Origin of the sequence: Mycolicibacterium sphagni (assembly GCF_002250655.1) — a bacterium.
GTDB lineage: Bacteria > Actinomycetota > Actinomycetes > Mycobacteriales > Mycobacteriaceae > Mycobacterium > Mycobacterium sphagni.
In genome coordinates this window covers 57672-115342 of record NZ_NOZR01000016.1, presented here as the reverse complement: position 1 = coordinate 115342, position 57671 = coordinate 57672, and the positions used below count along the sequence as shown (strand labels likewise).

Here is a 57671-nt window from a genome sequence, read left to right as displayed (position 1 = left end):
CTGTACATCGGCGGACCCGAGCGGGGGCCGAACTGGCTGCCAACCACGGTCGCGTCGCGGAAACTGTTCATTCGCCAGGGTTTCGACCACTGGGACGAGCGGCCCGGGCAGCTGCGCATCGAACGAGTCGACATGACCGGGCCCAAGCCGCTGCCAACGGCCGCCACCATGATCGACGCTTTTTCCTGGGCAGGCGATTTCGTCACCGGCCTGATGACCAGCTGGCCCGAATTCCCGTTCACCTACGGTGGTGTCGACAACGAGCACCCGAATCGCTTTCCGGCTGTCGACGCCACCGAGGCGGATAACAAGCGCGGCCGTGCCGCGGCAAACATGTACTGGGAGTTGGGTCCTGACGACGCTTTGATCGTCGAGTTCGACGCCCACGAGGGCTTGTGGATGCTGTCCAATATGGGTGTGTTCTTCGCCAGCATGGACTTCCTCTACCGTCCCGTCAGCTACACGCCGAGCCGGGTGTCGACCGACGGTGACGGCAAGGTTCGGCTGGTCCTCGCCCACGACGACCCGGGCGTGCACAACTGGCTGGACACCCAGGGATTCGAACGCGGCAATCTCACCTACCGCCACATGCTCCAGGGACAGCCCGCAATTCTGACCACCCGACTCGTCCGGCGCGCCGACCTCGACGGCGTGCTACCGCCCGATACCAAGCGGGTCACCGCATCCGAGCGAACCGCCCAGATGTGGGAGCGTTTCAACGGCGTGCGCGGCAGGTTCCCGCTATGAGGTCACTTTGCGCGGTTCATCACCCGGTCGGCGGCGGCCCAGTGCTCGTCGGACACCCAGAGCTGGGCAAACGCGTCGATGGCCTCGACGGGCGGCACACCGGCGATCACCCGCTTGATGCTGCTTGCCGGACGGTTGGTCAAAGACTGTGCCAGCGAACGCCATTCGTCGTCGAACGAGGCACGGGGGACAACCACATCGATCAGCCCCCAGCGTTCAGCCTCGCCGGACGTGAGGATCTTTCCCGATCCGGCGAGCAGCAGCGCCTTGCTCTTGCCTACCAGCGCGGCCAGTCGTTCGGCGCCGCCCCATGCCGGCATGATCTCCAGCGACACCTGATTGAAGCCGATCTTCACGTCGTCGGCGGCCACCCGGATATCGGCGGCGACGGCGACTTCAGCTCCGCCGCCCAGCGCGTGCCCGTTGAGCGCGGCGATGACGGGGGCCGGGAAGCCGGCGATCCGGTCGCAGATCGCACGCATCCGCGCCGCCATCCCGGCGGCCTCCTCGGTGGTGCGCAGCGCGCTGAGTTCCTTGAGGTCGCCGCCGGACACGAACGCCCGGTCACCGCCGCCGCGGATGACCAAGGCCTGCGCGCCGGCCGCGGCGTCGAGCGCCTCTTCCAGTTCGCCCATGGTCGACAGCGCAATGGCGTTGCGGGCGTGCGGCCGGTCGATCGTGAGGACCGCGAGCCCGTCACTCCACTCCAGACCGACCATAATTCGTTCTCCAATTCCGGTATTGGCATTCTCGATGTCGGAGAATAGCATCGCCAAGCGGAGGTGCTGTAGTTGAGGAATATCCCGGTTGAGCTGAGTAAACGTTACGTCGAGGAGGGTTGGTGGACACCCGATACCCTCGGTGAGCTTCTCGCCCGAGGGCTCGCGGCCAGCCCCGACACGGGGTTCTGGGTGCACTCCGGGGTGCGCCCGTTCAGCGGCACGTTCCGCGATGTGGAGATCGCCGCACGCCGGCTGGCCGCGGGCCTACGGTCTCGCGGCGTCGGTCCCGGCGACGTCATCGCCTTCCAGCTGCCGAACTGGGTCGAGGCGGCGGTGACGTTCTGGGCGTCGTCGTTCCTGGGCGCCGTCGTGGTGCCGATCGTGCACTTCTACGGTCGCAAGGAACTGACCCACATCATCGGCACGGCGCGGCCGAAGGTCTTCATCACCACCGAGCACTTCGGCCACATGACGTTCCAGCCGGACTTGTGCGCGGACATCCCGATCGTCGGGTTGGTCGGCCAGGATTTCGAGGAGCTGTTGGCCGACGAGCCGATGGCCGGCGAGCTGCACACCGATCCGGGCAGCCCGGCGCTCATCGCCTTCACCTCGGGAACCACCCGCGACCCCAAAGGCGTGATCCACAGCCATCAGACGCTGGGATTCGAGACCCGCCAGCTGTTGGCCAACTACCCGCCCGACCGCGGCAGGCAGATCACCGCCACACCCGTGGGCCACTTCATCGGCATGGTGGGGGCGTTGCTGATCCCCGTGTTGGAGGGCGCCCCGATCGACCTGACCGACGTCTGGGATCCGGGTCGCGTGCTCGAATTGATGGAATCCGAAGGCATGTCGATTGGCGGCGGACCACCGTATTTCGTGACCAGCCTGATGGACCATCCGAATTTCACCGACCGGCATTTGGCCAAATTCACGACGGTCGGGCTAGGAGGGTCGACAGTCCCGGTCGCTGTCACACAGCGGTTGGCCAACCTGGGACTGTTCGTTTTCCGTTCGTACGGCAGCACCGAGCACCCGTCGATCACCGGCTCGGGTGCGAGTGCTCCCGAGGACAAGCGGCTCCTCACCGACGGGGACGCACGCCCGGGGGTGGAGATTCGCCTCACCGAAGAAGGCGAAATCCTTTCCCGGGGACCGGATTTGTGCCTGGGCTACACCGATGACGCGCTCACCGCGAAAGCCTTCGACGACGACGGTTGGTACCACACCGGTGATATCGGCGTCCTCGACGAGGATGGCTATCTGACCATCACCGACCGCAAGGCCGACATCATCATCCGCGGCGGCGAGAACATCAGTGCGCTCGAGGTCGAGGAGCTGCTGCTGACCATTCCGGCGGTGGCCGAAGCGGTGGTGGTAGCCGCGCCGGATGCCCGCCTCGGTGAGCGCACGGCCGCGGTGCTGCGTGTCAGGGACGGGCACAGCATGCCCACGCTGGACGAGGTGCGCGCCCATTTCGACCGCTGCGGGGCGGCCCGGCAGAAGTGGCCCGAGGAGTTGCACGAGGTGACCGACTACCCGCGTACCCCCAGCGGCAAGGTGCAGAAGTATCTGGTACGCAAGGAGATTGCGTCGGCTCAACGAGTGGCAGCCGCGGCGAGGCCTGCCCGGTAGCCAAACACCATTGCCGGGCCCAGTGTCCCGCCCGCGCCGCCGTAGGCTCGTCCGGTCACGCCGGCCATCGCATTACCGGCGGCGAACAGTCCGGGTATCGGCGCACCGCTGACGTGAAGCACCCGGCCGTCGCGGTCGGTCCGCGGGCCGCCCTTGGTGCCCATCGCGCCGATCCCCACCGGCACGGCGTAGTAGGGCGCGGTGTCCAGCGGGCCGAGAGTCTGCAGCGCCGGCGTGGCCGCAGTGTTGTCACCCCAATAGCCGTCGTATGCGCTTGCCCCACGCCCGAATTCGGGGTCAGTCTCCTCGGCGACGGCGGCGTTCCAAGCGGCCAGGGTCGCGGCCAGCCCGTCGGCGTCGATCCCGGTCTTGGCTTCCAGGTCGGCCAGTGACGCCGATTCGTTGAACCAGTCGGGTGCGATGCCGTCGGGTTCGACGCCGAGGAAGCCGTACTGCTTGAGGTGTTGGGCGTCGAACACGATCCACGCCGGGTCGTTGACATAGCCGGCTCGGGGGTCGAGCTGGTGGAACGGCCCGGACATCGAGTTGTACTCGCCGGCTTCGTTGAGGAAGCGCTTTCCGGCGCGGTTGACGATGATGCTGCGCGGCCGGGTGCGCTCCAAGCGGACACTGCGGCTGCGTGGTTTGCCGCCCAGGGTGTCGCCCGGGATCTGGATGACCGGTACCCACCAGGCCTCACCCATGTTCGCCAAGTCGGCACCGTGCGCCATCGCCATCCGCAGACCGTCGCCGGTGTTGTTCGGTGGGGATACCGGGCCACGCAACGGCCCGCGCAGGTAGGCCTCGACCAGGCGCTGATCCCATTCGAACCCGCCGGTGCCCAGAATCACCGCCTTCTCGGCTCGGATCCGGATCTGCTTGTCGCCCAGCGAGATCCGTACTCCGGTGATGCCGTCCGCGGAGCCGGTCAGTTCAACCGCGCGCGCCTCGGTCACCGGCGTGACCGCGAGGTCGAGCAGCCCCTTGAGGAGCCCGGCAATCAATGCGGTACCGGCGACGCAGTAGTCGCCGTCCATATCGTCGACGGAAGCGTGGATGCGGGCGCGTGTCTCGGCGTCGATGCCGACATTGCTGAAGTCGATGGGGAACGACGTAATGCGTGAAGCCCATTCGCCCATCGTCGCCCGGTCGAAGGGCTTGGCGTTCAACGACCGTCCGCCACCGGGCTGCCCGCCGGGCAGTTCGGGCTTGTAGTCGGGAAACCCCTCGGCGACCTCGAACTGCAGCGCACTGTTGGCCTCGATGTAGTCCAGCATCGCCGGGCCGGTGCGCACGAAGGTCTCGACCAGGTCGTGGTCCATGACGCCGAGCGATTGCGCCTCAAGGTATTTCAGTGCATCCGCGACCGTGAGCTCGCCGCCCGCGGCGCGGTTGTGCGCGGGGATCCATACAATGCCGCCCGACACCGCGGTGGTGCCGCCGACCGTCGACGCCTTCTCGAACACTGCCACCGATGCGCCCTCGACACGGGCGGTCAGTGCTGCTGTCAGCCCGGCGGCGCCGGTTCCCAGCACGACGACATCCACTTCCTCGTCCCAGGTGTCCGTCATCGCCGGTTCCTCACTTCACTGCCTTTGCCGCACAAGCACATTGGCGTGTGCACTTATCGAACTCAACTGTTCGTTGTTTTCACGCTAATGACGTCGATCGCCCAGTGTCAAGCGCTCCAGTCGGCGTTTGCCCAGTTCAGCGGGTTGCTTAACTCAGGACCGCGGAAAGGCGTTGGGCCGCGGTGATCGCCGCTTCCCGGCCGTGCAGCACGACGTCCTCGCGGTGCGAGATCAGGTTGATGCAGGTGTGTGGCGCAGTGGGGGGCCGGTGCACCGGCACCGCCAGGCCGTAGGTATTGGGTTCGACTTCGCCGTGGGTGATGATCCAGCCCTGCTCGCGTGCGCGGGTCACCAGAGGCCGCTCTCCGCTGCGATGCGGCATGCTGGCCAGCAGCGCGATCCCGGCTGCGCCCCGGTCAAGGGGGTAGCGGCTGCCTTCGTGGAAAGACAGTTGATAGGACACCCGGGTCGGCACGATGACCGCGATCGCGACCTGTTGATCACCCTCGGCAACTAGTAGCGACACCGTGGTGCCGAGCTCGTCGGCGAGTCCGCGCAGGGTCGGCAGGGACAGTTCGCGGACGTTGTTGTCGAACGATGCGCCCAGTGCGGCCAGGCCGGCCGCCGCCCGAAACCGGCCGTCCTCGGCCTTGGCCACCAGTCGGTAGGAGGCCAGGGTGCTCAGCAGTCGGTAGGCGATGGTCCGGTGCACACCGATATGGTCGGCGACCTGCTGGATCGTGAGCCCGCCCTTGGCCTCCGCGACCAGCTGCAACGCATGCAGACCGCGGGCCAGGGTCTGTGACCCCGGGGCGGCGGTGATCGGGTTTTCGGTGGGTGTCTGCGTCATCTCGTCCCCGTGCCTGATGTGCGAAAGCGGGTGCGAACCACCCCGAAGTGCCTTGACAGACGGCACTGCGAGAGTGATGCTCTTAAACTATCGCACGTCATAGTTCAATAATTACACATGTCGCTTACAAAAAGCGAGAATGCCATTATCACCGAGAATAGGGGCCAAGGGGTGCCGGAGTTCGAGAGCGTCTGGAGCGATTTGCAGGGCGTTGCGTTCTCGCAGGGTTATCTGGATGCCGGCGGGGTGCGCACCCGCTACCTGCACGCCGGCGATCGGGACAAGCCGGCGCTGGTTCTGCTGCACGGATCGGGCGGCCACGCCGAGGCCTACGTCCGCAACATCGAGGCGCACGCCGAACACTTCTCCACCTGGTCGATCGACATGCTCGGGCACGGCTACACCGACAAACCCGGGCATCTACTGGAGATCCCGCACTATGTCGACCACCTTGCGGCCGTGCTCGACACGATCGGGGCACAGCGCGCCTATATCTCGGGCGAATCGCTGGGCGGCTGGGTGGCCTCGCGCTTCGCCGTCGATCACCCCGACCGGCTCGAGCGGTTGGTGCTCAACACCGCCGGGGGCTCGCAGGCTGATCGTGAGGTGATGAAGCGGATCATCACACTGTCGATGGCTGCCGCCGAAAATCCCACGTGGGAGACGGTGCAGGCCAGGATCAAGTGGTTGATGGCCGACAAGTCCAAGGACTACGACGACATCGTCGCCAGCCGCCAGCGGGTGTATCGGCAGCCGGGATTCGTCGCCGCGATGCGCGACATCATGGCGCTACAGGATCCTGAGATCCGACAGCGAAACCTGATGAGCCCCAGCGACTATCGCGCGATCACCGCGCCGACGCTGGTGCTGTGGACCAGTGACGACCCGACCGCCGATGTCAGCGAGGGCAGGCGGATCTCGGAGATGATCCCGGGTGCGCGCTTCGAGGTGATGGAAGGCTGCGGGCACTGGCCGCAGTACGAGGACCCCAAAACGTTCAACCGGCTGCACATCGACTTCCTGCTAGGCCGGTGAGCATGGATTTTGACGTCGTCGTCGTAGGTGCCGGGCCGAGCGGTCTGACCCTGGCCAATACCCTTGGCCTGCAAGGTGTCCGCACCCTGATCGTCGACGAGCGCGACGCGCTGATCGACTACCCGCGCGGGGTCGGCCTCGACGACGAATCGCTGCGCACCTTCCAGGCGATCGGCGTGGTGGACGCCGTCCTCCCGCACACGGTGCCCAACCAGATCCTGCGGTTCTACGACGGCAAGCGCAGGCTGCTGGCCGAGATGGCGCCGCCCGACGCGCGATTCGGCTGGCCCAAGCGCAACGGCTTCGTCCAGCCCCTCGTCGACGCCGAACTGTTCAAGGGTCTCGACCGGTTCGACCACGTCGAGATCGCCTGGGGTCACCCGATGACCTCGATCGCCGAGACAGCCGACGGTGTCACCGTCGAATTGTCACCGGCCGACGCCGAGGTGCGGACAGTCAACGCCCGCTACGTCGTCGGCTGCGATGGCGGGCGTAGCGCGACTCGTCGCCTGATGGGGGTGTCCTTCGACGGTACGACGTCGTCGACCCGGTGGTTGGTCGTCGATATCGCCAATGATCCACTGGGGCATCCCAACAGCGAGGTCGGTGCCGATCCGGCCCGGCCGTACGTCTCTATTTCCATCGCTCACGGCATCCGCCGCTTCGAGTTCTTGATCCACGGCCATGAAACCGACGAGCAGGCCGAGGATCCGGAGTTCGTGGCACAGATGCTCTCGCGGTTGGTGCCCTATCCGGACAGGGTCGACATCATCCGCCGGCGCCTCTATACCCACCACTCCCGAATCGCGAGCTCGTTCCGCAAGGGCCGCATCATGATCGCCGGGGACGCCGCCCACCTGATGCCGGTGTGGCAGGGCCAGGGCTACAACAGCGGTATCCGCGACGCCGCAAACCTCGGCTGGAAGCTGGCCGCGGTGGTCAACGGGCAGGCCGGCGACGCACTGCTGGACACCTATGACGTCGAGCGCCGCAAGCATGCGCGCGCGATGATCGATTTGTCGACCACGGTCGGCAAGGTGATCTCACCGACCAACCCCCGCGTCGCCGGGGCACGAGACGTGCTGGTCCGTGCGGCCTCGCTGGTGCCGACGCTGAAGCGCTACGTCCTGGAGATGCGCTTCAAGCCGATGCCGCGCTACGAACAGGGCGCGGTGGTGCACAACGAGCCGCGCTCACCGTCCTCTGCAGTGGGCACCCTGTTCATCCAGCCTCGGGTGGACACCCGGGAACAGCAGAACGTGCTGCTCGACGACGTCATCGGCCCGTGGTTCGCGTTTGTGTGCTGGAGCAACAATCCTCGACAGCTGCTGGGCGAGAAGGCGTTTGCCGAATGGAAGGCGCTCGGCGCGGTCTTCGTGGCGCTGCGCCCTATCACCCAGCTGCACTGGACCGGCCACGACGACGCCGACGTGGTGGTGGTCGGTGATCGCACCGGAGCGTTGAAGGCCTGGTTCGACGCCCACGAAGAATCCGTGATGTTCCTGCGCCCCGATCGCTGCATCGCCGGCGCGTGCATCGCCCAACGAACACCGGAGCTGAGCGCGGCCCTGCTCGACAAACTCACCCTGACCCCGGGAGGAGGAACCGATGCCCCTGGCCCTCTGCTGCATGTCGCACAGTCCGCTGCTAAACCTTCCCGGCCCGTCGGCGGAACTGCTTGACGACCTCAACGCCCGGCTGGCCGAAACCCGGTCTTTCGTCGAGGATTTCGATCCCGAGCTCGTGGTCATTTTCTCTCCGGACCACTACAACGGGTTCTTCTACCGGCTGATGCCGCCGTTCTGTATCGGCAGTGCGGCCTCCGGTGTCGGCGACTACGGTACCCACGCCGGACCGCTGGACGTCCCCGCTGATCTGGCCAATGACATGGCTGCCGCGGTGTGGGACGCCGGCGTCGACGTGTCTTTGTCGGCGGCGATGGATGTCGATCACGGCACGGTGCAGCCCCTCGAGGTGATCTTCGGAGATGCCGCGTCCCGACCGGTCATTCCGGTGTTCATCAACTCGGTGGCAACACCGCTGGGTCCGCTCAAGCGTGTCCGGGCTCTGGGTAGCGCGATCGGTGAGTACCTGGGCACCCTGGGCAAGCGGGTGTTGGTCGTCGGATCCGGTGGGTTGTCTCATGATCCACCCGTGCCGACGCTGGCGACGGCGCCACCGGCGGCGCTGGAGCGCATCGTCGGCGGGGCGCCGATGTCCGCCCAAGGACGGGCGGCACGGCAGGAGGCCGTGATGGCCGCCGCGCACGAGTTTGCGCACGGGCAGAGCCCGCTGCAGCCGCTGAACCCTGAGTGGGATCACGCGCTGCTGGACCTGATCGACACCAACCGGCTGGCCGAGGTGGACAGCTGGAGCAACGACTGGATTGCCCGCGAGGCCGGTAATTCAGCGCACGAGATCCGCACCTGGGTGGCGGCTTTCGCCGCGATGGCGGCCCACGGTGAATACCAGACGCAGCAGCGCTACTACCGCGCTGCTCCCGAGCTGATCGCAGGATTCGCGATCCGGACGGCGGTAACCCGGTCATGACACAGTCCTTCGATCATTTCGTCGATGTCCTCGTCATCGGCTCCGGCGCGGGCGGCATGACCGCCGCGCTGCGCGCCGACGCGTCCGGAATGGACACGCTGATCGTGGAGAAGTCACCCAAATTCGGTGGCTCATCGGCACTGTCCGGCGGCGGCATCTGGGTGCCCGGCGCGCCGTCGCAACGCAAGGGCGGCTACTCGCCCGACCCTGCCGGAGTGTTCGAGTACCTCAAGACGATCACCGGCGGCCTGGTCAGCGACGAGCGGTTGCGCGCCTACGTCGACACCGCGCCGGAGATGATGGAGTTCCTGGAGAAGTCCAGCAGCTGGTTCGAATTCGTCTGGAAGCCGGGCTACGCCGACTATTACCCGGAGCTGCCCGGCGGGTCCGCGCGCGGCAGCACCATCAACGTCCCCGAGATCGATCTGCGCAAGCTCGGCGACGAGGAGCAGAACCTGCTCGCGCCACTGGCGCTGGCTCCGAAAGGAATCTGGTTCGCGCCCAAGGATCTTCGGCTTTTCTATCAGGTTCGGCAGAACTGGCGAGGTAAGGCGGTGCTGCTCAAGCTGATCTGGCGGATGTTCCGGGCCCGGGTGTTCGGCGATCGGATGGCCGCGATCGGGCAGTCGCTGATGGCGCGGATGAGGCTGGCGCTCAAGGAGAAGGGCATCCCGCTGTGGCTGTCGGCGCCCATGATCGAACTGATAACTGACTCGGACGGCGCAGAAGGACGGGTGGTCGGCGCCGTGGTGGAACGCGACGGCAAGCTGCTGCGGGTTGCCGCCCGGCGCGGGGTGGTGGTGGCCTCTGGCGGGTTCGACCACGACATGGTCTGGCGCCGTGAGCACCTACCGCTGCTCGAGAAGGACTGGAGTTTCGGCAATCCCGCAGCTACCGGCGACGGCATCCGGGCGGGGGAGAAGGTCGGTGCCGCCACCGATCTGCTCGATGAGGCGTGGTGGTTCCCCGCCATGTGCTGGCCCGACGGGCGCCTGCAGTTCATGCTCAACGAGCGGATGATGCCGGCTCAGTTCGTGGTCAACGGCGCGGGCCAGCGCTTCATCAACGAAGCGGCGCCTTACATGGATTTCGCGCATGCCATGATCGAGGGCCAGCGGGCGTTCCTGGGCGAGCGCCGCGACGGGGAAAAGGCTGTGCGACACATTCCCTGCTGGCTGGTCACCGACATCGCATCGTTCCACCGCTACGTGGTCGGCGGTCACCTGCCCATCCCGAAGGTGCCGTTCGCTCCGGTGCCTACCGGCCGAAAGATCCCGCAGGCCTGGCTGGACTCGGGGATCGTGAAGTCCGCCGACAGCTTCGGCGAGCTGGCCGCCAAGATCGGCGTTCCGGCAGACGAATTGCAGCGCACCGCATCCCGGTTCAACGAGCTCGCCCGCAAGGGTCACGACGACGACTTCAACCGCGGCGACAGCGCCTACGACAATTACTACGGCGACCCGACGCTGGCGAATCCCAACCTGGCCCCGCTGGGCAAGGCACCGTATATGGCCTTCCAGATCATCCTCGGCGACCTGGGCACCTCAGGCGGACTGCGCACCGACGAGCACGCCCGGGTGCTGCGTGAGGACGGGACCGTCATCGGTGGGCTCTACGCCACCGGGAACGCGTCGGCCGCGGTGATGGGCCGCAGCTACGCCGGTGCCGGCGCCACCATCGGACCCGCCATGACGTTCGGATACGTCGCGGCTCGTCATATTTTCGACAACTCCCCCCAATCCAATCGAGAGGTAACCGCATGAAAATCTCGCTGTTCTACGAGTTCCCGCTGCCGCGGCCGTGGTCGGAGGACGACGAGCACCAGCTGTTCCAGCATGGCCTCGACGAGGTCGAGCTGGCCGACAAGGCCGGCTTCTCCACCGTGTGGCTCACCGAGCACCACTTCCTGGAGGAGTACTGCCACTCCACCGCGCCCGAGATGTTCCTGGCCGCGGCCAGCCAGCGCACCAAGAACATCCGGCTCGGCTTCGGTGTGATGCATCTGCCCCCGCCGATCAACCACCCGGCCCGTATTGCCGAGCGCGTCGCCACCTTGGACCACCTGTCCAACGGGCGCGTCGAATTCGGCACCGGTGAAGGATCTTCGGTGGCCGAGCTCGGTGGCTTCGACATCGATCCCGCCGACAAGCGCACGATGTGGGAAGAAGCGCTCGAGGTCTCCATTCGCTGTATGACCGAGGTACCGTTCACCGGTTTCAAGGGGCAGCACGTCGAGATGCCCGCCCGCAATGTCATCCCCAAGCCGCTGCAGAGCCCGCACCCGCCTGTCTGGGTGGCATGCACGCGACCGTCGTCGGTGCAGATGGCGGCCCAGAAGGCCATCGGCGCACTGAGTTTCGCCTACACGGGTCCCGAGGCTCTCAAGGCCCGTGTCGACGGTTACTACAAGGAATTCGAGGAGCAGGGCTCGCCGGTCACCCCGGCGATCAACCCCAATCTGCTCGCCATCGGCGGTGACCTGTCGATGATGGTGGCCAAGTCCGATGAAGAGGCGCTCAAGAAGATCGGGATCGGCGGCGGCTTCTTCTCGTTCGGCATCATGCACTACTACATCAACGGCATGCACACGCCGGGTCGCACCGGTGTGTGGGAGCTGTACGAGAACGCCGTCAAGGAAGACCCGACCCTGGCCTACGGTCCGGGCCGCGGCGCCATCGGGTCGCCCGACACCGTGCGGGAGTTCCTGCGCGGCTACGAGGCCAGCGGCGTCGACGAGATCATCCTGCTGCTCAACCCCCGTAGCCACGAGGGCACGATGGAGTCCATCGAGATCATGGGCAAGGAGATCCTGCCGGAGTTCATCGAACGGGATGAGAAGGCTGTAGCGGCCAAGGCCAAGCGCCTCGAACCGGTGATCGACAAGGTCGAGGCGCGCCGCCAGCCGGTGGAAGCGCCGCAGTTCGACGAGACCTATGCCTTCGGTGGTCTCCCCACCGGCCGGGGCGGAAAGTTCACCGCCGGTGAGATTCCCGAGGCGATGGCCGAGATCAACGAAGGGCGGGTCAAGGCCGCGCAGTTGGAAAAGGAGAAGCGGGAAGCGAAGTAAGCACGTGGCCCACATCGACGATCTACTCCGATATGACGGCCGCCGCGTCGTGGTCACCGGCTGCGCGTCGGGCATCGGCGCGCAGCTGTGCGGTCAGCTCAGCGACTTGGGCGCCGTGGTGGTCGGCCTCGATCTTCGCCCCCCGGCCCCCGGCGGGGCGCAGCTGAGCGAATTCATCGAGGTCGACCTGGGCGATCCGGGTTCGATCGATCAGGCCGCCGCGACGGTGGGTGGTCACATCGATGGGCTGTTCAACGTGGCCGGGGTGTCGTCGGGCATCGGGAATCCGTTGTTGGTCGTCACGATCAACTTCCTGGGCACCCGACAGTTCACCGAAACCATCCTGCCAAAGCTCGGGCCGGACTCGTCGATCGTTTGTGTCTCCTCCCTGGCCGCCGCCAACTACCGTGAGAACCTGCCGCAGGCGGCCGGTCTGCTGGCGACGGGCTCGATGGCCGAAGGTATCCAGTGGTGCCACGACCATCCCGACGCACTGGTCGACGGTGGTTACCGGCTATCCAAGGAGGCGATCATCGGCTACGCGGTGAGCAGCGCCGTCCCGCTGGGCGCCAGAGGCATTCGAATCAACTGCACCGGACCCGGTGTGACCGAAACGCCGATCCTCGACCAGCTGCGTTCGGCGTACGGGCAGGGCCTGCTCGACGACATTCCCAAACCGCTGGGGCGGGTGTCGAATCCGGCCGAACAGGCCGCGGTACTGGTGTTCCTGGGCAGCAAGGCCGCCGGTTACATCACCGGCCAGGTCATCTGGGCTGACGGCGGCAACATCGCGGCCCGTCAAGCCGCCGACTATCAGAAGGGTTGACCAGCGTGGCCAGCATGAGTGATTTTCGCCGGGTCGCCGACGACGTCCGGAACTGGGGCCGGTGGGGCGATGCCGACGAGCTCGGCACGCTGAACCACATCACGCCCGAGAAGGTCGCGCAGGCGGCGTCAACGGTCAAGCACGGCAAGGTGTTTCCGCTCGGCGTCGACTTCGGTTCGTCGGGTCCGCAGGGCGCCTTCCAATACCGGCAGAACCCGACTCACGTGATGACGATCGACGGCGGTGACGCCACCACCCTGATGGAGTACGGGCCCAAGTGGCTCAAGAATCCGGCAGCTGTGCAACTGAGCGGGTACAGCACGGCCGGGCCGATGCGCTTCAACGACGACATGATCATCATGCCGCTGCAAGCAGCCACCCAGTGGGACGCGCTGTCACACGTCTACTACGAGGACAAGCTGTACAACGGCTTTCCCGCGGACTCGGTGTCCAGCCTCGGCGCCTACTACCTGGGCATCGACAAGGTCGACGTCAAGGGCATCACCTCGCGCGGCGTCCTGCTCGACATCGTCAAACTCCGAGGAGTGCCGACCTACCTTGAGCTCGGCGAGCCGATCACCCCTTCCGAACTCGACGAAGCGGCCAGGAATCAGGGCGTGACCGTGGAGCCCGGCGATATCGTGCTGGTCCGAACTGGTTGGTGGGCAAGATTTTTAGAGACTGGCGACGGCACCGAGCCGGGCGCCGGCCTGGACTGGACGTGTGCGTCGTGGCTGCAAGACCACCAGGTGGCCGCGGTCGCGGCCGACAACCTCATGGTCGAGAACCCGGCGTCGGGGGTGGAGGGCGCGATCCTGCCGATGCATATGCTGTGCCTGCGTGACATGGGCCTGATGCTGGGCGAATACTGGAATCTGACCGAACTGGCCGCCGATTGCGCTGCCGACGGACGTTACGAGTTCCAGCTCGTCGCGCCCCCGTTGAGCGTCACCGGTGGCGTCGGCTCGCCAGTCAACCCGATCGCCATCAAGTGAGCGTTCAGCATCGCAGCATCGTGGTCGACGGGCTGACAACTCATTTTCTGGAGGCGGGGGAGGGTGACCCCGTCGTACTGCTGCACGGTGGCGAGTTCGGGGTCAGTGCCCAAATCGGCTGGGAAAAGCTGATTCCCGTGCTATCGCAGAATTATCGGGTGTTGGCGCCGGACATGCTCGGGTTCGGCGAATCGGCCAAGGTCGTCGACTTCACCGACGGGCGGGGCATGCGAATCCGGCACATCGCCCGGTTCTGTGCGCTGCTGGGCATCGACTCCGCACATTTCGTCGGCAATTCGATGGGTGCCATCAATCTGTTGGTGGACCTGACGTCGGCAATTCCGGTGCTGCCGATCCGCAGCGCGGTCACGATCTGCGGTGGCGGCGAGATCCAGAAGAACCGGCACACCACCGCTTTGTACGAGTACGACGCCTCGTTCGAGGCCATGCGGGCCATCGTGGAGGCACTGTTCTTCGATCCGGCTTACCCCGCCGATGAGGCCTACGTGCAACGGCGTTACGACTCGAGTATCGCCCCGGGTGCGTGGGAGTCATTGGCGGCGGCGCGGTTTCGCCGGCCGGGGCTCGATGTCCCGCCGACTCCGTCGAGCAGGCGGGCCTACGAGCGGATCGGCGTCCCGGTTCTGGTGGTCGAGGGCGCCGGGGACAAGCTCTTGCCGCCGGGCTGGGCTGCCGAGATCGCGGGGCAAATCTCCGGCGGTCGTTCGGCGGTCGTCGAAGGGGCCGGCCATTGCCCGCAGATCGAACAGCCCGACGCGCTGGCCGAGTTGCTGCTCACGTTCTTCGCCGAGCAGACCGACTAAGCCGACGCGACCGACTCCACGTCACTGGGTTACGACACTTTCCGAAAACGTGATATCGCCAGCGATATCGCGTTTCGGGGAGACATGGTGTCTCCTCGAAGGTCCCCGTCGACATCCGGACGCTGCCAGGCGTCGCCCAGCTGCCCGCCATCGACCCGGCAGCCTTGCATGAAGTAGCCCAGATTCAAGCGGCCAGATCGGGAGCTGTTACTTCAAGCAGCTTCCGCCGTCGACGGGGAGCTGGACACCGGTGATGAAGCGAGCCTCGTCGGAGGCCAGGAACAGCACCGCATTGGCGATATCCTCGGGCTCGACCCAACCGATCGGCAGCGTGTGCATGAACTCGCCGACCACCTTGATGTCGTCGGGGCCCGGGTTCTCCAGGTCGGGGCGGAACAGCTTCATGGTGCCTTCGTTCATGAACAGCGGGGTGTTCACGTTGGTCGGGTGCACCGAGTTGACCCGGATGTTCTTGGCGCCCAGCTCGACCGCGAACGTCTTCATCAGTCCGACGACACCGTGCTTAGCGGCGACGTAGTGGCCGCAGTGCGGGTAGGCCTTGATGCCGCCGACCGAGCTGGTCAGGATGATCGAGCCGCCGCGCTCACCCGCGAGGATGTGCGGCACACCGGCTTTGACCGTCTTCCAGACACCACCGAGGTTGATGTCGATCATCGCGGTCCAGTCGGTCTCGCTGGTCTGGTCCAGTGTCTGTCCGCCGTTGCCGATACCGGCGTTGGCGACGATGACGTCCAGGCGGCCGAACTCCTCGACGCCGGCGTCTACGGCGCCCTTGAGCGCGTCGTAGTCACGGACGTCGACCTGAGCGGTGAAAATGCGGCCGCCGGCGTTCTTGACCAGATCGGCGGTCTCGGCCAGATCTTCTGGCGTGGATGCGGCGATCAATTCGACCGTGTCGATCTTCTTACAGATGTCGACGGCGATGATGTCGGCGCCTTCCTGCGCCAGACGGACCGCATGGGCGCGCCCCTGCCCGCGCGCCGCACCGGTGACGAATGCGACTTTGCCTTCTACCCGACCTGCCATGGTTCTTCAATCCTCTTGTTGTAGTTGGTGGTTGATTAGGGGATGAACGTGGGCATCGCGTCCCAGCCACGGACCGCGGTGGTCTGGGACTTGACCGCGCCTGCCCAGTCGACGTCCCAGGTGGGGAAACGCTTGAGGATTTCTTCGAGCGCGATGCGCCCTTCCATCCGCGCCAGCGCGTTGCCCATGCAGAAATGGGTGCCCGCCCCGAATGTCATGTGCGACTTCAGTTCACGGTGAATGTCGAACACGTCGCCGTCGGGGGCGAACCGGCGATGATCGCGGTTGGCCGAGCCGACGAGCATGAGCATCGCCGAACCTGCGGGCACGGTCTGCCCGTAGTACTCGGTGTCCCGGGCGACGTAGCGGGCGATCTGCAGCGCCGGCGGCTCCCAGCGCAGGATTTCCTCGACCGCCTGCGGGATCAGTCCTGGGTTCTCCGCCAGCTCGCGACGCTGATCGGGGTACTCGGCCAGTGTCTTTCCGGCCCAGCCGATCAGCCGGGTGGTGGTCTCGGATCCGGCGGTCGCGATGACCGTCAAATAGAGCAGCAGTTCTTCGCGGGCCAGCCGGCGCAGCGTCCCGGTCTCGTCGGTGAATTCGGCGTTGAGCAGGTCGGTCATGATGTCGTCCGACGGGTGGTCGCGCCGGTAGTCGATGAACTCGGCGAACACCTCGCCGGTGGCCAGCAGGTCGACTTCCTTTTTCTGGAGTGTCGCCTCGCCGTGGTCGGTGATCTGGCGCTGCCGGTCCTCAGGTATGCCCAGGAGCATGCCGATCACCCGCATCGGCATCTGCTCGCCGAGGTCGTTGACGAAGTCGAACCGGCCCGTGCCGATCAGCGGATCCAGGCATCGGGTGGTGAACTCGCGGATCTGCGGCTCCAGGGCGGCCACCTTGCGCGGGGTGAAGACCCGCGACAAAAGATTGCGGTGGATGTTGTGGATCGGGGGATCCTCGAAAATCAATGTCCCAGCCGGAATTTCCATCCCGGATTTGATGATTTCCAGCAATGCGCCCCGGCCGGAGATGAATGTTTCGTGGTCGATGACGGCCTTGTTCACGTCATCGAAGCGGCTCAGCGCGTAGAAGTCGAGATCGGGGTTGTAGTACAGCGGCGCTTCCTCGCGCAGCCGCGCAAACATCGGAAACGGGTTCATGTTTTGGTCGACGTCATAGGGGTCGTAATGGAGATCCCTGTCGGCACTCACTGTCACCGGATGTTCCTCCCATGGGCTGCGGTGTGAGCAACTGTTGCAGCTTCGTTCAAAAGGTGTCAATGCCATGTCCGGAATGCGTGAGGTTTGCTGGCGAAGTGAGAGAACATGGTTCTCATCCCGCTCGTTTAGTCGCGCTAAAGGGTTTGTCGGGCCCGCCCACTCGCACTTTCGCGCGATAACGACAGGCTCGGCACGATCGGCCGGTTTAAATCAGGCGCTTGACTTCGATCGGATCGAGCGCGTTGACTTCGTACGCCGCCGGATCGGCGTGCAAACGAGAGGGATTGGGCCGTCATGGGCAACGAAATGGCAGGCAAGGTCGCGGTCGTCACCGGCGGTGCTGCGGGACTCGGGGCCGGCATCGTCGAGCGTTTTCTGGCCGAGGGCGCGGCGGTTGTGTTCGGCGATATCGACGTCGAACAGGGCCAGGGGCTGGCCGGCCGGCATGGGGAGCGGGCCGTCTTTCTATCGACGGACGTCACGGTGACCGAGCAGATCACCCGACTGGTCGACACCGCGGTGGAGAAGTTCGGCCGACTCGACGTGATGGTCAACAACGCGGGGATCTCCGGAAAGATGCACCGAAGTTTCCTGGACGACGGTCTCGAAGATTTCGAGAAGATCATGGCCGTCAATCTCAAGGCCGTCATGGCGGGTACCCGCGACGCCGCCCGGCAGATGAAGTCGACCGGCGGCGGCTCGATCATCAACCTGACCTCCATCGGCGGAATCCAGGCCGGTGGCGGTGTGATGACCTATCGGGCGTCGAAGGCCGCGGTCATCCACTTCACCCAGTGTGCGGCGATCGAGCTGGCGAACTACGAGATCCGGGTGAACTGCCTTGCCCCTGGCCACATCCGGACGGCGATCGTGTCGAAGTCGGCACACGGGATGGATGCCGAGCAGGTCGCGAAGTTCGAGGCGGGTATCCGAGCGACCATGCGCGCCGACCGGCCGCTGGAGCGCGAGGGCACCGTCGATGACGTCGCTCAGGCAGTTCTGTTCTTTGCCTCCGATCGTTCTCCCTATGTCACCGGGACGGTCCTACCCGTCGACGGGGGGACCGCGGCGGGCAAGCCGTTGCCCAAGAAGAAGAAGCCCGAGGATTCTTAAATCAATCGCTTGACTTAACAAGATCAGCAGCGTTGACTGACGGGCGATGACCACCGCGACCACCCCTTCTCGGAGCACCCGCACCGATCGGGCCAGCCTGACCCGCGAGGCGATCCTGATCGCCGCAGAGCGGCTATTCGCCGAGCACGGTGTCTTCGCGGTTTCGAATCGGCAGGTCAGTGAGGCCGCCGGGCAGGGCAACAACGCCGCCGTCGGCTACCACTTCGGCACCAAGACCGATCTGGTGCGCGCGATCGAGCACAAGCACGCCATCCCGGTGGAAAAGCTGCGTGAAGAGCGGGTTGGCGCCCTGGGCGCCGGCGCCGAGCTGCGGGACTGGGCTGAATGCCTGGTGCTTCCGCTGACTGATCACCTGACCGCGATGGGTAACCCGACCTGGTATGCCCGGTTCGCCGCACAGGTAATGGCCGACCCGGCCTACCAGAAGACGGTCACCCGCGACGCGCTGACCTTGCCGTCGCTGATCACCGTGCTCGAGGGCATCAATCGCTGCCTGCCGGACCTGCCGGGCGATGTGCGCGTCACCCGAAACATCATGGCGCGCAACCTGCTGATGCACACGTGCGCGGAATACGAACGGGCTCTCGCCGAGGGCACGTCTTTGCCCCTGACCAGTTGGCGCACAGCCGCTTCCGGCCTTGTCGATGCGATCGTCGGGCTGTGGCTCGCCCCAGTGACGCGACAGGACTGAACACCATGAAGGTCACCGTCGACCAGGACAAGTGCGTTTCCTCGGGCCAGTGCGTGCTCAATGCATCCGACGTATTCGACCAGCGTGACGAGGATGGCGTCGTCGTCCTTCTCGCTCCGAGCCCCCCAGCCGATCAGGCAGACAATGCGCGCCGGGCCGCTGCGGCCTGTCCCGCGCAGGCCATCTACGTCGAGGAGTGACGCATGTCAGACACATTGACTTCTGAGGCGACCGAGGCCGCCGCCGTCCCGGACTATCCGATGGAACGCGCGGCGGGGTGCCCGTTCGCGCCGCCGCCCCGGATGCTCGAGATGAACGAGACGGCGCCGTTATCGCGGGTGCGCATCTGGGACGGGAGTACGCCTTGGCTGGTCACCGGCTATGAGGCGGCCCGCGCGCTGTTCGCGGATCCACGGATCAGCGTCGACGACCGGATTTCCGGCTTCCCGCACTGGAACGCGCACATGCTCGCCACCGTCAACAAGCGGCCTCGCTCGGTGTTCACCTCGGACGCCGAGGAGCACACCCGGTTCCGGCGCATGCTGTCCAAGCCGTTCACCTTCCGCCGGGTGGAGACGCTGCGTGCGGTGATACAGGACGTCACCGACGAGTGCATCGATGAAATCTTGGCCGGGCCTGCACCCGTCGACATGATCAAGAAGCTCGCCTTGCCGGTGCCGACGCGGGTGATCAGCGACATGCTCGGCGTGCCCTACGAGGATCACGAGTTCTTCCAGGAGCACGCCAACGCAGGCATGGCACGCAACGCGGCCGCCGACGCCATGCAGAAGGGCGCGATGAGCCTGCACCAATACCTGATCAACTTGGTGGAGAAGAAGCAGAAGGAGCCGGCCGAGGACGCCGTGTCCGACCTCGCCGAACGGGTCACTGCCGGTGAGATCAGCGTCAAAGAGGCCGCGCAGCTGGGTACCGGCCTGCTGATCGCCGGTCACGAAACCACCGCCAACATGATCGGCATCGGCTTGCTGGCACTCCTGGAGAACCCTGAACAGGCTGCGCTGCTGCGTGATTCCGACGACCCGCAATTCATCGCCAACGCGGTCGAAGAGTTGATGCGCTTCCTTTCGATCATTCAGACCGGCCAGCGCCGAGTAGCGCTCGAGGACATTGAGATCGGTGGTGAAACCATCAAGGCCGGCGAGGGAGTCATCCTCGATCTGGCCCCGGCCAACTGGGATCCGGCCACCTACGCCGATCCCGGCAAGCTCGACCTGACTCGTGATGCCAGCCAGCAGTTGGGATTCGGCTACGGCCGGCACCAGTGCGTCGGACAGCAGTTGGCCCGCGCCGAAATGCAGATCGTGTTTCCCACGGTCCTGCGCCGGATGCCCGCCATGAAGTTGGCGATCCCGTTCGACGAGGTGCCGCTCCAGCACGACCGCCTCGCCTACGGCGTCTACGAGCTTCCCGTGACCTGGTGACAACAGCTTTCAGCTTAAATCGATTGGAGTGTCCACGATGTCTACATTGACTGCCACGCTCTACCCACCGGAAGGGTTCGGGGCACCCAAGAACCGTCAGGGCCACGCCACGGGTGACTTCGGGTTGCCCGCCGGCACCGAGGTCTTTTCTGCCGACAACCACATCTCGGTAGCCCAGGACATCTTCTACGAGAAGTTCCCCGAAGACCTCAAAGGACAGGCGCCGCGGATCTGGTACGAGGACGGCGCGTACATGGTCGGTATGAAGGGCAAGTCGTGGACGGGCGGTGACTTCGGTCGCGTGCTCATGCAGTACGACGATCTGGCGGGCGCGTCGACCAACGATATGCAGGCGCGCGTCCGCGAGCTGGCCGAGGACGGCATCGACAAGGAACTGGCATTCCCCAATGCCGTGCTGGCGCTGTTCCACTACCCGGACAAGTCGTTGCGGGAGCGGGTGTTCCGCATCTACAACGAGGTGATGGCCGAACTGCAGGAGCGGTCAGGCGGCCACTTCTACGGTGTTGGCCTGATCAACTGGTGGGACCCGAAGGGAACCCGCCAGAATCTCCAGGAGCTGAAGGCCCTCGGGCTCAAGACCTTCCTGCTTCCGCTCAACCCGGGTAAGGATGACGACGGCAATATCTACGACTATGGCGCCGCGTCGATGGATGCGGTCTGGGATGAGATCGAAGACTCCGGCGTGCCCGTCACCCACCACATCGGTGAGACCCCGCCGAAGACGCCGTGCGAGAACAACAGCGTCGTCGTCGGGATGATGGTCAATGTCGACTCTTTCCGCGAACAGTTCGCCAAGTACGTCTTCTCCGGAATCCTCGACCGGCACCCGAAACTGCGCGTCGGCTGGTTTGAGGGTGGAATCGCCTGGGTGCCAACAGCATTACAGGATGCGCAGCATCTGCTGGCGTCTTATCGGCACATGTTCAACCACGAGCTGTCCCACGATCCGCGCTACTACTGGGACAACCACATGTGCGCCTCGTTCATGGTGGACCCGCTGGGCCTGGAGCTCATCGACAAGATCGGTGTCGACAACGTGATGTGGTCCTCGGACTATCCGCACAACGAATCAACCTTCGGTTACTCGGAGAAGTCGCTGGCCACGGTGGTCGAGGCGGTGGGCCCGGAGGCTGCGGCGAAGATCTGCAGCGCCAACATCAAGAACTTCCTGGGTGTCCGGTGACGACATCGCTGACTCGGCCTTTGCGGACGCTGGCTGATATCCCGCCCGAGCCCAACCGCTCTCGCCTGCGTGCCGAAACCGGTGCGCGGCTGCGGGCAGCCATGACCGAACGCGGCATCGACGCGCTGATTCTGTTGGGCAACAACGCCGTCACGTATGCGACCGGCACCAGCTGGCCGCTCGGTGACGCCGGCCTCTCCCATGTCGAGCGCCCTGTCGCGCTGGTGCTCGCCGACGATCCCGCGCCGCACCTGTTCCTGCCGTTCCGGGAAGGTGCCGCCGAGGAGACCGAGCTGCCGGCCGACCATCTGCACGGGCCGGTGTATCTCGAATTCGACGAAGGTGTCGAGCATTTCGCCGCTGTCGTGGGTGATCTCGTCCCGCGCGGCAGCACGATCGCCGTCGACGAACTCACCGGAGCGATGCGCAGGGCTCAGGGCAGCCTGTTCCCCGACGGCACCCCCAGTGATGCTGCGGTGGTCGTCGGCGCGGCCAAGGCTGTCAAGACCGTCGACGAGATCGCCTGCATCCACAAGGCGGTCCGGATCACCGACACCGCGATGGTCGACGTCCAGGCAGCACTGGCGCCGGGTATCCGCCAGATCGACCTGTCGGCCGAATTCATGCGGCGCTCGTTCGAACTGGGTGCCGTGGCCAGCATGCTCGAGCCCATCTGGCAGGTCATGCCCAACACGAAAGCCGACGGCGTGTGGACTACGCATGGCGACCTGGCCCTGCCGCTGCTGTCCACCGAGCGCGAGCTGCGTGCCGGTGACGTGCTATGGACCGACGTGTCGATCACCTACGGTGGGTACTGCTCGGACTTCGGCCGCACCTGGACCGTGGGCACCGAACCGGATACACGTCAGCAGGCCAACTTCCGACGGTGGCGCGACATCGTGAGCGCCGTCCAGGAGGTGACCCGCGCCGGGGCGACCGCCGCCGATCTGGGCCGGGCCGCAATCGCAGCCAATGACGGCAAGAAGCCGTGGCTGCCGCACTTCTACCTGGGCCACGGCATCGGGGTCAACGCTGCCGAGATGCCGATGATCGGAACCGATCTGGGTGACGAGTTCGACGAGAACTACGTGCTGCAAGCGGGCATGGTGCTGGTACTGGAGCCGGTGATCTGGGAAGACGGCACGGGCGGCTACCGCAGCGAAGAAATCGTGGTCATCACCGAGGAAGGCTGGATCAAGTTGACCGACTACCCGTACTCGCCCTATGGCGACTGAGGTCCTGGGCGACGAGCGCGCTCTCCGCACCGGGCGGCGGGAGCGCGCACTGGCCCAGATGGAAGCCCACGATCTGGACATATTAGTCCTCGGACGGCAATCCAATATCCGTTATGTCAGTGGTGCCCAACAACTCTGGGTGGCAGGCACGCGACCCTTCGCGCCGTCGTGCGTGCTGCTGCGCAACGGGGCCGTGCACTTGCTGAGCACCTGGGACGAGGGCGTTCCCGAGGACATTCCGCACGAGAACCTCTACGGAATAGCGTGGAACCCGGTGAACACCATCGAGAATCTCAAGAAGATCCCCGGCGCGGCCACCGCACGTCGAGTCGGTTCCGACGCTCTCTCACCGGGATTCGCCCAATTGCTGCCGATGGCGTTCCCCAACGCCGAACTGGTCGACGGCGAGGCGGCGATGGGGGCGGCCCGCCGGATCAAGACGGACGAGGAGATCGATGCGCTGCGCGAGTCGGTCCGGGTCGCCGAGGTCGGCCTGACAGCTGCCGTGGCGACCCTGAAGTCCGGTGCGTCGCTGCAGGACCTGACCGCGGTGCTGCTCGAGGCGATGAGTGCCGGTGGCGTGAGCTCGCCGGCCCATCAGGACGCCGTCTGGGTGACCGCCAAGGATCACCCGTGGCGGCGGGTTCGCGGCGACGAACGCGTCCACGACGGAGATCTGGTGGCCTTCTCGTCGGCTGTGCTGGACCGTGGCTACATCGGCGAAGTCGGTCGCACCTGGCCGGTCGGTGACGTCGCAGGCGCCAGCGCGCTCTACGCACGCTCCGATCGGCTGCACGAAGCGCTGATCGGCGCATGTCGGCCCGGCGCGTCCAACTCCGGCCTACTTGCGGCGTATGAGGCTGTCGGCGAAGCACTTCCGGTGGTGCCGGTGGCACACGGTCTCGGGGTCGGATTCGACTCGCCGGTGGTGTCTCCGCAACTGGCGGCCACCGCGGCCGGCGAACAGCTGGAGCCCGGCATGGTGCTGGCCGTGACCGGCTACGTGTTCGAGGCCGGTGTCGGGGCGGTGTTCCGGCGCGACTCTGTGCTGATCACCGCCGACGGCTGCGAGGTGTTGACGTCTAGCCCGAATAATGGCTAAGACGGATCGCCCCTCGGCCGAAGAGATCATCCTCTACGAGAAGAACCCGAAGACCAAGATCGCCACGATCACCTTCAACCGGCCGGAGTACCTCAACGCACCGACTATCGCAGCGCGCCTGCGGTATTCGGATCTGCTGTATCAGGCCGGCGTGGATGACCAGGTCAAGGTTCTGGTGATCCGTGGTGCGGGCGAGAATCTCGGCAGCGGTGCCGACCTTCCCGAATTCATGGAAGTGCAGAACGACGAGGACCAGTCGCGCCGGCTCTCGGAGTTCCGGATGGCGCCCGGCGACGTGAAATACCCGCCCAAGGGATCATTTCGGCGTGGCGCCACTGTCGGGGCCTGGTACGCCAGCCCGCAGTCGGGAATCCGCACGCTGCAGGACTTCAAGAAGATCTCGATCCTCGAGGTCAAGGGATACTGCTACGGCTGGCACTTCTACCAGGCTGCCGACGCCGACCTGGTGATCTCCTCCGACGACGCGCTGTACGGCCATCCGTCGTTCCGCTATTACGGCTGGGGCCCCCGCATGTGGTGGTGGACCCAGATGATGGGGATTCGCAAGTTCCAGGAGATGGTCTACACCGGCCGGCCGTTCACCGCTGCCGAGATGTACGAGTGCAACTTCCTCAACAGCGTGGTGTCGCGCGACGAGTTGGAGGACGAGGTCGGCCGGTACGCGCTCGCGTGTGCCCGAAACCGGCCCACCGACACCGTCTTTCAGCAGAAGATGTTCTTCGAGGTGTTCAAGCAGTTCCAGGGCGAGTACCTGGGCAGCCTGCTCGGCAGCACCTTTGAGTCGCTGGGTGGTGCCGCCGCCCACGACGAGGACGAGTTCGACATGCACGAGGCTCTCGGCGAGGGCCTGTCCGGCGCGGTGAAGGACAACGACAGCAAATTCCCGCCGGAGTGGCGGCTGTCGAAGTCCGGGCGGAAGGACGCCAAGACCAAAGACCCCAAGACCAAATCCAAGAAGAAGAAGAAGTAGCGCCATGGCTGACTCACCGCTGACCGGTTTTGTCGTGGTCGACCTGTCGACGGGCATCGCCGGCGGTTACTGCACCAAGCTGTTGTCCGACGGCGGGGCCGAAGTGATCAAAGTCGAAGCCCCCGAAGGAGACCCGCTTCGACGGTGGTCCGCCTCGGGAGCGTCTATCGGCGCGGGGGAGGACGGGGCGCTGTTCAGCTTTCTGGCCGGCGGCAAGAACAGCGTGGTGGCCGACCCCGCCGTCCCCGACGACCTGCGGTTGGTGCACGACCTGTTGGCCAGCGCCGACGCGGTGGTGTGGTCACCGGGCTCGCAGTTGTCCGACGACCCGGTGCTGGCGCCCACCGCGCTGCACGCCGCGCATCCGCACCTGATCGTCGCCGCGATCACACCGTTCGGCCTGGACGGGCCCTGGAGTTCCCTCCCCGCAACGGAATTCACGTTACAGGCCTGGTCCGGTGGGATCGTCGGGCTGGGCCGTGGTGCCCCGGACCGCGCGCCGGTGTACGTGGGCGGCCAGGTCGGCGACTACCTGTCGGGTTCCTACGCCAGTGTGGCAATCCTGGCCTCCCGAGTGCGCGTGCTCGCCGGTGGCGGCGGCGAACTCATCGACCTGTCGATGCTGGAATGCCACGTCATGGGCCTGACCTATCACCCCGTCACGTATTTCGAGATGCTGGGCCGGCCGTGGCGCGACGCCCGCAAACTGACCGTGCCCGGCATCGCGAAGGTCAAGGACGGACTTGTCGACGTCGGATGCGGCACCGCACAGCAGTGGTTCGACCTGTGCGCGATGACCGGTCACGAGGACTGGATCGACGAGGACACACCCCTGACGATCACCGAGCGGGCTAACGAGAAGTCCGGCGAGCTGTACGCCTGGATGGCTGAGCGCACGGGTGACGAGGTGCGCGACCTCGCGACGGCGTTCCGGATTCCCAACGCTCCGGTAGCCACCCCGGACACCGTCGAGTCGCTGGAACACTTCAGTGCCCGAGGCTCGTTCGTCGACCACCCGGCGGGCTTTCGTCAGCCGGCGGCGCCCTACCGGATCAGCGGCGTCGAGCTGCGTTGCCCGTCGTCGGCGCCACGGCTAGGTGAGCACACTGAGCAGTACCGGACGTCGCCGCGCCATCCGCGACGCGCCGGCGATGCAGCGGATCGGTTGCCGCTGAGCGGAATTCGAGTGGTCGACCTCACGACGTTCTGGGCCGGCCCGTCGTGCACCCACCTGATGGCCCTGCTCGGCGCCGAGGTGATCCACGTCGAATCCGCCCGCCGACCCGACGGCACACGGATGATCTCGGGCGTGCCGGTGAGCGAAGACCAGTGGTGGGAAAAGCAGCCGATCTTCGCCGCACTGAACACCAGCAAGAAGGACATCACCCTTGACCTCGGCACCGAGCGGGGCCGCGAACTTCTTCACCGCTTGATCGCCACCGCCGACGTCGTCGCCGAGAACTACACCCCGCGGGTGCTCGACCATCTCGGTCTGGATTACGCGGCAGTGCAGAGGATCAAGCCGGACGCGGTGATGGTGCGAATGCCGGGCTTCGGGTTGGACGGGCCGTGGCGGGACAACCCGGCCTTCGCCTACGTGATCGAGGCTGCTGCCGGCATCAGCTGGCTCACCGGGTACCGGGACCGAAATCCGTACGAGCCGTACTCTCTTGGCGATCCGAACGCCGGGCTGCACGCGCTCAACGCGGTGCTGCTGGCCCTGGAGCACCGCAGGCGGACGGGTGAGGGTGCGCTCATCGAAGCGGCGATGGTGGACGCGGCGCTCAACATCGCGGCCGAGCAGGTCATCGAATACAGCGCTTACGGGGCGGTATTACAGCGTGACGGCAACAGAGGCCCGACCGCGTCGCCGCAGAATCTCTACCGCACTGCAGAGATCGACGAGTTCGGTCGCGACGACTCCTGGGTCGCGATCGCCGTCGCCACTGACGAGCAATGGCACGCACTGCGCGCCGCGCTCGGAAGTCCGGGCTGGGCTGCCCGTCCCCAGTTGGCCACGGCACGCGGGCGGCGGGCCCGTGCGGACTTCGTCGACGAGCAGCTGAGCGTCTGGTGCCGGGAACGCAGCGGCGACGACGTCGTCGCCGCCCTGTGGCCGGCCGGCGTCCCGGTGGCCAAGGTGATGCAACCGCACCGGCAGCCCGAACTCGAACAGCTCACTGCGCGCGGCTTCTTCGAGGTTCTGGACCACCCCGTCAACGCGCCAGCCCGGTTCACGACCATGCCGTTTCGGCTTTCCCGCGGACCGAACCCGGTTCACACCTCGCCGGCGCCCCTGCTCGGCCAGCACAACCACCAGATACTGACCGAACTCGGCTTGTCACCCGACGACATCGCGGCGCTGGAAACCGAGGGGGTCATCGGCGCTGGGTATTGCGGTTAGTCCATGATGAGAATATCGTTCTCACGACTAGATCAGGAGGAAGCCATGGGCCAGCTGTCGCACCGGGTGGATATTCCGTTTCCGCTTTTCGACGCGGACAATCACCTGTATGAGCCGCCAGAGGCGATGACCAAGTACCTCCCCAAGGAGTACAAGGACCTCGTCCAGTACGTCGAGATCAATGGCCGCACCAAGATTGCGCTGCGGGGCCAGATCAGCAACTACATCCCGAACCCGACGTTCTCGGTCGTCGCCAAGCCCGGCGCATGGGAGGAATACTTCAAGTTCGGCAATCCCGACGGCAAGAGCAAGCGTGAGCTGTTCGGCGAGCCGATGCGCGCGATTCCGGCCTTCTTCGAGCCGGGTCCGCGCCTCGAGATGATGAACGAGCTGGGCATCGACCGATCGCTGATGTTCCCGACGCTGGCCAGCCTCATCGAGGAGCGCCTCGCCGACGATCCGGTCGCCATCCACGTGGTCATCCACGCGCTCAACCAGTGGCTCGACGAGGTGTGGGGCTTCAATTACCAGAACCGCATCTTCACCACCCCGGTGATCACGCTGCCGATCGTCGAGAAGGCGATCGAGGAGCTCGAGTGGTGCGTCAAGCGCGGTGCCCGCGCGATCCTGATCCGTCCCGCGCCGGTGCCCGGCTTCCGCGGTCCGCGATCGTTTGCGCTGCCGGAGTTCGACCCGTTCTGGGAGCGTGTCGTGCACCACGACGTCTTCGTCGGCATGCACTCCTCCGACAGCGGCTACTCGCGCTACACCTCGGAGTGGGACGGCTCTGTGACGGAGATGCTGCCGTTCCAGACCAATGCGATGGGCATCCTCAACGAGTGGCGCCCCATTCAGGATGCGGTGGCGTCCTGGGTGATTCACGGTGCGCTGTTCCGGCACCCCAAGCTGAAGGTCGGCATCGTCGAGGCCGGCTCGAAGTGGATGTTCCCGCTGCTGGACTCCATGGCCGAGGTCTGGAAGAAGGCACCGGAAGCCTTCCTGGGCAACCCGATCGAAGAGATCAAGAACCGCATCTACGTGAGCCCGTTCTACGAAGAGGGCATCGACCAGTTGGTCAACCTGATCGGTGTGGATCAGGTGCTCTACGGCTCGGACTGGCCGCACCCGGAGGGTCTGGCCGAGCCGACCCACTACGTGACGGCGCTGGAACATCTGTCTGTCGATGATCAGGCAAAGATCATGGGCGGCAACCTGTCTCGCCTCGTCACGGTGTGACGGCACGTTCAAATAATTGGGAGACCATCCCCGAGATGGTCGCCAGCGCGGCGGACCGGTTCGGCGACGCTGAGGCAGTCGTCGACGGTCCGCTGCGTCTGACCTTCACCGAGGTCGACCACCGCGTGCGCTGCGCGGCAGGCGCATTCGCGCAGCTGGGCGTCGAGAAGGGCGACCGCATCGCCATCTGGGCGCCCAACTCCGCGCACTGGATGATCGCGGCGTTCGGCGCTCTGACGGCGGGCGCGATCGTGGTCCCGGTCAGCACGCGCTACAAAGAGGCCGAGGCCGCCGACATCATCACCCGCAGCGGGGCCAAGGCTGTGCTGATCGAGAAGGGTTTCCTGGGGCAGGATTTCGCCACTCCGCCAGGCGTGCCCGCGATCGATCTGAAGTCTGGTTTCCTCGAGTCGGGCAGCCCGTTCCAGCGAGCTGTCAGCGGAACCGATATCGCCGACATCATCTACACCTCGGGAACCACCGGCCGGCCCAAGGGCGTGATGATGAATCACCGGCAGAACCTGCGGATGTACGCCGAATGGTGCGACCTGGCGGACCTGCGCCGCGGCGACCGCTACCTGATCGTCAACCCGTTCTTCCATACCTTCGGCTACAAGGCGGGCTGCATCGCGTCATTCATCCGCGGCGCAACGATGCTGCCCGTGCCGATGTTCGATGTCGATCGGGTGGTCGAGCTGATCGCCTCCGAGAAGATCACCATGCTGCCGGGGCCGCCGACGCTGTATCACTCGCTGCTGGCCGTGCCGGACAAGAGCAAGCTGGCCACGTTACGCGCCGGGGTGACCGGTGCCACCGATATTCCGGTCGAACTCATCCGGCGGGTGCACGAGGAGCTTCCGTTCCAGACGCTGGCCACCGGCTACGGCCTCACCGAGGCGGGCACCGCCACGCTGTCGCGGCCCGGGGATTGCTTCGAGGACGTCGCGACCACGGCCGGCTTGCCGTGCGACGGGGTCGAGGTGCGCCTCGCCGACGACGATGAAGTGCTGGTGCGCGGCTACAGCGTGATGCAGGGGTACTTCGACGATCCGGCGGCTACTGCCGAGGCGATCGATGCCGACGGCTGGCTGCACACCGGCGACCTGGGCAGCTTCACCGAGTCTGGGCGTCTGAAGATCGTCGGCCGCAAGAAGGACATGTTCATCGTCGGGGGCTTCAATGCTTACCCGGCCGAGATCGAGGGCTTCCTGATGGAGCACCCCGCCGTCGCGCAGGCGGCGGTGATCGGCGTGCCCGACGAACGGCTCGGCCAGGTGGGCAAGGCGTTCGTGGTGCTCAAGGGCAATCGTGAGGTCTCGGCCGACGATCTGATCGGCTGGAGCAAGGACCGGATGGCCGGATTCAAGGTGCCGCGGATCGTCGAATTCCTCAGCGCGCTGCCGCTGAACGCGACGGGCAAGGTGATGAAGGACCAGCTGCATTGAATTGTCGGAAATATCATTTCCGCACTATGAAGCCGTAATCTGGGCGAGAAAGGCGCCGGTGCGACCGAGCGAGTTATCGCCTGATGATAATCTCATTCTCACCACAGATTGCGCCTCCGGCGTGCGCGTCGGGGCGAAGTGCACCCGGCGCCGCCGGTGCGTCGTCCACAATGAGCGGCGGCCCGGGCCGACTGCTCAGCGGTCGCCCGTACGCTGGCGGGATGTTTGGACCAGAGAGGAGTTCGACATGCGACGCTCAGACGTTGTAGCGCGCCGCCTGCCGAGCACCGATGACGTACGTGGGTGCCATGGCGGCTGATGTGAACGAAGAGACTGTCTCGGAGGTGCTGGCCGAGCTCGCGGAAGCGGAGGCGGCCGAGGCCGAAGCCGAGGCGGAGGCCGCACGTGCCAAGGCCACCGCGGCACGTCTGCGCGGTTCGGCCGAGGTCGACGAGCTCGCCGACGACGACCTCGCCGACGGCGAGGACATTGACGACGTCGAGCCCGACCCGCGCGGGTGGTGGTCGCGGATAGGTCGGCTGATCGTCGCGGTGGTCGCGGTCGTGGTCCTGGCCGTCGGATCGCTGGTGGTGACGGGCCTGATGCTCGTTCAGCACGAGAAAGTCACCGCGAAGAAGGCGCACCAGGCTGAACTCATCAAGGCCGCGAGCGCCGGCGTGACGGCGCTGCTGTCGATCGACTTCAACCGTGCCAAGGCCGACGTGCAGCACGTAATCGACCTGTCCACGGGTTCCTTCAAGGACGATTTCACCAAGGGCGCAGACGATTTCGTGAAGACCGCGCAGCAGTCCAAAGCTGTGACCGTGGGCTCGATCAAGTCGGCCGCGCTGGAGAGCGAGAATGGGGACACGGGCGTGGTGTTGCTGGCGGCATCCTCAACCGTGACCAATGCCAATGGGGCACAAAAGGATCCACGCGCCTGGCGGATGAGCGTCACCGTGGCGCGCGACGGAGACCAGTACAAGATGTCGAATGTGGAGTTCGTGCCATGAGCAGTGACAAAGACAAAGAAGAAGACGTGACCGAAGCTGAAATCACCGAGACCACTGCGACTGAGTCCGACGCCACGGAAGACGACACGACGACGACCGACGAGACCGGCGACAGCGAAGAATCCGCTGCCGAGCCGGTGGCGGCCGACGGCGCCCCCGGCGTGGGCCGGCGGGCCGTGAGTTGGTCCGGCCGGCACTGGGCGGCAATCCTTCTCGTGGTGCTGCTGGTGGCATCGGCCGGTGCTGCCGGCGGTGTCTACTGGTGGATCTACCGCCCCGATCAGCAGACCGACGCCGCCGCCCAGCAGCAGGCGGTCAACGCCGCACGCGACGGCACCGTGGCACTCCTGTCGTACGCACCGGAGACCCTCGACAAGGACCTGGCCAATGCCAAGGCCCATCTCACTGGTGAATTCCTCAAGTACTACAGCCAATTCACCGACCAGATCGTGGCACCAGCGGCCAAGCAGAAGGGCGTCAAGACCGAGGCGACCGTCGCCCGCGCGGCGCTCTCGGAGATGCATCCCGACAACGCGACGGTCCTGGTGTTCGTCAATCAGGTGACGACGAGTAAGGATCGGCCCGATCCGGCGCTGGCCACCAGCAGCGTCGTGGTCAAGCTGACCAAGAACGACGGTCACTGGCTGATCTCCGAGTTCAACCCGGTATAAGGCGCGACGGCAGCAGGAGGGGTCAATCGATGAGCGTGGCACTGTTGTTGGAGATGGCGTCCTCCGACTCCGAGCGGGTCGGGGTCGTCACCGACGACCAGCGGCTCACCGTCGGCGAGCTGAACGTCCTGGCCGACGGCGGGGCAGGGGTCATCGCCGCCTCCGGTGCGCGCAGTGTCGTGTACGTGGGCCTCGGCGGCGCCATGCTGCCGCTGCTGATCTTCGCGTCGGCGCGCGCCGCACGTGCATTCACGCCGCTGAACTACCGGCTCTCCGGTGAAGCGCTCGCCGAACTGATCGAACGGCTGCCCGAACCGCTGATCGTCTTCGACGCCGAATACGCCGACGTGGTCGCGGGTTTGGGTGCCTCTCGTCTGGAATCGCAGGAGTTCCTGGCCGCTGCGGCGACGGCTGAGCCGGCCGCCGAATTCCCCGACCCCGACGACGTGGCGGTGGTGCTCTTCACCTCGGGCACCACATCGCGGCCCAAAGCCGTTGAGCTGACTCACAACAACCTCACCAGCTATGTGACCGGCACCGTCGAGTTCGCCTCCGCCGAGCCCGGCGATGCCGCGCTGATCTGTGTACCGCCCTATCACATCGCCGGTGTCGGTGCGGCGCTGTCGAATCTGTACGCCGGCCGCAAGATGGTGTACCTGCGCAAGTTCGACCCGCGTGAGTGGATCCGGCTGGCCTCCGCCGAGGCCGTCACCAGCGCGACCGTGGTGCCCACCATGCTCGACCGCATCATCACCGAGCTGGAGGCCAACCCCACGCCACTGCCCGCGCTGCGCACGCTGGCCTACGGCGGCTCGAAAGTTGCGCTGCCCCTCGTTCGTAAGGCGCTGGAACTGTTACCCGAGGTCGGCTTCGTCAACGCCTACGGGCTGACTGAAACCAGCTCCACCATCGCCGTTCTCACCCCGGACGACCACCGAGATGCCCACGAGGCCGCCGACGAGACCGCGCGCAAGCGCCTCGGCTCCGTCGGACAACCGGTGCCGGGCATCGAGGTTCAGATCCGCGCCGACGACGGCACAGTGTTGGGCCCCGAAGAAGTCGGCGAGCTGTTCGTCCGCGGCGACCAGGTGTCAGGCCGTTACGCCGAGATCGGTTCGGTACTCGACGCGGAAGGCTGGTTCCCGACGAAGGACGTGGCCTACCTCGACAGCGACGGATACCTGTTCATCGGGGGGCGCTCCGACGACACGATCATCCGCGGCGGTGAGAACATCGCCCCGGCCGAGGTCGAGGACGTTCTCGTCGAGCACCCGCATGTGCGCGATGTCGCGGTGGTCGGCGTCGAGGACGACGAATGGGGCCAGATCATGGTGGCCGTCGTCGTTCCCGTCGCGCACATCACGCCGGACCCGGAAGACCTGCGCGCCCACGTGCGCACCCAGCTACGCGGTTCCCGCACGCCCGACCGGGTCGTGTTCCGTCACGAACTGCCCACCACGCCTACCGGCAAGGTGCTGCGCCGTCAACTGGCCGACGAGCTCAAGTCGCCGACACCCATCCCAGTGAACCCAGGAGGACAACGATGATCAAGACCGGCACCCGATTGCAGAGCCAGGTCTGTGACACCCAGGTGATCGTCGTGCGCTCGTCGGACAGCCTCGACGACCTGCGTGCCGGCGGGGTGGCGATGATCCCGCTGGACGCCGCGAAAACCGAAGGGGTCCAACTGGATCCGGCCTTCTCCGAGGGCACGGTGATGGGCAAGCGTTACGTCGACGCCAGCGGTGCCGAACTGCTGGTCACCAAGGCCGGAGCCGGCAGCCTCAGTGTGGGCGCCACTCCGCTCGAACAGAAGACCGCCAAGCCGCTGCCGGCCAGCGACTAGGGCGGGATCGGCGTGGACGGCACAGCGGAGGTTCACGCTCACTCGCTCGTCCTCGCCATGGACTACCGGGTCCCCGACCCGAGTCGGGTGTGGCCCACGTTGCAGCGAGGCAGAGCCTCCCTGGTCGGCCTTGGCGCCCAGTACGTTCTGGTGTACGGCTCGACGCGGGAGCAGGGCCGCGTCATGGTGACTATGTCGCTGCGCAACCGGGAACCCATCCTGGAGGTGCTGCGCTCACGGGTGTTTCTCAACTGGTTCGACGACGTCGGTCTCGAAGACATCCCTGCCATCTTCGCCGGGGAGACGGTGGACAAACACACCCTGGTCGAGCCTCCCGAGGGGAGTGCACCCGGGGTGATCGTCGGCGCTATCGCCGCAGTGGAGGATGTGTCGTCGGTGATCGCCGGTGTGCGCCAGGGACTGTCCCGGTTCGCCGCCGCCGGCGTTCGGGCCGTGCGCATCTTCCAGGCCTTCGACGACGACCACGAGATGTTGATTCTGCAGGAACTCGACGACGAGGCCGATGCGATCGCCTGGGTTGACCATCCAGATGTTGCTGCGGAATGGATGGGCCACACCGGAATTGGCGCCTACCCACCGGTCTTCGTCGGCCGACTGCAGAACATCATGCGCATAGACGAGAACCTCTGAAAGTCTCGACCATGTTCGTCTGCCTGTGCAACGGAGTCACCAGCCAAGTAGTGGCCGAATGCGTCGAGGCGGGCGCGTGCACCACCAAGCAGGTCGCCAACGCCTGCGGGGCGGGCGCGGAATGCGGCCGCTGCCGGCGCACCGTGCGCGCCATCATCGAGGCAGCTGGGACGGCAGAGTCCAAGCGCCGCAAGGGTTTCCTACACAAGGGGTGAGTAATGGACATCCAACGCATCAGCGACGAACTCGAGATCGCATCGGTGCTCAACCGCTACGCCCGAGCCGTCGACGGCAAGGACTGGGACCTGTGGCGCTCGCTGTTCACCGACGATGCCCACATCGACTACAGCTCGGCGGGTGGCCTGGTCGGCGGCCGTGACGAGGTGTCGGCCTGGCTGGAACGCTCGCTGGCGCAGATGCCGATGACCCAGCACTACGTCACCAATGTCGAGGCCGACATCGACGGGGACACCGCGACGGTGCGGGCGATGTTCTACAACCCGATGCTGCTGCCTGGTGCGAGTGAGACAAGTGCCTGCGGCGGCTACTACCACCACGTTATGGTCCGCACCGAAAGCGGATGGCGTAGCAAGCAGCTGCGCGAGGAGAACCTGTGGTTCGACAACCCGCCCAGCGCGGAGCTGCGGACCTCGATGAAGGAGTAAGCGCATGAGCGGCGTCATCGTCACCGGAGCGGCATCAGGTATCGGACGGGCTTGCGCGGAGGCGTTGGTCGCCGACGGGCGCCGCGTCGCGCTGTGGGACATCGCTCCCGCGGTGGCCGACGTCGCTGGGGGACTCGGCATGCCGCACGCGGTGGTCGACGTCTGCGACGGCGCTGCGCTCAGCGCGGCCGTCGACGCCGCCGCGGCCGCGCTGGACGGTATCGACGGACTGGTGCATGCCGCCGGACGGGTCATCCCGGAACCGGTGGGGGCCTACACCGAGGCATCGTGGGACGCCGTGCTCGACGTCAACCTGAAGGCCCAGGCGATCCTGGCGCAGCTGCTGCTGCCGCACCTGCAAGAGGCCGCGCGGGCCGGGGCCGGGCCCGCCATCGTCGGGATCTCCAGCATCGAAGGCCTGACCGCCAACCCGTTCATCCCCGCCTACTGCGCCTCGAAGGCAGGCCTGCTCGGCCTAACCCGATCGATGGCCGCACAACTGGGTCCCGACGGCATCCGCGTCAACGCGGTGTGCCCGGGGTTTATCCGCACTCCGATGCTGCAGATCGCGCTCGACGTCGACGAGGTGCGCCAGGGCTTCGAGGCAGCTGCGCCGATGGGCCGGCTGGGCGAGCCCGAGGAGGTCGGTGCCGCGGTGGCCTTCCTGATGTCGCCGAAGGCCTCGTTCGTCACCGGCACGCACTTGGTGGTCGATGGGGGAGTGACCAGCAGGCACCCCTGACCACCCCGCGACCCGGCTGCACAAGTCCCGACACCTTGGGACTTACGTCTCTGTCAGATCGGGGCGGGCCCGGCGAGAGTGGACATCATGAGTGCGACCTTCCCTGACCCGGACACGGTTCGGGCCGTTGTCACCCTGGCGACGCAGGCACCGTCAGTGCACAACTCGCAACCGTGGCACTGGCGGGTCGGGTCGCAGAGTCTGCACCTGCACGCCGACCCCAGCAGGCACCTACCGCAGACTGACCCCGACCGGCGCGATCTGCTCGTGAGCTGCGGGGCCGCCCTGCACCACTGCGCGGTCGCGCTGGCTGCACTGGGCTGGCAGGCCCGGATCCGGCGCTTCCCCAACCCCGCCGACGTCAACCTCCTGGCTTCTATCGACGTCTACGGACACCCGGCGGGGGAGCTCGACATCACGTTGGCGGCGGCGATCGCCCGGCGCCGCACCGACCGCCGCAACTACAGCTCGTGGCCGGTGCCCGGCGGTGATATCGCGCTGATGGGGGCGCGCGCGGCCCGTGCCGGGGTGATGCTGCGCCAGCTCGAGCTGCTGCCTCATATCACCGCGATCATCGCCGAATCGGTCTGGAAGCACGCCGGCAACACCGACTACCTGAGCGAACTGAACGCGTGGAGCGGCCGGTACGGATCGGTTGCCGGGGTGCCGGCCCGCAATACCCCGACGTCAGATCCGCACGCGGTGGTCCCGGCTCGGGTATTCGCCGGCCCGGCGCTGACGCAGCCGGCGCAGACTCCGCCGGCCGAGGACAATGCCGTCCTACTTGCGCTGGGTACCGAGACCGACGACGACCTGGCCCGATTACGTGCCGGGGAGGCAACGAGTTTGGTGTTGTTGTCGGCGACGGCAATGGGTCTGGCGACGTGCCCGGTGACCGAGCCGCTCGAGATCGCCGACACCCGCGAAGCGATACGCGCTGACGTTTTCGGCGCCAGCGGCTACCCCCAGATGATGCTGCGCGTGGGCTGGGCGGCGGTGAACGCCGACCCGCTGCCTGCGACGCCCCGTCGCCCTCTGGCCGAGGTGATCGACTGGGAAAGGGTATCAGATGTCAACTGCTGCAAATAAATACGATGTGCTGGTCGGCGTCGACGGATCTCCGGAGTCGAAGGCGGCCGTCGACTGGGCGGCGCGCGACGCGGCACTGCGCGGGCTGTCCGTCCGGCTGGTGTACGTCCTGACTTCGGCGGCGGTACTGGCCTTCCCCGAAGTTCCGATGCCGTCGGGTTTCCTTCAATGGCAAGAGGATTCGGCCCGCGAGACTCTGGACACCGCCCGCAGGACGTTAGCGGAAGCCGCCAAGGACGTGGAGGTCAGCACGGAACTGGCCAGCGGACCGGCAGTGCCGACGCTGGTCAACTTGTCCAAGGATGCGCAGCTGGTAGTGGTCGGCTGCCGCAGCCAAGGTGCCCTGGCCCGCGGGCTGCTGGGTTCGGTGAGCACCGGGCTGGTCCACCATGCGCACTGCTCGGTGGCGATCATCCACGACATCCACGACGAGGACCCGTTGACGGTGTACCCGTCGAAGGCTCCGGTGTTGGTGGGCGTAGACGGTTCGCCGGCGTCGCAGCGGGCGCTGGAGGTCGCCTTCGAGCAGGCCTCACTACGCAGGGTGGATCTGGTCGCCGTGCATGCCTGGAGCGATGCCGCGGTCTTTGAGTTCCCCGGTCTCGACTGGTCGGCGATGCAGACGCAGGCCGAGGAGACGCTGGCGCAACAGCTGGCCGGTTGGCAGGAGCGCTACCCCGATGTGCGGGTGCGCCGGGTGGTCGTCGCCGACCGGCCGGCCGACCAGCTCATCGAGCAGTCGGAGGCGGCACAACTGGTGGTGGTCGGCAGCCATGGCCGCGGCGGATTCGCCGGTATGTTGCTGGGCTCGGTCAGCACGGCGGTGGTGCACGGCTGCCGGATGCCGGTGATCGTCGCGCGTCAGGGCAGCGGTGCCGTCCATCTCAGGACAGTGCCGCCGCCCGGCGCGGCGCTCACGGTGAAGTCCCCGCCGACCTCGTAGGCGCGGCGCCGTAGGTTGATCAACCCGCTGGGGGTGACATCGGCGGGCATCCCGCAGCCGTCGTCGACGACCTCGATCGCCAGCTCGTCGTCGACTCGAACGGTGATCGTCAGGGTTTCGGCGTTTGCGTGGCGCACCGCATTGCTCACCGCCTCGCGGACCACCGCCTCGGCGTGATCGGACAGCGGGGCCTCGATCACCGATAGCGGCCCGACGTACTGGACCGTGGTCCGCAGCTCGGAGCCGCCGAACGCGTTGACTGCCTCGTCGAGGCGCTGGCGCAGCCGGGCGGTGCCCGCCGACCCGCCATGCAGATCGAAGATCGCGGTGCGGATCTCCTGGATCACGCCCTGCAACTCATCGACGGTGGCGACGAGCCGCTGCTGTACCTCGGGCTCCTTGGCGCGCGGAATCGTGCCCTGCAACGTCAGGCCGATGGCGAAGAGCCGTTGGATGACGTGGTCGTGCAGATCGCGGGCGATGCGGTCGCGATCGGAGAGCACGTCTAGCTCACGTACGTGCCGCTGGGTGGTGGCCAGCTGCCAGGCCAGCGTGGCCTGATCAGCGAAACCCGCCATCATGTCGAGCTTTTCGTCGCTGTAGATCTGCCTGCCGCGACGGCGCAGAATCACCACCACACCGGCAACGGTGTCGGTGGTGCGCAGTGGCAGCACCATCGCGGGCCCGGCTCCGGGCATGACCGCCAGCTCGTCACCGATGTTGTCGAACCGGCGCGGCGTCTGAGTGGCGAAGGCCTCACCGATCACGCTGCCCGCCACCTTGATCGGCTCCATCGACTGCGCGTGGCCGATCACCCCGGACGTCTCGACGACGAGGAGTTCGCTGACCTGATCGGTGGGGAGTTCGGTGTCGGTGGGCACCGCGACGAGCACCGCATCGGCGGTGGTGAGTTCGAGAGCCTCGTCGGCGATGAGCCGGAACACCTGGGCCGGGTCGGCGCCACCGAGTAGCTCGGTGCCGATATCACGGGTGGCCTCGATCCACGACTGCCGGGCTCGCGACTGTTCGTAGAGCCGGGCATTGTCGATCGCGATACCCGCTGCGGCCGCCAGCGCTTCGACCATCACCTCGTCGTCCTCGCTGAACGGCTGGCCGTCGGCCTTCTCGGTGAGATACAGGTTGCCGTACACCTCGTCGCGGATGCGTACCGGAACACCCAGGAAGGTCCGCATCGGCGGATGGTTCGGGGGAAAGCCCACCGAGGCCGGGTGCTGCAGGATGTCGTCCAGCCGGATCGGCTTCGGCTCGTCGACCAGATGGCCGAGCACGCCGCGACCTGCGGGTAGCGGGCCGATCTCGTCCCGGGTTTCCTGGTCGATGCCCTCGTAGATGAACTCGACGAGCTCGTTGTCGTCGCCGCGTACGCCCAACGCGCCATAACGGGCGTCGACCAGGTCAATCGCAGTATCAACGATGGTTTTCAAGGTGACGTCCAGCTCAAGACCCGAGGTCACCACCAGCATGGCCTCGACCAGACCGTCAAGCCGGTCTCGGCCCTTGACGATCTGCTCGACGCGGTCCTGGACCTCGACGAGTAGCTCACGTAATCGCAGTTGCGACAGTGTGTCGCGCAGCGGTGGCGCAGCGCTGCGATTCCCCTCCGGGCCGACTCTGCCGGTCACCGAACCCATGCTGCCACCAGAACGGTGGCGGCGCTTCAATGTTCGTTGTGATTATTGTGATCGAGCTTCGAAATGAACACGGCAGCTTGGGTTCGCCGCTCCATCCCAAGTTTTGCCAGTAATCGAGATACGTAATTTTTTACCGTCTTTTCAGCCAAAAACATTCGCGCGGCTATTTGCTTGTTTGTCAGTCCCTCGCCAAGGAGGCCGAGCAGGACCCGCTCTTGTTCGGTAAGGCCTGACAACGGATCCGCACGTTCCGCGGCGCCGCGCAGCTTGGCCATCAACGCCGCCGCCGCACGGTTGTCCAGGAGTGAACGGCCCGCGCCGACGTCTTTGATGGCCTGGGCAAGTTCCATTCCCTTGATGTCCTTGACGACGTAACCGCTTGCCCCGGCAAGGATTGCGTCGAGCATCGCCTCATCGGAGGTGAACGACGTGAGCATCAGGCACCGCAGGTCGGGCATCTTCGAGAGCAGGTCACGGCACAACTCGATGCCGTTTCCGTCGGGTAGCCGGACGTCGAGCACCGCGACATCGGGCTGCAGCGCGGGAATCTGTGCCAGTGCTTGTGTCACGGAGCCGGCCTCGCCGATGACCTCGAGCTCGGGATCGGCCGACAACAAGTCGATCAGTCCGCGGCGAACGACTTCGTGGTCGTCGACGAGAAAGACCTTGACCATGGCCCAACGATATCGGGCTTCACGTGCCAAGGGTCACAACAAGCGCTGACGATCGACCACCAAAACCGAGCAATCGGTGTTGTGCAGGACCGCAGAGCCCGTTGGGCCCAGCAATTCCTCGATGCCCTCGGCGTTGCGTGCACCCACCACGACCAGCTGAATGTCCGCGCTGTTCTTGGCCAGATAGTTCAGCACACTGCCGTGAATGGCGACCGGGCGTGCATCGAGATCGGGGTAGGTGTTCTTCCAATGTGACAGGCGGCGGTCGAGCTGGGCGCGCACCATCCGGTTTCCGTCGGCGACCGCATGCGAGTCGTGAACGTCGGTATAGCGCGACTGCCATGAGCTCAGCACTCGCAGTGGAGCTCCCCGTAATCGGGCTTCCTGCACACCGAACTGCAGCACGGGCGCACTGTCGGGGGACCCGTCGAGTTCGACGACGACCCAGCTGTGCTCGGTGGGGCGCTCCGAACCGCGGACGATCGCGACCGGACAGTGCGCGCAGGTAACCAACGCGGTGGCCGTCGAACCGATGCGGTCGTGGTCGAAGTGCTTGATCCCGACCGCCCCGACGCAAACCATCGCCGCGGCGCGGGACGCTTCCATCAGCGCGGCGACCGGCTTGCCCTGCAGGATCTCGATCTCGATTTCGACCGGACGCTCGGTGGCCTGGAGCGCAGTGGCCGCATAGCTCACCGCCAGTTCGGCGCCGGCCAGCAGGCGTGCCTCCTCGTGCGCGCCGGCCGCTTCGGCACCGGGATGCTCGATCGCGTACAGCAGCCGCAGCGGCATATCGCGACTGATGGCTTCATCGATGGCCCACAGCGCGGCCCGCACGGCGCCCCGTGACCCGTCCACGCCGACGACGATCGACGGCGGTGCGGAGGGTTCGGGCATGTGCGGCTCCCCGGGGGATGGCGGCCCTTATTGTGGCACCCGCCCGATGACCCCAGCGTCGATCTCCGACATTGCCGTCGCAAAACGGCTGGCCGGCCAGATTGGACAGCGCCCGCGCGACTGCGAGCTCGTTCGAGGCCCTGGGTGATACCTCGGTTACCGCATGATCAAACGTCGCGGTGTTCGCGGTATTGACTGGGCGTGCGGCCGAACCAGCGCAGGCAGGCCCGGGTGAAGACACTTTGATTCGAGTAGCCGAGCTGACGGGCAAGGGCGGCAAAGCTGACGTCGACGTCGCTGAGGTGCCGCTCGGCGGTTTCTCGTCGCAGCCGGTCGAGGACATCTGCGAACGTCGTCCCTTCGGCGCCGAGCTGACGTTGTAACGCCTTGGGATGAACGTTGAACTGGCGTGCGACCGTCGCAATCCGCGGTGTGCCGAGGGGGAGCAGCGCCTTGAGGACGTCGGTGACGGTCTGTTCGGCGCTGAACGCCGGCTTGTCGGTCAGCATGGTCAGGTACCGGACGGCCGTGTCGTGGACGGGTGCGTCGGGACGGGTCGGGCGCTTCAGGTCCGCCGATGTGAACATGAGCCCCGGCACGGGCTGGTCGAACAACACCCGGCAGCCGAAGAATCGCTCGTAGTCGTGTGGCGAGGTCAGCGGCGGGTGGGGAATGTGCACCGTGCGCGGCGAAAAATCGCTGCCCAGGACTGCCTGGAGAACTCGGAGTGCAACCGTGATCGAGCCCTCGATCGAATGGTGCTGAGGGCGCGACGGGTCCTTGACCACACGCACCGCCAGGAATCGAAGGTCGGCATGCGGCCCGCCGAGGAGGTCGAGGGAGACTCCGTTGCTGTGCGCGGCCGCGAACTTGCCGAGTACCGCAAGTCCCTCGGTAGCCGTGGTCGCCGAGCGCGCGGCGACCATCAGAGGGGCCACGATCTCGGCGCCGTGTTTGTCGGCGAGGCGGCGGCCGAAATCCGCCGTATTGGTGGCGACGGCGGCGGACTCGATCGCGCTGACGACCCCTGCCGCAGGTAACAGGACACCGGGGTCTCCCGCGTGGTGGGGGGAGATCCCCACGTCGCGTAGCAGAGCCTGCGGATCTCCACCGAGCTGCCGGACAAGGCTCACATACCCGGTCAGCGATGCTCCCCGGATGACGTACATGTGGGAGACACTCAGCTGGCGCCGTGGAGATGTCAAGGTATAAACCCCGGATCAACCTATGAACAGGACGACGGCCACCGCTCGGCGCTCCCACCGGCGACGTTCATCGGCTCGGTGCGCCCCCCTTGACCTGCGGCGACGTTTTCTTGTCTTTCCGAGACAAAAGGGGTCTTGAAGCTCAGATTGTGCTGTCGCCCTGCCGCTTTCGGCTGCTAGCGTCGCCGCTGAGTTCGCACGTTTGGAGGCCATGTGCATGTGGAGGACAATTGAAGAATCCGGACCACGAAGTCCTGATCGTTGGGGCCGGTTTCTCCGGTATCGGTTCGGCGATCATGCTCGACAAAGCGGGATTCAGTGACTACCAGGTCATCGAGGCCGGCAGCGGCCCCGGCGGCACGTGGTACTGGAACACGTATCCCGGTATCGCCGTGGATATTCCGTCGTTCTCCTATCAGTTTTCCTTTGAGCAGAGCACTAACTGGTCACGAACCTATGCGCCGGGGCGCGAGCTTCGGGCCTACGCCGAGCACTGTGTCGACAAGTACGGCCTGCGGCCCAAGATCCGATTCAACACCGCGGTACGGAGCGCGGTGTTCGACGAAGACAACGAGTTCTGGCGCCTGGAGCTCGACTCAGATGAGGTACTGACCGGACGGTTCCTGATCAACGGCAGCGGCATACTGACCACGCCAAATCTGCCCGATATCGACGGGGTGGACTCGTTCGCCGGAGCGACCATCCACACCGCGCGTTGGGATCACAGCCAAGACCTCAGAGGTAAGCGAGTGGCCGTCATCGGGACGGGCGCATCAGCGGTTCAGTTGATTCCCGAGATCGCTCCGATTGTAGCGCAGCTCAACGTATTTCAGCGCACCCCAATCTGGTGTTTCCCTAAAGCCGATCGGCCGCTATCGGCTCGGCAGCAGTTGGCGATGCGGATACCGGGGGTCAAGTCGATACAGCGATTGGTGAGCCAGGCCTACGTCGAGCTCACCTTCCCTCTTGTGACGCATTACTTCACGGTCAACCCCACGGTCAAGCACATGGCCGAGGCGGGCAAGGCCTACCTGCGCCGCCAGGTCCGCGATCCGGAGGTGCGGGACAAACTCACCCCGCGCTACGCGGTCGGCTGCAAGCGACCGGCTTTCCACAACACGTATCTGTCCACGTTCAACCGTGACAACGTCGAACTGGTCACTGCGCCGATCGACAAGATCACCGGCTCGAGTGTGGTGGTTGCCGGCGGGCTGTCGCACGATGTTGACGTCTTGATCCTGGCGACGGGCTTCAAAGTGCTTGATCCCGACGAGCTGCCTACCTATCCGATTTCCGGTGTCGGGGGGCAGCGGCTCGCTGAGTTCTGGAACACCAGTCGGCTGCAGGCCTATCAGGGCGTCAGTGTCCCGGGCTTTCCGAATTTCTTCACCATATTCGGGCCCTACGGATTCGTCGGGTCGTCGTACTTCGCATTGATCGAGGCTCAGGCCCACCACATCGTGCGCTGTCTCAAGCATGCCCGTCGCAGGCATGCGACGCGGGTAGAGGTCACGCGTGAGGCCAACGATCGCTATTTCGCCTCGATGCTCCGCAAGCGGCGTCGGCAGATTTTCTGGCAGGACAGCTGTAAGCAGTCCAACAGTTACTACTTCGACAAGCACGGGGATGTTCCGTTGCGGGCCGCCAGCACCCCGGAGGTCTACTGGCACAGTCGGCGTTATCCCTTGACTGCTTACCGATTCGGCACAGCTTCCGGTCGAAAAGTACTGCACTAAAGATTGATTGACATTCAAAGCGTGAAAAATGCTGATATGCAAGGACATTAAGCATTCAGTGTGAGTAAAAATCGAAGCCTATGCGGGTGTGACCGCTAGCGTCCACACCGAGCAAAGTTCAACAACTCGAAGGGATTTCATCATGACCAAATTGGTCGTTGGCGTAAGGGCGCAGGGCGGAAGAGCTTCTCGTCGCGCCGGTACGCGACGGGTGGAGGCCTATCGCTGGCTCGGCGCAGGCGCATTCACACTGGGCTTCGGCGCCGTGCTGGCTTGCGGCTCGGGTATCGCACATGCCGACGACGGCGGCAAGAGTGCCGCGTCCTCGCATTCGACATCTGGCGCGCCGACTGGCCATGCCCCGAAGGCTGTCACGAACTCGGCGCCCAGCCGACCGAAAACGGCTGCGGCCGCGGTGAAGTCGACATCCTCGGGAAGCTCTGTCCGCGCCGTCACCGCGGTGAGTGCAAGCAGCGTCTCGGCGCAGCGGTTTGTGCCGGACGTCGCCATCTCTATTTTGGGCCATACGTTGCTCCAGTCGGGCAGCGCGACCGCCACCTCGGGCGCCTGGAGCATCGCCGTCGCCGTCGGCGCCAACAGTACGGCCTACGCCGTCGGCGGCATCTTCAACTTCGCTGTGGCCGCCGGTACTAACAGCACTGCCGGTGCGGGCGGTCGAGATGGCCTGGGCGACGACGGCGCCGGCAGCTTCGACCTGGCCGTCGACATCGGCAACAACGCCGGCAGTGCGAACGGCGTCGCCGCGACTCTGGGTAACTTCAACACGGCGATCGACATCGGCAACAACAACGGATTCCTGCTGGGCGCCTTGGCCTTCAACGGCAACCACAACACGGCGATCAATGTCGGCAACAACAACGGCTCAGCCAGCGGTGCGGGGGCCTTCCAAGGCAACGGCAATACCGCCATCACAATCGGCAACAACACCAACAGCGGGACCTCGGAGACCTTCGGTGGCGGTGCCCAGGCAGGCCAGGGCAACCACAACTTCGCACTCCAACTCGGCAGCAACAACGGCGACGGTGCCGTTACGCCCTACGGGTACGGGCCCATCGCGGGCGGCGCGAACGGTACTACCGGCAACAACAACTTCGCCGCCGTATTCGGCGACAACGGCACCGCCCTTGCCGGCATCAGTTTCGATCATGACGCGGCGATCATCTTCGGCAACGGACTGATCGCACTGGCCGACACGGCTGACAATTTTGGGATACAGCGTTGGTTCAACTTCCTGTGAATCAACGCAGACAGAAGTCAAACCGGGGCTGAGAAAAGTTGGAGCCCGGGCTGCCGTGGAGTCGGGTTTGCACGGCAGCTCGGGGCTAACACGGATATCGGGGCCCGGCCGGCGAGTGTTACCGACCGCGGCGAGATACCGGCGCCACCTCGGCGTCGCTGAAAAACTCCAGCAGGTAGCGGCTCTCCTCGATGTCCCCGATTGTGCGTCGCGCCTTCTTGCGGGTGATCAGGATGGCGGCGATGGCCAGTACCCACACCACGTACTGCACGCACCACGCCAGCCGGAACGAGTTGAACGAATAGCCGCCGGCCGCGCCGATGATCATGCCCATCGCCTGCATCACCAGCAGCGAGGCCAGGAAACCGCCCATGTTCACCGCGCCCTGCGCCGTGCCCAGCGTAGAGCGAGGGTTGAAGGTGCGGGCGAAGTCGAAGCCGACCATGGATCCCGGCCCGCCGAATGAGATCACCACGATCAGCACGACCAGCAGCCAGTGCGGCGCGGCGTGCGGCAGGGCGAGCACGACCGTCCACACCAGGGCATTGCTGATCACGATGCCCAGCACAATCCACGAGCGCCGATGCGGGTGCCGACCGGTGATCATGCCGATCACCACCCCGAAGACGATGGCGGCGACCACCGAAATCGTCAGCAGCGTGCCGGCCTGGCTGCGCGAAAGATTTTGCGCCACCGTCAGATACGGGACGCCCCACATCAACGCGAACACCGTGACCGAGAACTGGGTGCCCATATGAGTAAAGAACCCCAGCCGGGTGCCAGGCCGCATCCAGATTGTCTTCACGCTGGACAGCGTCTCGCGCAGACTGACCGCCGGGTCGTGGACCGTGACGCCGGGCGGCGTGTTCTTCACCAGCAGCAGCGTCAGCACCAGCGACAGGACGCCGAACGCCGCGACAGTCGTGTAGGCCCTCGTCCAGCCCGAGCCGATCAGCAGCGACAGGAATGGAACGGCGGACAGCACCTGCCCGAGTTGCCCTGAGATACCGGTCAATTGGGTCACCAATGGGATTTGGCGGGGCGTGAACCAATGTGGAACCAGCCTCAGCACCGAGATGAAGGTGAACGCGTCACCGAGGCCCACCACAGCGCGGGCGCCGATCGCCGCAGGCAATGAAACGGTGAACGCCAGCGCGAGCTGTCCGGCCACCATCAGCGTCGCGCCGGACAAGATCATCACCTTGGACCCGAAGCGATCCAGCAGCAGCCCGGCGGGGATCTGTGCGGCGGCGTAGACGATGACCTGCAGCACGACGAAGGTCGACAGCACACCCGGGCTGGCCGAGAACCGCTTGGCGGCGTCCAGCCCGGAGACGCCCAGCGTCGTCCGATCCAGGACGGCCACGATGTAGGCCAACACCCCCGTCGACCACACAATCCAGGCCCGCACTGCCCATAACCCCCTTACCGGTACGTCCCAACAATCATCTCCCGGGCACGCAAATGGCTTTCCTTGTTACACCTGCCAGGTCGTTGCGCCCAGATCGGCAGAGTCGCGTGCCCGACGATGACCGTCGCCAGCGATGCGGACGTGGCCAGTGGCGTTGCTGAGATCGCTGAGGTGGTTGTCGTAAGCTGAGGCGCGTGTCAGTGTCGCGCCGCGACGTGCTGAAATTGGCCGCCGCAACGCCGGTCGCTCTGGGTCTGGGGACGTGGGCGTCGACCCTCGCTCCGCCGTCGGCGACCGCCGAACCGCTCGGCGTGCTGCTGGACTATGCCGCCGGCGTCATCAGCGCCAGCGACCTCAAGGCTTCCGGTGCGCTCGGCGCTATTCGGTACGTTTCCGACCGGCGCCCGGGTGGTGAGTGGATGCTGGGCAAGCCGATCCAGTTGCCCGAAGCCCGCGATCTGTACCAAGCCGGACTGAAGATCGTGTCCAACTACCAGTTCGGTAAGGCGGACAGCGCGGACTGGCTCGGCGGCGAGCAAGCCGGCCTCACTCATGCCAATCGGGGGTGGGAGTTGCACACCGCCGCCGGCGGTCCGGTAGCCGCTCCGATCTATGTCTCGATCGACGACGATCCCAGCCTCGACCAGTACAAAGCGCAGGTAGCGCCCTATTTGCGCGCCTGGGAATCCGTCATCGGGCACCAGCGGGTCGGTGTGTACGGCAATTCCAAGGTCATCGACTGGGCGCTGCAGGACGGCATCGGATCCTGGTTCTGGCAGCACAACTGGGGCTCACCGCAGGGCTACACACACCCCGCCGCGCACCTGCACCAGGTCGAGATCGACAAGCGCAAGGTCGCTGGAGTCGGGGTCGACGTGAACGACATCTTGAAGCCCCAATTCGGCCAGTGGGATTGAGTCAAAGCGCAAAACTTACTGACTGGTAATGTTTTGCCAGCAAACTCTCCGACGCCATTTTGGTGAACAATTGTCGACTGAAAAACCGAGCAAGTGCTTGGGTGGCCGTCTCGCCGGACCGCCGTCGACGACAAATTGACAGGTAACGATTGGATAACAATCGTGCTTTGATCTGCGCTATTGCGCCTACTCAACCGTAACCACCTGCATGCAGGACGTTTGTCCCGGATGGTCTGGGTGACTGTTCGGCGATGCGTTACCCGTCGTGCTGTTACCCGTGCGTAGAACTCGCCAGTAACCAATATCGGCCGGAAAATAGTGCTGGTTCTTATGCCACTCTTAGTACAGCCGGGATGTTCGCAGACCCCTCAACACAGGGACCGGGCGGACGCCGTGATTCGACGGGGAATCGCCGACGACACCTTCGCAAGGCAGCGCAGGTCTGACACTCCGACACACACGATACGAAGACGCAAAGACGCGACGATGAGGACCGAGGGAGATACATAAGGTGACGATCCACGAGCACGACAGGCTATCCACGGGCGACGGATCATGGCGCGGCGGTGCCAAGCAGACCAGCACTCACGCCCTCGTCGACCGGCTCAACGCCGGTGAGCCCTATGCGGTGGCCTTCGGCGGGCAGGGCAGCGTCTGGCTGGAGACCCTTGAGGAGCTGGTCACCTCGGCCGGCATCGAATCCGAGCTCGCGACTCTGGCCGGCGAGGCTGAGCTGCTGCTCGAGCCCGTCGCCAACGAACTGGTGGTGGTCCGTCCGATCGGCTTCGAGCCGCTGCGCTGGGTGCGCGCGCTGGCCGCCGACGAACCCGTGCCCTCAGCCAAGCAGCTGACTTCAGCGGCGGTGTCGGTTCCCGGCGTCCTGCTGACCCAGATCGGCGCCATCCGCGCCCTGTCGCGTCAGGGCTTGGATCTGGTGGCCACCCCGCCGGTGGCCCTTGCCGGCCACTCACAGGGCGTGCTGGCCGTGGCGGCGCTCCGCGCCGGCGGTGCCAAGGACGTCGAACTGCTGGCCCTGGCACAGCTGATCGGCGCCGCGGGCACCCTGGTGGCCCGCCGCCGCGGCATTTCGGTGCTCGGCGACCGTCCACCGATGGTCTCGGTGACCAACGCTGAACCCGAGCGCATCTACGAGTTGCTCGAAGAGTTTGCTCAGGACGTCCGTACCGTGCTTCCTCCGGTGCTGTCGATCCGCAACGGCCGGCGCTCGGTCGTCATCACCGGCACCCCCGAGCAACTGTCCCGATTCGAGCTGTACTGCGAGCAGATTGCCGAGGCCGAAGCCGCCGACCGCAAGAACAAGGTGCGCGGCGGCGCGGTGTTCAGCCCGGTGTTTGATCCGGTCCAGGTCGAGGTGGGCTTCCACACGCCGCGGCTGGCCGACGGCATCGACATCGTGGGCCGCTGGGCGGAGGCGGTCGGACTGGACGTCGAGCTTGCTCGCGCCCTGGCCGACTCCATCCTGGTTCAGCAGGTGGACTGGGTCGAAGAGGTCACGGCGCTGAGCGAGGCCGGCGCCCGCTGGATTCTCGACCTGGGTCCCGGCGACATCCTGACCCGGCTCACCGCGCCCGTCATCCGTGGGCTCGGCATCGGCATCGTGCCCGCCGCCACTCGCGGCGGCCAGCGCAACCTGTTCACCGTCGGCGCGGTGCCCGAGGTGGCCAAGCCGTGGACGAGCTACGCGCCCTCGCTGGTCCGTCTGCCCGACGGCTCGGTGAAGCTGTCGACCAAGTTCACCCGGCTCACCGGCCGCTCGCCGATATTGCTCGCGGGTATGACGCCGACGACCGTGGACGCCAAGATCGTCGCCGCCGCCGCCAACGCCGGGCACTGGGCCGAGCTGGCCGGTGGCGGTCAGGTGACCGAGGCCATCTTCGACAAGCGCGTCGCCGAGCTGGCCACGCTGCTCGAGCCGGGCCGCGCGATCCAGTTCAACTCTCTGTTCCTCGATCCCTACCTGTGGAAGCTGCAGCTGGGTGGCAAGCGGCTGGTGCAGAAGGCGCGGCAGTCCGGGGCCCCGATCGACGGCGTCGTGGTCAGCGCCGGCATTCCCGATCTGGAGGAAGCCGTCGAGCTGATCGACGAGCTGAACACCGTCGGCATCGCCCATGTCGTGTTCAAGCCGGGCACCGTCGAGCAGATCCGCTCGGTCATCCGGATCGCTGCCGAGGTGCCCACCAAGCCGGTCATCGTCCACATCGAGGGTGGCCGCGCCGGTGGCCACCACTCGTGGGAAGACCTCGACGACCTGCTGCTGACCACCTACTCGGAGCTGCGCGGTCGCGCCAACATCACCGTCTGCGTCGGCGGCGGCATCGGTACGCCCGAGCGTTCCGCGGAATACCTGTCCGGCCGTTGGTCGGTGGCCTATGGCTACCCGCTGATGCCGGTGGACGGCATCCTGGTCGGCACCGCCGCGATGGCGACGCTGGAGGCCACCACCTCCCCGGCGGTCAAGCAGCTGCTGGTCGATACCGCGGGCACCGACATCTGGGTCGGCGCCGGAAAAGCCTTGAACGGCATGGCTTCCGGGCGTAGCCAGCTCGGCGCCGACATCCATGAGATCGACAACGCCGCCTCCCGATGCGGCCGGCTGCTCGACGATGTCGCGGGTGACGCCGACGCGGTCGCAGCGCGCCGCGAGGAGATCATCGCCGCGATGGCGGTCACCGCCAAGCCGTACTTCGGCGACGTCGCCGACATGAGCTACCTGCAGTGGCTGCAGCGCTACGTCGAGCTGGCCATCGGCGACGGTGACTCCACCGCCGACACCAAGGCCGCCGACTCGCCGTGGCTCGATATCACCTGGCGCGAGCGCTTCGCCGAGATGCTGCAGCGCGCCGAGGCCCGGCTCAACACGAAAGACACCGGCCAGATCGAGACGCTGTTCGCCGCGTCCACGGCCGAGGGCGAGTGGCTGCTGGAGAACCCCGACCAGGCGCTGCAGGTCCTGCAGTCCCGGTACCCCGACGCCGCGTCGGTGCTGCTGCATCCGGCCGACGTGCCGTTCTTCGTCCAGCTGTGCAAGACGGTGGGCAAGCCGGTGAACTTCGTGCCGGTCATCGACAAGGACGTGCGGCGCTGGTGGCGTAGTGACTCGCTGTGGCAAGCCCACGACGCCCGCTACACCGCCGATCAGGTCTGCATCATTCCGGGCACCGAAGCCGTCGCCGGAATCACCCGCGTCGACGAGCCGGTGGGTGAACTGCTCGACCGCTTCGAGCAGGCCGCCGTCGACCAGGTGCTGGCCGCGGGCGCTACGCCCGAGCCCGTCGCCGCGCGACTGCGCGTCCGCACTGACGTGACCGGGCCGCTGGCCATCGTGCTGGATTCGCCCGACGTGCTGTGGGCCGGTCGCACCGCCACCAACCCGGTGCACCGCATCGCTGCACCGTCCGACTGGCTGGTGCACGACAACCGTTCCGCGACAAACCATTCCACCGGCGCACGACTCGAGGTGACCGCGCCTGACCGGGTGGTGTTGAGTGTTCCGCTGTCGGGCACGTGGATCGACATCGCCTACACGTTGCCGGCCACCGTCGTCGACGGCGGCATGCCGGTGGTGCGCACCGAGGACGCCGCTACCGCGATGCGTGCCGTGCTGGCCATCGCTGCCGGGGTCGACGGCCCCGATGCGCTCCCGCCGGTCGTCAACGGCTCCACCATCGTGTCCATCGCATGGGATCCCGAGCGGGTCGCCGACCACACCGGCGTGACGGCGACGTTCGGCGCACCGCTTGCCCCCACCCTCTCGACCGTGCCCGATGCGCTGGTCGGCCGGTGCTGGCCCGCGGTGTTCGCCGCGATCGGCGGCGCTGCTACCGACAGTGGATTCCCGGTGGTCGAGGGCCTGCTGAGCCTGGTACACCTGGACCACGCGGCCCGGCTGCTCAAGCCGCTGCCCAAGGTACCGGCCCAATTGACCGTCACCGCAACGGCTTCGGTGGCCACGGACACCGAAGTTGGCCGTGTCGTGCCGGTCACGGTGAACGTCACCGACGCCAATGGCATCATCCTGGCGGTTCTCGAGGAGCGCTTCGCTATCCGCGGGCGCACCGGAGCCAAGGAACTGACCGACCCGGTGCGGGCCGGGGGAGCGGTGTCGTTGAACGCCACCGACACTCCGCGCCGCCGTCGTCGCGACGTCACCATCGGCGCACCGGTCGACATGCGGCCGTTCGCCGTGGTCTCCGGTGACCACAACCCGATTCACACCGACCAGGCCGCCGCATTGCTGGCCGGCCTGGATTCGCCCATCGTGCACGGCATGTGGCTGTCGGCCGCCGCCCAGCACGTGGTGACCGCCACCGACGGCAAGCCCGCCCCGCCGGCCAAGCTGATCGGCTGGACCGCCCGCTTCCTGGGTATGGTCAAGCCCGGAGACGAGATCGACTTCCGTGTCGACCGCGTCGGAATCGACTTGGGCGCTGAGGTTTTGGAAGTCACTGCCAAGGTCGGCACCGACTTGGTGATGAGTGCGACAGCCCGGCTGGCGGCCCCGAAGACGGTGTACGCCTTCCCGGGTCAGGGCATCCAGCACAAGGGCATGGGCATGGAGGTGCGCGCGCGCTCCAAGGCCGCCCGCAAGGTGTGGGACACCGCGGACAAGTTCACCCGCGACACCCTGGGCTTCTCGGTGTTACACGTGGTGCGCGACAACCCGACCAGCCTGATCGCCTCCGGTGTGCACTACCAGCACCCCGAGGGGGTGCTCTACCTGACGCAGTTCACTCAGGTGGCCATGGCCACCGTTGCAGCGGCTCAGGTCGCCGAGATGCGCGAGCAAGGCGCGTTCGTCGAGGGCGCGATCGCCTGCGGTCACTCGGTGGGTGAGTACACCGCGCTGGCGTGTGTGTCGAATGTCTACAAGTTGGAAGCCCTGCTGGAGGTGGTGTTCCACCGCGGCAGCAAGATGCACGACATCGTGCCGCGCGACGAGATGGGCCGGTCCAACTACCGGCTGGCGGCGATCCGTCCCTCGCAGATCGACCTCCCGGACGCCGACGTCAAGGACTTCGTGGCCGAGATCGCAGAGCGGACAAGCGAATTCCTGCAGATCGTGAACTTCAACCTGCGCGGCTCGCAGTATGCGATCGCCGGCACGGTTCGCGGCCTGGAGGCCCTGGAGGAAGAAGTCGAGCGGCGTCGCGAGATCAGCGGCGGCAAGCGGTCGTTCATTCTGGTCCCCGGTATCGACGTGCCGTTCCACTCCGACGTGCTGCGCGTTGGCGTCGACGACTTCCGTCGGGCACTGGAACGCGTCATGCCGGAGGACGCCGATCCGGCGCTGATCGTCGGGCGCTACATCCCGAACCTCGTGCCGCGGCCGTTCACCTTGGATCGCGACTTCGTGCAGGAGATCCGCGACCTGGTGCCCGCCGAGCCACTCGACGAGATCCTGGCCGATTACGACACGTGGCGTAACGAGAAGCCGCATGCGTTGTGCCGCAAGATCGTTATCGAGTTGCTGGCCTGGCAGTTCGCCAGCCCGGTGCGCTGGATCGAGACGCAAGACCTGCTCTTCATCGAGGAGGCCGCGGGCGGTCTGGGTGTCGAGCGCTTCGTTGAGATCGGCGTGAAGTCCGCTCCGACGGTCGCCGGCCTGGCCAGCAACACGCTGAAGCTGCCCGAATACGCCCACAGCACAGTGGAAGTGCTCAACTCCGAGCGGGACGCCGCCGTGCTGTTCGCCACCGACACCGATCCCGAGCCGGACATCGACGAAGCGCCCGCCGCTGAGGCACCGGCCGACGCCGCCGCGGTCGAGGCCGCGCCGGCACCCGCAGCCCCGGCTGCTGCGCCCTCCGGTGGCCCTCGTCCCGACGACATCGGATTCGACGCGGGTGACGCCACACTGGCGCTGATCGCGTTGAGCGCCAAGATGCGTATCGACCAGATCGAGTCGCTGGACTCGATCGAGTCGATCACCGACGGTGCGTCCTCTCGGCGTAACCAGTTGCTCGTCGACCTCGGCTCGGAGCTGAACCTGGGCGCCATCGACGGCGCCGCCGAGGCGGACCTGGCCTCGCTCAAGGGGCAGGTGTCCAAGCTGGCACGCACCTACAAGCCGTTCGGCCCGGTGCTGTCCGACGCGATCAACGACCAGCTGCGTACGGTGCTCGGCCCGTCGGGCAAGCGTCCGGCCGCGATCGCCGAACGGGTCAAGAAGACCTGGGAACTCGGCGACGGGTGGACCAAGCACGTCACCGCCGAACTGGCGCTGGGCACCCGTGAGGGCAGCAGCGTGCGCGGCGGTGCGCTGGGTGGCCTGCACGAGGGTGCGCTGGCCGACGCCGCGTCCGTGGACAAGGCCATCGACGCCGCGGTCATCTCGGTGGCGGCCCGCAAGGGCATCGCGGTCTCGCTGCCGTCCGCCGGCGGTGCAGTCGGTGGTGTGGTCGACTCGGCCGCGCTGACCGAATTCGCCGAGCAGGTCACCGGCCGCGAGGGCGTGCTGGCCTCGGCTGCCCGCCTGGTGCTGGGGCAGCTGGGCCTGGACAACCCGGTGACGGCCGCGCCGGCCGCCACCGACGCCGACCTCATCGACTTGGTCACCGCCGAGCTCGGCTCGGATTGGCCGCGCTTGGTGGCTCCAGCGTTCGACGCCAAGAAGGCCGTGTTGCTCGACGACCGCTGGGCCAGCGCACGCGAGGATCTGGTCAAGCTGTGGCTGGCCGACGAGGGCGATATCGACGCCGACTGGCCGACACTGGGGGAGCGCTTCGAGGGTGCCGGCAATGTCGTTGCTACCCAGGCCAACTGGTGGCAGGGCAGGGCGCTGGCCAACGGCCGCACCATCCACGCCTCGCTCTTCGGTCGGATCGCCGCGGGTGCGGAGAATCCGAACAAGGGTCACTACAGCGACGAGGTCGCGGTGGTAACCGGTGCGTCCAAGGGTTCGATCGCCGCATCGGTGGTCGCCGGCCTGCTCGACGGCGGCGCCACGGTGATTGCGACAACCTCCAAGCTCGACGACGAGCGGCTGGCGTTCTACAAGGCCCTCTACCGCGACCACGCCCGTTACGGCGCGTCGCTGTGGGTGGTGCCGGCCAACATGGCCTCCTACGCCGACATCGACGCGCTGGCCTCCTGGGTCGGCAGTGAGCAGACTGAAAGCCTTGGGCCGCAAGCGATCCACCTCAAGGATGCGCTGACCCCGACGCTGCTGTTCCCGTTCGCGGCACCGCGGGTGGCCGGCGATCTGTCGGAGGCCGGCTCACGCTCCGAGATGGAGATGAAGGTGCTGCTGTGGGCCGTCGAGCGGCTGATCGGCGGACTGTCGTCGATCGGTGCCGAGCGGGACATCGCCTCGCGCCTGCACGTGGTGCTGCCCGGTTCACCGAACCGCGGCATGTTCGGCGGTGACGGTGCGTACGGCGAGTCCAAGTCCGCGTTGGACGCGGTGGTCAACCGGTGGAACGCGGAAACGTCGTGGGCCCAGCGGGTCAGCTTCGCGCACGCGCTGATCGGCTGGACGAAGGGCACCGGCCTGATGGGCCACAACGACGCCATCGTCGGCGCCGTCGAAGAGGCCGGCGTGATCACCTACAGCACAGAGGAGATGGCGGCGATGCTGCTGGATCTGTGCACCATCGAGGCCAAGGTCGCTTCGGCCAACGCCCCGCTGAAGGTGGACCTGACCGGTGGGCTCGGCGACGTCCAACTCGACATGGCCGAGCTGGCTGCCAAGGCGCGTGAGGAGATGGCTGCTGAATCGCCGGATGCGGCTGCGGCCGCTGAGGCGGTGGGCACCATCGCCGCACTGCCGTCGCCGCCGCGCGGTTACGCCGCCTCGACGCCGCCGGCCTGGGACGACCTCGATGTCGACCCGGCTGACCTGGTGGTCATTGTCGGCGGTGCCGAGCTGGGCCCGTACGGTTCCTCGCGCACCCGTTTCGAGATGGAGGTCGACAACGAGCTGTCGGCCGCCGGCGTGCTCGAATTGGCTTGGACCACTGGGCTTATCGTGTGGGAGGACGACCCCAAGCCGGGCTGGTACGACAGTGCCAGTGGTGACCTGGTCGACGAGGCCGAGCTGGTCGAGCGCTATCACGACGCCGTCGTGGAGCGTTGCGGCATCCGCGAATTCGTCGGCGATGGGGCGCTGGAGGCCGATCATTCATCGCCGCTGATGGTCAGCGTGTTTCTGGAAAAGGACTTCCGGTTCGTCGTGTCGTCGGAGGCCGACGCGCGCTCGTTCGTGGAATTCGATCCCGAGCGCACCGTCGCCCGCCCCCTCCCCGACTCGTCGGACTGGGAGGTGATCCGCAAGGCGGGCACCGAGATTCGCGTCCCGCGGAAGACCAAGCTGTCGCGGACAGTGGGGGCGCAGATCCCGACCGGCTTCGACCCGACGGTCTGGGGCATCAGCGCCGACATGGCCAGCTCGATCGACCGGGTGGCACTGTGGAACATCGTCGCGACGGTCGACGCGTTCCTGTCCTCCGGCTTCACCCCGACCGAGCTGATGCGCTGGGTGCACCCCAGCCTGGTGGCCTCCACGCAGGGCACCGGCATGGGCGGTATGACGTCGATGCAGACGATGTACCACGGCAACCTGATGGGTAAGGCCAAGCCGAACGACATCCTGCAGGAGGTTCTGCCGAACGTCGTTGCCGCGCACGTCATCCAGTCCTACGTCGGCAGCTACGGCTCGATGATCCATCCGGTCGGCGCGTGCGCCACCGCGGCGGTGTCGGTTGAGGAGGGCATGGACAAGATCCGTCTGGGCAAGGCCGAACTCGTGGTCACCGGTGGCTTCGATGACATGACGCTGGAGGCCGTGATTGGCTTCGGTGACATGGCGGCCACCGCCGAGACCGCGACCATGCGGGCCAAGGGCATCAGCGACTCGAAGTTCTCTCGCGCCAACGATCGTCGCCGGCTTGGCTTCCTGGAGGCGCAGGGCGGTGGCACCATCCTGCTGGCGCGCGGCGACCTGGCGCTGCGGATGGGTCTGCCGGTGCTTGCCGTGGTCGGCTACGCCCAGAGCTTCGGCGACGGCGTGCACACCTCGATCCCGGCTCCCGGGCTCGGTGCGCTCGGCGCCGGGCGTGGTGGCAAGGGCTCGCAGCTGGCCCGTTCGCTGGCCAAGCTGGGAGTCGGCGCCGATGACATCGCGGTGATCTCCAAGCACGACACCTCGACGCTGGCCAACGATCCCAACGAGACCGAGCTGCACGAGCGGCTGGCCGACTCGATGGGTCGCGCGGCCGGGGCCCCGTTGTTCGTCGTGAGCCAGAAGAGCCTGACCGGCCACGCCAAGGGCGGTGCGGCGGTGTTCCAGATGATGGGCCTGTGCCAGATCCTGCGCGACGGGGTCATCCCGCCGAACCGCAGCCTGGACTGCGTCGACGATGAGCTGGCTTCGTCCGGGCACTTTGTATGGGTGCGGGAGACCCTGCGGCTGGGCGACAAGTTCCCGCTGAAGGCGGGTCTGGTCACCAGCCTGGGCTTCGGTCACGTGTCGGGTCTGATCGCGCTGGTGCACCCGCAGGCGTTCCTGGCCTCGCTGAGCGAGCAGGAGCGGGCGGACTACACCAAGCGCTCGGGCGAGCGGGTGCTGGCCGGTCAGCGGCGACTGGCTTCGGCCATCGCCGGCGGACGGCCGATGTACGAGAAGCCCGCCGATCGCCGGTTCGATCACGATGTGCCCGAGAAGCGTCAGGAGGCCGCGATGCTGCTCGACCCGGCGTCGCGGCTGGGTGAGGACGACATCTACGTGCGATGAGCGGGCCTCAGAGCGCCGGCACGGCCGGTGATAAGGTCTCCGGCGTGGCGATAGTCGGTGTGGGGATCGATGTGGTCTCCATTCCCGACTTCGCCGAGCAGGTGGACCAGCCGGGAACGGTGTTCGCCGAGACGTTCACTCCAGGTGAGCGCCGCGATGCCGCCGACAAGAGTTCGGTGGCCGCGCGGCACCTGGCCGCCCGGTGGGCCGCCAAGGAAGCCGTCATCAAGGCGTGGTCGGGGTCGCGCTTCGCGCAGCGTCCGGTGCTGCCGGAGGGCATCCACCGCGACATCGAGGTGATCACCGACATGTGGGGTCGGCCCAAGGTGCGGCTGACCGGTGAGATCGCCAAGCATCTGGCCGAGGTGACCATTCACGTGTCGCTGACCCATGAGGGTGACACCGCCGCGGCGGTCGCCATCCTGGAGACTCTCTAGTTCCCGCTAACGTCGTTGGCATGAGCGATCTCGTCGAACGCGTGCAGGCTGTGCTTCCCTCGGTGCGGGCCGATCTCGAGGATCTGGTGCGCATCCAATCGGTATGGGCCGACCCGGCCCGTCGCGACGAGGTGCACCGC

The 57671-nt window shown here is 66.2% G+C and carries 47 protein-coding genes (2 of these 47 cut by a window edge); 37 read left to right on the top strand and 10 right to left on the bottom strand.

The features are described 5' to 3' along the window. Positions 1-747, top strand: the 3' portion of a protein-coding gene (locus CG716_RS18685; RefSeq protein WP_094482286.1) for a DUF1214 domain-containing protein. It extends 462 nt beyond the left edge of the window; 747 of the gene's 1209 nt are visible here — the last part of the coding sequence; the start codon falls outside the window, past its left edge; the stop codon is at positions 745-747. Positions 748-749: 2 nt separating this feature from the next. On the opposite strand, the gene CG716_RS18680 is transcribed toward CG716_RS18685, so the two are convergent. Next, positions 750-1466 (bottom strand): enoyl-CoA hydratase/isomerase family protein, encoded by a 717-nt coding sequence (locus CG716_RS18680; protein ID WP_094482284.1) that lies wholly within the window; start codon positions 1464-1466, stop codon positions 750-752. A 72-nt stretch (positions 1467-1538) separates the two neighbouring features. Here CG716_RS18680 and CG716_RS18675 point away from each other — a divergent pair, with 72 nt between their 5' ends. Beyond that, positions 1539-3104 carry an AMP-binding protein gene (locus tag CG716_RS18675; RefSeq protein WP_094482282.1) on the top strand — a complete coding sequence of 522 codons (1566 nt, stop codon included), beginning with the start codon at positions 1539-1541 and terminating at the stop codon, positions 3102-3104. Here the strand turns inward: CG716_RS18675 and CG716_RS18670 are convergent. After that, positions 3068-4675, bottom strand: a complete 1608-nt coding sequence (locus tag CG716_RS18670) for an FAD-dependent oxidoreductase (RefSeq protein ID WP_094482280.1) — start codon at positions 4673-4675, stop codon at positions 3068-3070. The two genes, CG716_RS18675 and CG716_RS18670, sit on opposite strands and share 37 nt — an antisense overlap. 148 nt (positions 4676-4823) lie before the next feature. Further along, positions 4824-5525: an IclR family transcriptional regulator gene (locus tag CG716_RS18665; protein WP_094482278.1), complete on the bottom strand. Its 702-nt coding sequence runs from the start codon at positions 5523-5525 to the stop codon at positions 4824-4826. Positions 5526-5696: 171 nt separating this feature from the next. Between CG716_RS18665 and CG716_RS18660 the strand changes: the two genes are divergently transcribed. Genes CG716_RS18660 through CG716_RS18625 form a run of 8 tightly spaced genes read left to right on the top strand, consistent with a single transcriptional unit; the run spans position 5697 to position 14822 of the window. Continuing rightward, positions 5697-6560 carry an alpha/beta fold hydrolase gene (locus CG716_RS18660; RefSeq protein ID WP_094482276.1) on the top strand — a complete coding sequence of 288 codons (864 nt, stop codon included), beginning with the start codon at positions 5697-5699 and terminating at the stop codon, positions 6558-6560. Positions 6561-6562: 2 nt separating this feature from the next. Next, entirely contained in the window at positions 6563-8242 is a 1680-nt protein-coding gene (locus tag CG716_RS18655) for a bifunctional 3-(3-hydroxy-phenyl)propionate/3-hydroxycinnamic acid hydroxylase (RefSeq protein WP_094482274.1), read from the top strand. Next, positions 8190-9110 (top strand): 3-carboxyethylcatechol 2,3-dioxygenase, encoded by a 921-nt coding sequence (locus tag CG716_RS18650; protein WP_234817910.1) that lies wholly within the window; start codon positions 8190-8192, stop codon positions 9108-9110. Before CG716_RS18655 ends, CG716_RS18650 begins: the two co-directional genes overlap by 53 nt. Next, positions 9107-10873, top strand: coding sequence for an FAD-binding protein (locus CG716_RS18645; RefSeq protein ID WP_094482270.1), 1767 nt, complete (start codon positions 9107-9109; stop codon positions 10871-10873). The genes CG716_RS18650 and CG716_RS18645 overlap by 4 nt, the downstream gene beginning before the upstream one ends. Then, on the top strand, positions 10870-12177 hold the full coding sequence (locus tag CG716_RS18640) for an LLM class flavin-dependent oxidoreductase (protein ID WP_094482268.1): 1308 nt from the start codon (positions 10870-10872) through the stop codon (positions 12175-12177). Before CG716_RS18645 ends, CG716_RS18640 begins: the two co-directional genes overlap by 4 nt. 4 nt (positions 12178-12181) lie before the next feature. Further along, positions 12182-13003, top strand: a complete 822-nt coding sequence (locus tag CG716_RS18635; protein ID WP_094482266.1) for a coniferyl-alcohol dehydrogenase — start codon at positions 12182-12184, stop codon at positions 13001-13003. A gap of 14 nt (positions 13004-13017) precedes the next feature. After that, positions 13018-13998, top strand: coding sequence for a cyclase family protein (locus CG716_RS18630; protein WP_275988269.1), 981 nt, complete (start codon positions 13018-13020; stop codon positions 13996-13998). Continuing rightward, complete coding sequence (locus CG716_RS18625; protein WP_094482262.1) at positions 13995-14822, top strand: alpha/beta fold hydrolase; 828 nt, start codon at positions 13995-13997, stop codon at positions 14820-14822. Before CG716_RS18630 ends, CG716_RS18625 begins: the two co-directional genes overlap by 4 nt. Before the next feature lie 207 nt (positions 14823-15029). Here CG716_RS18625 and CG716_RS18620 read toward each other — a convergent pair whose 3' ends face one another. After that, on the bottom strand, positions 15030-15869 hold the full coding sequence (locus CG716_RS18620; RefSeq protein ID WP_094482260.1) for a mycofactocin-coupled SDR family oxidoreductase: 840 nt from the start codon (positions 15867-15869) through the stop codon (positions 15030-15032). A gap of 35 nt (positions 15870-15904) precedes the next feature. Next, positions 15905-17029, bottom strand: a complete 1125-nt coding sequence (locus CG716_RS18615) for a cytochrome P450 (protein ID WP_234817915.1) — start codon at positions 17027-17029, stop codon at positions 15905-15907. A gap of 354 nt (positions 17030-17383) precedes the next feature. On the opposite strand from CG716_RS18615, the gene CG716_RS18610 reads away from it, so the two are divergent. From CG716_RS18610 to CG716_RS18510, 21 genes are all read left to right on the top strand, one after another. After that, the gene (locus CG716_RS18610; protein ID WP_094482256.1) at positions 17384-18202 is read left to right on the top strand and encodes an SDR family NAD(P)-dependent oxidoreductase; all 819 of its coding nucleotides are present in this window, start codon (positions 17384-17386) and stop codon (positions 18200-18202) included. A gap of 46 nt (positions 18203-18248) precedes the next feature. After that, positions 18249-18914 (top strand): TetR/AcrR family transcriptional regulator, encoded by a 666-nt coding sequence (locus CG716_RS18605; protein WP_094482254.1) that lies wholly within the window; start codon positions 18249-18251, stop codon positions 18912-18914. A 5-nt stretch (positions 18915-18919) separates the two neighbouring features. Further along, positions 18920-19114 (top strand): ferredoxin, encoded by a 195-nt coding sequence (locus CG716_RS18600; protein WP_094482252.1) that lies wholly within the window; start codon positions 18920-18922, stop codon positions 19112-19114. Positions 19115-19117: 3 nt separating this feature from the next. After that, the gene (locus CG716_RS18595; protein ID WP_094482250.1) at positions 19118-20356 is read left to right on the top strand and encodes a cytochrome P450; all 1239 of its coding nucleotides are present in this window, start codon (positions 19118-19120) and stop codon (positions 20354-20356) included. A 37-nt stretch (positions 20357-20393) separates the two neighbouring features. Further along, positions 20394-21560, top strand: a complete 1167-nt coding sequence (locus CG716_RS18590) for an amidohydrolase family protein (RefSeq protein ID WP_094482248.1) — start codon at positions 20394-20396, stop codon at positions 21558-21560. Positions 21561-21580: 20 nt separating this feature from the next. Further along, the gene (locus tag CG716_RS18585; RefSeq protein WP_420093205.1) at positions 21581-22795 is read left to right on the top strand and encodes a M24 family metallopeptidase; all 1215 of its coding nucleotides are present in this window, start codon (positions 21581-21583) and stop codon (positions 22793-22795) included. After that, positions 22785-23897, top strand: coding sequence for a M24 family metallopeptidase (locus CG716_RS18580; protein WP_094482246.1), 1113 nt, complete (start codon positions 22785-22787; stop codon positions 23895-23897). Before CG716_RS18585 ends, CG716_RS18580 begins: the two co-directional genes overlap by 11 nt. Beyond that, on the top strand, positions 23890-24888 hold the full coding sequence (locus CG716_RS18575; protein WP_094482244.1) for an enoyl-CoA hydratase/isomerase family protein: 999 nt from the start codon (positions 23890-23892) through the stop codon (positions 24886-24888). The genes CG716_RS18580 and CG716_RS18575 overlap by 8 nt, the downstream gene beginning before the upstream one ends. A gap of 4 nt (positions 24889-24892) precedes the next feature. Next, entirely contained in the window at positions 24893-27292 is a 2400-nt protein-coding gene (locus CG716_RS18570) for a CaiB/BaiF CoA transferase family protein (RefSeq protein WP_094482242.1), read from the top strand. Positions 27293-27337: 45 nt separating this feature from the next. Then, positions 27338-28528, top strand: coding sequence for an amidohydrolase family protein (locus tag CG716_RS18565; protein ID WP_094482240.1), 1191 nt, complete (start codon positions 27338-27340; stop codon positions 28526-28528). Next, positions 28525-29973, top strand: a complete 1449-nt coding sequence (locus CG716_RS18560) for a FadD3 family acyl-CoA ligase (protein WP_094482238.1) — start codon at positions 28525-28527, stop codon at positions 29971-29973. Before CG716_RS18565 ends, CG716_RS18560 begins: the two co-directional genes overlap by 4 nt. A gap of 344 nt (positions 29974-30317) precedes the next feature. Further along, positions 30318-30986: an Rv1363c family protein gene (locus CG716_RS18555; protein ID WP_234817908.1), complete on the top strand. Its 669-nt coding sequence runs from the start codon at positions 30318-30320 to the stop codon at positions 30984-30986. Then, positions 30983-31657, top strand: a complete 675-nt coding sequence (locus tag CG716_RS18550) for an Rv1363c family protein (RefSeq protein WP_094482236.1) — start codon at positions 30983-30985, stop codon at positions 31655-31657. Before CG716_RS18555 ends, CG716_RS18550 begins: the two co-directional genes overlap by 4 nt. A gap of 29 nt (positions 31658-31686) precedes the next feature. Next, on the top strand, positions 31687-33204 hold the full coding sequence (locus CG716_RS18545; protein WP_094482234.1) for a class I adenylate-forming enzyme family protein: 1518 nt from the start codon (positions 31687-31689) through the stop codon (positions 33202-33204). Further along, positions 33201-33503 carry a hypothetical protein gene (locus tag CG716_RS18540; RefSeq protein ID WP_094482232.1) on the top strand — a complete coding sequence of 101 codons (303 nt, stop codon included), beginning with the start codon at positions 33201-33203 and terminating at the stop codon, positions 33501-33503. Before CG716_RS18545 ends, CG716_RS18540 begins: the two co-directional genes overlap by 4 nt. A 57-nt stretch (positions 33504-33560) precedes the next feature. Beyond that, the gene (locus CG716_RS18535) at positions 33561-34154 is read left to right on the top strand and encodes a fatty-acid--CoA ligase (RefSeq protein ID WP_094482348.1); all 594 of its coding nucleotides are present in this window, start codon (positions 33561-33563) and stop codon (positions 34152-34154) included. Positions 34155-34165: 11 nt separating this feature from the next. Next, positions 34166-34369: a (2Fe-2S)-binding protein gene (locus CG716_RS18530; protein ID WP_094482230.1), complete on the top strand. Its 204-nt coding sequence runs from the start codon at positions 34166-34168 to the stop codon at positions 34367-34369. A 3-nt stretch (positions 34370-34372) separates the two neighbouring features. Continuing rightward, on the top strand, positions 34373-34819 hold the full coding sequence (locus tag CG716_RS18525; RefSeq protein WP_094482228.1) for a nuclear transport factor 2 family protein: 447 nt from the start codon (positions 34373-34375) through the stop codon (positions 34817-34819). Positions 34820-34823: 4 nt separating this feature from the next. Beyond that, positions 34824-35561, top strand: coding sequence for an SDR family NAD(P)-dependent oxidoreductase (locus tag CG716_RS18520; RefSeq protein WP_094482226.1), 738 nt, complete (start codon positions 34824-34826; stop codon positions 35559-35561). Positions 35562-35648: 87 nt separating this feature from the next. Then, positions 35649-36650, top strand: a complete 1002-nt coding sequence (locus CG716_RS18515; RefSeq protein WP_094482346.1) for an Acg family FMN-binding oxidoreductase — start codon at positions 35649-35651, stop codon at positions 36648-36650. After that, a complete protein-coding gene (locus tag CG716_RS18510) occupies positions 36631-37593 on the top strand; it encodes a universal stress protein (RefSeq protein WP_094482224.1) in 963 nt (320 codons plus the stop codon). Before CG716_RS18515 ends, CG716_RS18510 begins: the two co-directional genes overlap by 20 nt. Here CG716_RS18510 and CG716_RS18505 read toward each other — a convergent pair. From CG716_RS18505 to CG716_RS18490, 4 genes are all read right to left on the bottom strand, one after another. Then, positions 37512-39245, bottom strand: coding sequence for a sensor histidine kinase (locus tag CG716_RS18505; protein WP_094482222.1), 1734 nt, complete (start codon positions 39243-39245; stop codon positions 37512-37514). The two genes, CG716_RS18510 and CG716_RS18505, sit on opposite strands and share 82 nt — an antisense overlap. 26 nt (positions 39246-39271) lie before the next feature. Then, positions 39272-39919: a hypoxia response regulator transcription factor DosR/DevR gene (gene dosR / locus CG716_RS18500; protein ID WP_094482220.1), complete on the bottom strand. Its 648-nt coding sequence runs from the start codon at positions 39917-39919 to the stop codon at positions 39272-39274. Between the two features lie 33 nt (positions 39920-39952). Further along, positions 39953-40816 carry a universal stress protein gene (locus CG716_RS18495; RefSeq protein ID WP_094482218.1) on the bottom strand — a complete coding sequence of 288 codons (864 nt, stop codon included), beginning with the start codon at positions 40814-40816 and terminating at the stop codon, positions 39953-39955. Positions 40817-40983: 167 nt separating this feature from the next. Then, a complete protein-coding gene (locus tag CG716_RS18490; RefSeq protein WP_133066975.1) occupies positions 40984-42021 on the bottom strand; it encodes an AraC family transcriptional regulator in 1038 nt (345 codons plus the stop codon). A gap of 230 nt (positions 42022-42251) precedes the next feature. On the opposite strand from CG716_RS18490, the gene CG716_RS18485 reads away from it, so the two are divergent. Together CG716_RS18485 and CG716_RS18480 are read left to right on the top strand one after the other, a co-directional pair. Next, a complete protein-coding gene (locus CG716_RS18485) occupies positions 42252-43757 on the top strand; it encodes a flavin-containing monooxygenase (protein WP_094482214.1) in 1506 nt (501 codons plus the stop codon). A gap of 142 nt (positions 43758-43899) precedes the next feature. Beyond that, positions 43900-45015 (top strand): hypothetical protein, encoded by a 1116-nt coding sequence (locus tag CG716_RS18480; protein WP_133066974.1) that lies wholly within the window; start codon positions 43900-43902, stop codon positions 45013-45015. A gap of 118 nt (positions 45016-45133) precedes the next feature. Here CG716_RS18480 and CG716_RS18475 read toward each other — a convergent pair whose 3' ends face one another. Beyond that, positions 45134-46426, bottom strand: coding sequence for an MFS transporter (locus tag CG716_RS18475; RefSeq protein ID WP_094482210.1), 1293 nt, complete (start codon positions 46424-46426; stop codon positions 45134-45136). A 194-nt stretch (positions 46427-46620) separates the two neighbouring features. Between CG716_RS18475 and CG716_RS18470 the strand changes: the two genes are divergently transcribed. From CG716_RS18470 to CG716_RS18455, 4 genes are all read left to right on the top strand, one after another. Beyond that, positions 46621-47343, top strand: a complete 723-nt coding sequence (locus CG716_RS18470) for a DUF1906 domain-containing protein (RefSeq protein WP_094482208.1) — start codon at positions 46621-46623, stop codon at positions 47341-47343. Positions 47344-47854: 511 nt separating this feature from the next. After that, positions 47855-57094, top strand: coding sequence for a type I polyketide synthase (locus tag CG716_RS18465; RefSeq protein WP_094482206.1), 9240 nt, complete (start codon positions 47855-47857; stop codon positions 57092-57094). Between the two features lie 44 nt (positions 57095-57138). Next, positions 57139-57531, top strand: coding sequence for a holo-ACP synthase AcpS (acpS, locus tag CG716_RS18460; RefSeq protein WP_094482344.1), 393 nt, complete (start codon positions 57139-57141; stop codon positions 57529-57531). A 20-nt stretch (positions 57532-57551) separates the two neighbouring features. Then, positions 57552-57671, top strand: partial view of a dipeptidase gene (locus CG716_RS18455; RefSeq protein WP_094482204.1) — the 5' portion only. 1221 nt of this gene lie beyond the right edge of the window; 120 of the gene's 1341 nt are visible here — the first part of the coding sequence; the start codon lies at positions 57552-57554; its stop codon lies beyond the right edge, outside the window.

Excerpts from the sequence above, each read along its gene's own strand:
- CG716_RS18630 (WP_275988269.1), top strand. The coding sequence starts at position 13,018 with ATGAGTGATTTTCGCCGGGTCGCCGACGACGTCCGGAACTGGGGCCGG.
- CG716_RS18645 (WP_094482270.1), top strand. The coding sequence starts at position 9,107 with ATGACACAGTCCTTCGATCATTTCGTCGATGTCCTCGTCATCGGCTCC.
- CG716_RS18665 (WP_094482278.1), bottom strand. The coding sequence starts at position 5,525 with ATGACGCAGACACCCACCGAAAACCCGATCACCGCCGCCCCGGGGTCA.
- CG716_RS18680 (WP_094482284.1), bottom strand. The coding sequence starts at position 1,466 with ATGGTCGGTCTGGAGTGGAGTGACGGGCTCGCGGTCCTCACGATCGAC.
- CG716_RS18650 (WP_234817910.1), top strand. The coding sequence starts at position 8,190 with ATGTCGCACAGTCCGCTGCTAAACCTTCCCGGCCCGTCGGCGGAACTG.
- CG716_RS18530 (WP_094482230.1), top strand. The coding sequence starts at position 34,166 with ATGTTCGTCTGCCTGTGCAACGGAGTCACCAGCCAAGTAGTGGCCGAA.
- CG716_RS18525 (WP_094482228.1), top strand. The coding sequence starts at position 34,373 with ATGGACATCCAACGCATCAGCGACGAACTCGAGATCGCATCGGTGCTC.
- CG716_RS18670 (WP_094482280.1), bottom strand. The coding sequence starts at position 4,675 with ATGACGGACACCTGGGACGAGGAAGTGGATGTCGTCGTGCTGGGAACC.
- CG716_RS18515 (WP_094482346.1), top strand. The coding sequence starts at position 35,649 with ATGAGTGCGACCTTCCCTGACCCGGACACGGTTCGGGCCGTTGTCACC.
- CG716_RS18640 (WP_094482268.1), top strand. The coding sequence starts at position 10,870 with ATGAAAATCTCGCTGTTCTACGAGTTCCCGCTGCCGCGGCCGTGGTCG.
- CG716_RS18535 (WP_094482348.1), top strand. The coding sequence starts at position 33,561 with ATGGACTACCGGGTCCCCGACCCGAGTCGGGTGTGGCCCACGTTGCAG.
- CG716_RS18620 (WP_094482260.1), bottom strand. The coding sequence starts at position 15,869 with ATGGCAGGTCGGGTAGAAGGCAAAGTCGCATTCGTCACCGGTGCGGCG.
- dosR (WP_094482220.1), bottom strand. The coding sequence starts at position 39,919 with ATGGTCAAGGTCTTTCTCGTCGACGACCACGAAGTCGTTCGCCGCGGA.
- CG716_RS18505 (WP_094482222.1), bottom strand. The coding sequence starts at position 39,245 with ATGGGTTCGGTGACCGGCAGAGTCGGCCCGGAGGGGAATCGCAGCGCT.
- CG716_RS18550 (WP_094482236.1), top strand. The coding sequence starts at position 30,983 with ATGAGCAGTGACAAAGACAAAGAAGAAGACGTGACCGAAGCTGAAATC.
- CG716_RS18575 (WP_094482244.1), top strand. The coding sequence starts at position 23,890 with ATGGCTAAGACGGATCGCCCCTCGGCCGAAGAGATCATCCTCTACGAG.
- CG716_RS18600 (WP_094482252.1), top strand. The coding sequence starts at position 18,920 with ATGAAGGTCACCGTCGACCAGGACAAGTGCGTTTCCTCGGGCCAGTGC.
- CG716_RS18540 (WP_094482232.1), top strand. The coding sequence starts at position 33,201 with ATGATCAAGACCGGCACCCGATTGCAGAGCCAGGTCTGTGACACCCAG.
- CG716_RS18545 (WP_094482234.1), top strand. The coding sequence starts at position 31,687 with ATGAGCGTGGCACTGTTGTTGGAGATGGCGTCCTCCGACTCCGAGCGG.
- CG716_RS18595 (WP_094482250.1), top strand. The coding sequence starts at position 19,118 with ATGTCAGACACATTGACTTCTGAGGCGACCGAGGCCGCCGCCGTCCCG.
- CG716_RS18590 (WP_094482248.1), top strand. The coding sequence starts at position 20,394 with ATGTCTACATTGACTGCCACGCTCTACCCACCGGAAGGGTTCGGGGCA.
- CG716_RS18570 (WP_094482242.1), top strand. The coding sequence starts at position 24,893 with ATGGCTGACTCACCGCTGACCGGTTTTGTCGTGGTCGACCTGTCGACG.
- CG716_RS18615 (WP_234817915.1), bottom strand. The coding sequence starts at position 17,029 with ATGAACCCGTTTCCGATGTTTGCGCGGCTGCGCGAGGAAGCGCCGCTG.
- CG716_RS18565 (WP_094482240.1), top strand. The coding sequence starts at position 27,338 with ATGGGCCAGCTGTCGCACCGGGTGGATATTCCGTTTCCGCTTTTCGAC.
- CG716_RS18495 (WP_094482218.1), bottom strand. The coding sequence starts at position 40,816 with ATGCCCGAACCCTCCGCACCGCCGTCGATCGTCGTCGGCGTGGACGGG.
- CG716_RS18480 (WP_133066974.1), top strand. The coding sequence starts at position 43,900 with ATGACCAAATTGGTCGTTGGCGTAAGGGCGCAGGGCGGAAGAGCTTCT.
- CG716_RS18520 (WP_094482226.1), top strand. The coding sequence starts at position 34,824 with ATGAGCGGCGTCATCGTCACCGGAGCGGCATCAGGTATCGGACGGGCT.
- CG716_RS18605 (WP_094482254.1), top strand. The coding sequence starts at position 18,249 with ATGACCACCGCGACCACCCCTTCTCGGAGCACCCGCACCGATCGGGCC.
- CG716_RS18610 (WP_094482256.1), top strand. The coding sequence starts at position 17,384 with ATGGGCAACGAAATGGCAGGCAAGGTCGCGGTCGTCACCGGCGGTGCT.
- CG716_RS18655 (WP_094482274.1), top strand. The coding sequence starts at position 6,563 with ATGGATTTTGACGTCGTCGTCGTAGGTGCCGGGCCGAGCGGTCTGACC.
- CG716_RS18510 (WP_094482224.1), top strand. The coding sequence starts at position 36,631 with ATGTCAACTGCTGCAAATAAATACGATGTGCTGGTCGGCGTCGACGGA.
- CG716_RS18580 (WP_094482246.1), top strand. The coding sequence starts at position 22,785 with ATGGCGACTGAGGTCCTGGGCGACGAGCGCGCTCTCCGCACCGGGCGG.